Source organism: Mycobacterium arosiense ATCC BAA-1401 = DSM 45069 (assembly GCF_002086125.1).
In the GTDB taxonomy this organism is placed as follows: Bacteria; Actinomycetota; Actinomycetes; order Mycobacteriales; family Mycobacteriaceae; genus Mycobacterium; species Mycobacterium arosiense.
Genome location: NZ_MVHG01000032.1, coordinates 1 through 47,168, shown reverse-complemented (window position 1 = coordinate 47,168; position 47,168 = coordinate 1). Strand labels below are relative to the sequence as shown.

The 47,168-nt window shown below is 67.6% G+C and carries 40 protein-coding genes and 2 riboswitches; of the genes, 27 read left to right on the top strand and 13 right to left on the bottom strand.

Annotation, left to right across the window (positions count from 1 at the left end; translation table 11 throughout):
* The 10 genes from BST14_RS14575 to BST14_RS14530 all read left to right on the top strand — a co-directional run.
* Positions 1–1,008: S8 family serine peptidase (locus BST14_RS14575; RefSeq protein ID WP_158085875.1), on the top strand; the 1,008-nt coding region annotated here is incomplete at its 5' end.
* Between the two features lie 19 nt (positions 1,009–1,027).
* Positions 1,028–2,236: a type VII secretion protein EccE gene (gene eccE / locus BST14_RS14570; protein WP_083065064.1), complete on the top strand. Its 1,209-nt coding sequence runs from the start codon at positions 1,028–1,030 to the stop codon at positions 2,234–2,236.
* Entirely contained in the window at positions 2,233–4,065 is a 1,833-nt protein-coding gene (eccA, locus tag BST14_RS14565) for a type VII secretion AAA-ATPase EccA (RefSeq protein WP_083065063.1), read from the top strand. Before eccE ends, eccA begins: the two co-directional genes overlap by 4 nt.
* 1,111 nt (positions 4,066–5,176) lie before the next feature.
* Entirely contained in the window at positions 5,177–6,439 is a 1,263-nt protein-coding gene (locus tag BST14_RS14560; RefSeq protein ID WP_083065062.1) for a PPE family protein, read from the top strand.
* Between the two features lie 67 nt (positions 6,440–6,506).
* A complete protein-coding gene (locus tag BST14_RS14555) occupies positions 6,507–7,901 on the top strand; it encodes a PPE family protein (RefSeq protein WP_083065061.1) in 1,395 nt (464 codons plus the stop codon).
* Between the two features lie 48 nt (positions 7,902–7,949).
* Positions 7,950–8,273: a DUF732 domain-containing protein gene (locus BST14_RS14550; protein WP_083065060.1), complete on the top strand. Its 324-nt coding sequence runs from the start codon at positions 7,950–7,952 to the stop codon at positions 8,271–8,273.
* Positions 8,274–8,378: 105 nt separating this feature from the next.
* Positions 8,379–8,702, top strand: a complete 324-nt coding sequence (locus BST14_RS14545; protein WP_083065059.1) for a DUF732 domain-containing protein — start codon at positions 8,379–8,381, stop codon at positions 8,700–8,702.
* Between the two features lie 225 nt (positions 8,703–8,927).
* Positions 8,928–9,644, top strand: a complete 717-nt coding sequence (locus BST14_RS14540) for an MgtC/SapB family protein (protein ID WP_083065058.1) — start codon at positions 8,928–8,930, stop codon at positions 9,642–9,644.
* A 77-nt stretch (positions 9,645–9,721) separates the two neighbouring features.
* Positions 9,722–10,666 carry a sterol desaturase family protein gene (locus BST14_RS14535; protein WP_083065057.1) on the top strand — a complete coding sequence of 315 codons (945 nt, stop codon included), beginning with the start codon at positions 9,722–9,724 and terminating at the stop codon, positions 10,664–10,666.
* 93 nt (positions 10,667–10,759) lie between these two features.
* Entirely contained in the window at positions 10,760–11,437 is a 678-nt protein-coding gene (locus BST14_RS14530) for an Rv1815 family serine proteinase (RefSeq protein ID WP_083065056.1), read from the top strand.
* Here BST14_RS14530 and BST14_RS14525 read toward each other — a convergent pair.
* Positions 11,434–11,898 carry a nitroreductase family deazaflavin-dependent oxidoreductase gene (locus tag BST14_RS14525; RefSeq protein WP_083065055.1) on the bottom strand — a complete coding sequence of 155 codons (465 nt, stop codon included), beginning with the start codon at positions 11,896–11,898 and terminating at the stop codon, positions 11,434–11,436. The genes BST14_RS14530 and BST14_RS14525 overlap by 4 nt on opposite strands.
* Before the next feature lie 121 nt (positions 11,899–12,019).
* On the opposite strand from BST14_RS14525, the gene BST14_RS14520 reads away from it, so the two are divergent.
* The 3 genes from BST14_RS14520 to BST14_RS14510 all read left to right on the top strand — a co-directional run bounded on the left by BST14_RS14520 (position 12,020) and on the right by BST14_RS14510 (position 14,879).
* Positions 12,020–12,703 carry a TetR/AcrR family transcriptional regulator gene (locus tag BST14_RS14520; RefSeq protein ID WP_083065054.1) on the top strand — a complete coding sequence of 228 codons (684 nt, stop codon included), beginning with the start codon at positions 12,020–12,022 and terminating at the stop codon, positions 12,701–12,703.
* Between the two features lie 131 nt (positions 12,704–12,834).
* Positions 12,835–13,389 (top strand): VOC family protein, encoded by a 555-nt coding sequence (locus BST14_RS14515; protein ID WP_083065053.1) that lies wholly within the window; start codon positions 12,835–12,837, stop codon positions 13,387–13,389.
* Positions 13,386–14,879 (top strand): FAD-binding protein, encoded by a 1,494-nt coding sequence (locus BST14_RS14510; RefSeq protein ID WP_083065052.1) that lies wholly within the window; start codon positions 13,386–13,388, stop codon positions 14,877–14,879. Before BST14_RS14515 ends, BST14_RS14510 begins: the two co-directional genes overlap by 4 nt.
* Before the next feature lie 59 nt (positions 14,880–14,938).
* On the opposite strand, the gene bacA is transcribed toward BST14_RS14510, so the two are convergent.
* Positions 14,939–16,858 carry a vitamin B12 ABC transporter pemease/ATP-binding protein BacA gene (gene bacA / locus BST14_RS14505; RefSeq protein WP_083065051.1) on the bottom strand — a complete coding sequence of 640 codons (1,920 nt, stop codon included), beginning with the start codon at positions 16,856–16,858 and terminating at the stop codon, positions 14,939–14,941.
* A 94-nt stretch (positions 16,859–16,952) separates the two neighbouring features.
* On the opposite strand from bacA, the gene BST14_RS14500 reads away from it, so the two are divergent.
* From BST14_RS14500 to gcvP, 12 genes are all read left to right on the top strand, one after another.
* Entirely contained in the window at positions 16,953–18,596 is a 1,644-nt protein-coding gene (locus tag BST14_RS14500) for an acetolactate synthase (protein WP_083065050.1), read from the top strand.
* 127 nt (positions 18,597–18,723) lie between these two features.
* Entirely contained in the window at positions 18,724–21,048 is a 2,325-nt protein-coding gene (gene secA2, locus BST14_RS14495; protein ID WP_083065049.1) for an accessory Sec system translocase SecA2, read from the top strand.
* 61 nt (positions 21,049–21,109) lie between these two features.
* Positions 21,110–21,739, top strand: coding sequence for a CDP-alcohol phosphatidyltransferase family protein (locus BST14_RS14490; RefSeq protein WP_083065048.1), 630 nt, complete (start codon positions 21,110–21,112; stop codon positions 21,737–21,739).
* Positions 21,732–22,646 carry a DUF881 domain-containing protein gene (locus BST14_RS14485; RefSeq protein ID WP_083065047.1) on the top strand — a complete coding sequence of 305 codons (915 nt, stop codon included), beginning with the start codon at positions 21,732–21,734 and terminating at the stop codon, positions 22,644–22,646. The genes BST14_RS14490 and BST14_RS14485 overlap by 8 nt, the downstream gene beginning before the upstream one ends.
* Before the next feature lie 55 nt (positions 22,647–22,701).
* The gene (locus tag BST14_RS14480; protein ID WP_007170008.1) at positions 22,702–23,034 is read left to right on the top strand and encodes a small basic family protein; all 333 of its coding nucleotides are present in this window, start codon (positions 22,702–22,704) and stop codon (positions 23,032–23,034) included.
* A gap of 190 nt (positions 23,035–23,224) precedes the next feature.
* Positions 23,225–23,989, top strand: a complete 765-nt coding sequence (locus BST14_RS14475; RefSeq protein WP_083065065.1) for a DUF881 domain-containing protein — start codon at positions 23,225–23,227, stop codon at positions 23,987–23,989.
* A 28-nt stretch (positions 23,990–24,017) separates the two neighbouring features.
* Positions 24,018–24,416, top strand: a complete 399-nt coding sequence (gcvH, locus tag BST14_RS14470; protein WP_083065046.1) for a glycine cleavage system protein GcvH — start codon at positions 24,018–24,020, stop codon at positions 24,414–24,416.
* A 295-nt stretch (positions 24,417–24,711) separates the two neighbouring features.
* Positions 24,712–25,173: a glycogen accumulation regulator GarA gene (gene garA, locus BST14_RS14465; protein ID WP_438502165.1), complete on the top strand. Its 462-nt coding sequence runs from the start codon at positions 24,712–24,714 to the stop codon at positions 25,171–25,173.
* Positions 25,173–25,925 (top strand): transcriptional regulator FtsR, encoded by a 753-nt coding sequence (ftsR, locus tag BST14_RS14460; protein WP_083065044.1) that lies wholly within the window; start codon positions 25,173–25,175, stop codon positions 25,923–25,925. Before garA ends, ftsR begins: the two co-directional genes overlap by 1 nt.
* A gap of 112 nt (positions 25,926–26,037) precedes the next feature.
* Complete coding sequence (locus tag BST14_RS14455; RefSeq protein WP_007771374.1) at positions 26,038–26,532, top strand: bifunctional nuclease family protein; 495 nt, start codon at positions 26,038–26,040, stop codon at positions 26,530–26,532.
* 393 nt (positions 26,533–26,925) lie between these two features.
* Positions 26,926–27,555 (top strand): MerR family transcriptional regulator, encoded by a 630-nt coding sequence (locus BST14_RS14450; RefSeq protein WP_083065043.1) that lies wholly within the window; start codon positions 26,926–26,928, stop codon positions 27,553–27,555.
* 114 nt (positions 27,556–27,669) lie between these two features.
* Positions 27,670–27,767, top strand: a riboswitch (glycine riboswitch).
* Positions 27,768–27,889: riboswitch (glycine riboswitch) on the top strand.
* Between the two features lie 40 nt (positions 27,890–27,929).
* On the top strand, positions 27,930–30,779 hold the full coding sequence (gcvP, locus tag BST14_RS14445) for an aminomethyl-transferring glycine dehydrogenase (RefSeq protein WP_083065042.1): 2,850 nt from the start codon (positions 27,930–27,932) through the stop codon (positions 30,777–30,779).
* 19 nt (positions 30,780–30,798) lie between these two features.
* On the opposite strand, the gene BST14_RS14440 is transcribed toward gcvP, so the two are convergent.
* From BST14_RS14440 to BST14_RS14425, 4 genes are all read right to left on the bottom strand, one after another.
* Positions 30,799–32,898 (bottom strand): substrate-binding domain-containing protein, encoded by a 2,100-nt coding sequence (locus BST14_RS14440; RefSeq protein ID WP_083065041.1) that lies wholly within the window; start codon positions 32,896–32,898, stop codon positions 30,799–30,801.
* 100 nt (positions 32,899–32,998) lie between these two features.
* The gene (locus BST14_RS14435; protein WP_083065040.1) at positions 32,999–35,194 is read right to left on the bottom strand and encodes a malate synthase G; all 2,196 of its coding nucleotides are present in this window, start codon (positions 35,192–35,194) and stop codon (positions 32,999–33,001) included.
* Between the two features lie 292 nt (positions 35,195–35,486).
* Positions 35,487–36,527: a hemolysin family protein gene (locus BST14_RS14430; protein WP_083065039.1), complete on the bottom strand. Its 1,041-nt coding sequence runs from the start codon at positions 36,525–36,527 to the stop codon at positions 35,487–35,489.
* Positions 36,524–37,894 (bottom strand): hemolysin family protein, encoded by a 1,371-nt coding sequence (locus tag BST14_RS14425; protein ID WP_083065038.1) that lies wholly within the window; start codon positions 37,892–37,894, stop codon positions 36,524–36,526. The genes BST14_RS14430 and BST14_RS14425 overlap by 4 nt, the downstream gene beginning before the upstream one ends.
* 301 nt (positions 37,895–38,195) lie before the next feature.
* Between BST14_RS14425 and BST14_RS14420 the strand changes: the two genes are divergently transcribed.
* Entirely contained in the window at positions 38,196–38,813 is a 618-nt protein-coding gene (locus BST14_RS14420) for a GNAT family N-acetyltransferase (protein WP_083065037.1), read from the top strand.
* Here the strand turns inward: BST14_RS14420 and mbtN are convergent.
* From mbtN to BST14_RS14385, 7 genes are all read right to left on the bottom strand, one after another.
* On the bottom strand, positions 38,780–39,964 hold the full coding sequence (gene mbtN / locus BST14_RS14415; RefSeq protein WP_083065036.1) for a mycobactin biosynthesis acyl-ACP dehydrogenase MbtN: 1,185 nt from the start codon (positions 39,962–39,964) through the stop codon (positions 38,780–38,782). The two genes, BST14_RS14420 and mbtN, sit on opposite strands and share 34 nt — an antisense overlap.
* Positions 39,965–41,530, bottom strand: a complete 1,566-nt coding sequence (gene mbtM, locus BST14_RS14410) for a long-chain-fatty acid--ACP ligase MbtM (protein ID WP_083065035.1) — start codon at positions 41,528–41,530, stop codon at positions 39,965–39,967.
* Entirely contained in the window at positions 41,523–41,798 is a 276-nt protein-coding gene (gene mbtL / locus BST14_RS14405) for a mycobactin biosynthesis acyl carrier protein MbtL (protein WP_083065034.1), read from the bottom strand. Before mbtL ends, mbtM begins: the two co-directional genes overlap by 8 nt.
* 52 nt (positions 41,799–41,850) lie before the next feature.
* Positions 41,851–43,287, bottom strand: a complete 1,437-nt coding sequence (locus BST14_RS14400) for a GuaB1 family IMP dehydrogenase-related protein (protein WP_083065033.1) — start codon at positions 43,285–43,287, stop codon at positions 41,851–41,853.
* Positions 43,288–43,339: 52 nt separating this feature from the next.
* On the bottom strand, positions 43,340–44,809 hold the full coding sequence (gene gnd, locus BST14_RS14395) for an NADP-dependent phosphogluconate dehydrogenase (RefSeq protein WP_083065032.1): 1,470 nt from the start codon (positions 44,807–44,809) through the stop codon (positions 43,340–43,342).
* Positions 44,810–44,925: 116 nt separating this feature from the next.
* On the bottom strand, positions 44,926–45,876 hold the full coding sequence (locus BST14_RS14390) for a M56 family metallopeptidase (protein ID WP_083065031.1): 951 nt from the start codon (positions 45,874–45,876) through the stop codon (positions 44,926–44,928).
* A 14-nt stretch (positions 45,877–45,890) separates the two neighbouring features.
* Positions 45,891–46,310 (bottom strand): BlaI/MecI/CopY family transcriptional regulator, encoded by a 420-nt coding sequence (locus BST14_RS14385; protein WP_083065030.1) that lies wholly within the window; start codon positions 46,308–46,310, stop codon positions 45,891–45,893.
* Between the two features lie 315 nt (positions 46,311–46,625).
* On the opposite strand from BST14_RS14385, the gene BST14_RS14375 reads away from it, so the two are divergent.
* The gene (locus tag BST14_RS14375; RefSeq protein WP_169926089.1) at positions 46,626–47,048 is read left to right on the top strand and encodes a PaaI family thioesterase; all 423 of its coding nucleotides are present in this window, start codon (positions 46,626–46,628) and stop codon (positions 47,046–47,048) included.
* Positions 47,049–47,168 lie beyond the last annotated feature (120 nt).

Below are 47,168 nucleotides of genomic sequence, written 5' to 3'. Positions count from 1 at the left end.
CCACCCCCGGCCCCCAAGGCGGGACCGGACGCGTTCAGCGGGGTGGCCCCGGACGTCGACATCATCGCGATCCGGCAGTCCAGCCAGGCCTTCGGCCTCAAGGATGCCTACACCGGTGACGAGGATCCGCAGACCTCGGCGAAAATCGACAGCGTCCAGACGATGGCTCGGGCGATCGTGCATGCCGCCAACATGGGGGCCCAGGTCATCAACATCTCCGATGTGACCTGCATGAGCGCGCGCAACATCATCGACCAGCGCTCGCTGGGCGCGGCGGTGCGTTACGCGGCCGTCGACAAGAACGCCGTGATCGTGGCCGCCGCGGGCGACACCAGCAAGAAGGACTGCAAGCAGAACCCGCCCCATGATCCGTTGCAGCCCAACGATCCTCGCAACTGGAGTGCGGTCACCACGGTCGTGACGCCGTCCTGGTTCAGCGACTACGTCCTGACGGTCGGCGCCGTGGACAACGACGGACGCCCGCTCAGCCAGGGTAATCAGGGCCAAGCGTCGACGAGCGTGGCCGGCCCGTGGGTCGGGATAGCCGCACCGGGAACGGATGTCGTCGGTCTGTCACCCCGGGACGACGGCCTGATCAACGCGATCGATGGGCCCGACAACACGCTGCTGGTCCCGTCCGGCACCAGCTTCTCGGCGGCGATCGTTTCCGGGGTCGCGGCGCTCGTTCGGGCGAAGTTCCCGCAGCTATCGGCGTATCAGGTCATCAATCGATTGACGCGCACCGCCCGCGCCCCGGCGCGGGGCGTGGATAACCAGGTCGGTCACGGCGTCGTCGACCCGGTGGCGGCCCTGACCTGGGACGTGCCCGATGGGCCGGTCAAACCGCCGCAGCAACTGTCGGCACCGCTGAACATTCCCAAACCCGTGCCGCACCGGGATATGGTGCCAGTGTGGGTGGCCGCCGGCGGCTTGCTGGGGGCGCTACTCATCGGTGGCGGCGTGTTCGGTACGGCGATGCTGATGAAGCGATCGCGGAAACAGCAATAGGGGCGGAGCAGCAACACTCATGAAGGCTCAGCGCAGGTTTGGCTTGTCGTTGACGTGGCCGCGGTTGACCGCGGTGTTCTTGGTCGACGTGGTGATCATGGTGGTGGCCAGCCATTGCCCCGAGTCATGGCAGGGCACGTATCGCATCGCGTTCTGGGTGGGTGTCGGCCTGGCCGTGCTGGTGGCGCTGCTGTCGCTGGTCACCTATCACGGGCTGACGGTGATATCGGGGTTGGCCACATGGCTGTGGGACTGGTCCGCAGACCCGGGCTCCGCGCTGTCCGCCGGCTGCACCCCGGCGCTTGATTACCAACGCAAATACGGGCGCGACAAGGTCGGCGTGCGGCAACACGAAGGCCAGTTGGTCACGGTGATCGCGATCAACGGCGGCGACGACGAGTCGCGCGCGCGTCATCGTCACCGCGGTTCGTCCCCCACCCTGCTGGTGTCGGCGGTCGCGTCCGGCCTGCGCCAGTTCGACATCCACCTCGACCACATCGACATCGTGTCGGTGAAGGTCCGCCGCGGTGGCCCGGAAGCCAGAGCCGCCGAGTTGTCCAAGCTGGACGACTGGGGACCCGAAGAGTGGGACGTGGCCAACGATCAGCCCACGTCGTACGTTCGCCGCACCTGGCTGGTGTTGCGGATGAATCCGCAGCGCAACGTCGCCGCCGTGGCCGCGCGCGATTCGCTGGCGTCCACCCTGGTGGCGGCCACCGAGCGGCTCGCCCAGGATCTCGACGGGCTGACCTGCGCGGCCCGGCCGTTGACGGCGGGGGAGCTTGCCGAAGTCGACCGCGCGGTGCTGGCCGATCTGGAACCCACCTGGAGCCGTCCTGGATGGCGCCGCCTCAAGCACTTCAACGGTTTCGTCACCAGCCTGTGGTTGTCGCCGTCCGACATCACCACCGACAAGCTGGACGAGCTGTGGGACGACGAGACCTCCGCCACCGTGCTGACCATCCGGCTCACCTCGCGCGGCGGCCGGCCGCAGGTATCGGCCTGGGTTCGGTATCACACCGAGAAACGGCTGCGCAGAAACGTCTCGTCGGGGCTCAACCGTCTCACCGGACGTCAGCTGGCCGCGCTGCGAGCCAGTCTGCCCGCCCCCACGGCGCGCCCCCTGCTCGTCGTGCCGAGTCGTCCACTGCGCGCCGACGATGAAGACCTTGCGTTATCCGTCGGCCAGCTGCGAGGGAGCTCGGCGGGCGTACCTGTAGCGCAATGACGAGGCCGCAAGCAACCGCTGAAGGCGCCCGCAATGCGATGGTCGCCGGCCTGTTGGCCTCCGGCGTCTCGGTCAACGGGCTGCAGCCCAGCCACAATCCGCAGGTTGCCGCGCAGATGTTTGCCACCGCGACCAACCTGGATCCGGGGATGTGCGACGCGTGGCTGGCGCGAATCATGGTGGGGGAGCAGAACATTGATGTGCTCTCCGGTGCGTGGTCGTCGATCCGGACGTTCGGTTGGGAGACTCGCCGGCTCGGGGTCACGGAGTTGCAGTTCCGTCCCGAGGTTTCCGACGGGTTGTTCCTGCGGCTGGCGGTGACCAGCGTGGAGACATTGGCGTGCGCCTACGCCGCGGTCCTGGCCGAGGCGAAACGCTACGAGGAAGCCGCGAAACTACTCGACAGCGTCGAGCCCCGCCATCCCGTCGACGAGGAACTGATCAGCTACGTGCGCGGCGTGCTGTACTTCCGCACCGCTCGGTGGCCGGATGTGCTCAACCAGTTCGCCGAGGGCAAGAGCTGGCGGCAGCCCGAACTGAAGGCCGCGGGTGCCGCGATGGCCACCACAGCGCTGGCTTCGCTGGGTGTGTTCGAGGAGGCCCTACGCCGCGGTCAGGACGCCATCGAAGGCGAGCGGGTACCGGGCGCGGCCAACATCGCGTTATACACCCAGGGCATGTGCCTGCGGCACCTGGGCCGCGAGGACGAAGCCGTCGAGCTGCTGCGGCGGGTGTACTCACGGGATCCGAAGTTCACGCCGGCCCGCGAGGCGCTCGACAACCCCAACTATCGACTGGTGCTGACCGACCCGGAAACGATCGAGGCCCGCACCGACCCGTGGGACCAGGACAGCGCGCCGACCCGGGCCGAGACCGAGGCCGCTCGCCACGCTGAAGAGGCGGCGAAATATCTGGCCGAAGGCGACGCCGAGCTGAACGCCATGCTGGGCATGGAACGCGCGAAGCGCGAGATCAAGCTGATCAAATCGACGACCAAGGTGAACCTGGCGCGCGCCAAGATGGGCCTTCCCGTACCGGTAGCCTCGCGCCATACGCTGTTGCTCGGTCCGCCCGGCACCGGAAAGACTTCCGTGGCAAGGGCTTTCAGCAAGCAGCTGTGCGGGTTGACCGTGCTGCGCAAACCCGTGGTGGTGGAAACCAGCCGCACCAAGCTGCTGGGGCGGTATATGGCCGACGCGGAGAAGAACACCGAGGAGATGCTCGAGGGCGCCCTAGGTGGTGCCGTCTTCTTCGATGAGATGCACACCCTGCACGAGAAGGGCTACCAGCAGGGTGACCCGTACGGCAACGCGATCATCAACACGCTGCTGTTGTACATGGAGAACCATCGCGACGATCTCGTGGTGTTCGGTGCGGGTTACGCCAAGGCCATGGAAAAGATGCTCGACGTGAATCAGGGGCTGCGGCGCCGCTTTTCGACCGTCATCGAGTTCTTCAGCTACACCCCGGACGAGCTGGTCGCGCTCACCCGGTTGATGGGCCAGGAGAACGAAGACGTCATCACCGAGGAAGCGGCCCAATCGCTATTGCCTTCGTACACCAGGTTTTATCTTGACGAGAGCTACTCCGAAGACGGGGACCTGATCCGCGGCATCGATACCCTGGGCAATGCCGGCTTCGTGCGCAACGTGGTGGAAAAGGCCCGCGACCACCGCAGTTTCCGTCTGGACGACGAGGACCTGGACGCGGTGCTGGCCAGCGATGTCACGGAATTCAGCGAACGCCAGTTGCTCCGGTTCAAGGAACTTACGCAAGAGGATCTCGCCGAGGGCCTCAGCGCCGCGGTCGCCGAAAAGAAGTCGGACTAGCCAACGCCGTGCCCGGCCCGGACTAGCCGGGCGCCATGCCCGCGACGAAGAGCTCGCCGCCCCGCTGCATGCGTTGCGCGCTTGGAAGCGCGTCCGCGCCGGCCGCCGGTCAATCCGGACGCAATCAGAAGGGCGCCCGGCGCTATTGCCCGCCCGAGGTACGGCAAATTCTGCCGTCCCAGCAACGGATTTGCATCGCGGCGCAAAAGGCTCACACCGTGTTAGAACCCGTTGTGAGCTCGGTGCGCTCGCTCCACAGGAAACTGCCAGTAGCTAATCAGTGTGACTGCAGAGTAACCGCGTCTACTCGTGTATGTGGACCTCAGGGGAACGTTGTGAAAACCAACCACTTGCCCGGCGAAGGAAACGCTCATGGCGCCGTGATCGGCGCCCGGCCGCCGGCCTGCGGGCGATGCGAAATTGGTCGAGTGCCAGTAGTTCACTGCAGGTCGGGTCCTGAGCTCGGGGTCGACTGGTAAGCAGACAGAACACGACAGCGCAGTCGCTTCGTTGGCTTCATTGCCTTTCTTCGCAATGCAAGCAGTGCAATAAAAATCACGGATAGGGCCGCGGGTGAAATGCGGTCCCGTGGCCTCTGAGGTTGACGACCGATTTGGTAGTGCCCAATGATATGGAGGTGTCGGGAATTTTCGATTGCGCGCCGCGAGAAATGGCGGCCGGATTATCCGCGGGACGCGAGAACCTCAGTACGAAATTGCCACCGGCAGACTTTTAAGGATTAGCGCAAGAATCGACGCGATTCGGCGTCGAATGCTGCCCGCAATTACCGTCAACGGGTGATATGCGCCACTAATCTAATGGTCGTGACTGCCGTCTCTCACACGTCCCCGAGGCGCGCGATATTTGTATTTTACAAAGGTTTACGTGTCGGGAACGCCCACCGAAATATGCGATGGGCATCATTGTCGGTGCATTAGCAGGCGCCGATCTACAGTTAGGAACGGTATAGCTTTGCTGTCTGCAACACATGAAATCCGCACATGTATTCGGTAGCAGATTCGATGAATTCTCTTAGAGCTGCGAGTTACTCGATGTTGAGGCCGATGCTGCGTGCTTACCATGGCCGCCACAGGAGGGACCGGAGGTTTTAATGTTGGATTTCGGGGCTTATCCGCCGGAATACAACTCGGGGCGGATGTATGTCGGTGCGGGATCGGGGCCGCTGCTGGCCGCTGCGGCGGCGTGGGACGAATTGGCCGCGGAGCTGCAAAGCGCTGGGGCCTCGTACCAGTCGACCGTCGAGACTCTTGCCACGGGGCCGTGGACGGGCCCGTCCTCCATCGTTATGGCGGCGGCCGCCGCACCCTACGTGGCCTGGATTCATGCCACCAGCGCGCAAGCCGAACAGGCGGGCGCCCAGGCCAAACTCGCGGCCGGGGCCTACGAGGCCGCCTTCGCGGCGACGGTTCCGCCGTCGGTGATCGCCGCCAACCGCTCGCTGCTCGCGACGTTGATCGCGACCAACATCCTCGGCCAGAACACCCCGGCGATCGCCGCCACCGAAGCCCACTACATGGAGATGTGGGCGCAGGACGCCGCCGCGATGTACACCTACGCGGCGACCTCTGCGAGCGCCGCTCAGCTGACCCCGTTCGCCGAGCCGCCACGAACCACCAACGACTCGGCCGCTCCCACGCAGGCGGCCGCGGTGGCCCAGAGCGCCGGGCAGGGGAGCTCGAACACCGCTAGCCACCTTGCGCAACTGAGCAGCACGATGCAGCCCGCGGCCCAAGCGGTCACCAATGCCGGCGCGGGGACGACCACATCGTCGACGGGACTGACCACGTCGAGTTTCATCACCAACTGGAACGAGTTCTGGTCGGTACTGACCGGCGTGTACTCGCCGCAGTCCTGGAGCACCATCCCCGGCGGTCCGTTCCTGTCGTTCGGCCAGGCCTACGCCTGGGGGCAGAACGGGCAGGGCGCGGCCGCGTATCTGGCTGGGCCCAAGGCGATTACCGGGGCGTTGGCGCCGCTGACCAGTGGCGCCAACGCAGTCAAGCCCATGCTCAGCTCCGCGGTCGGGGCGGGGCAGGTATCGGGGTCGATGGGCAAAGCCGCGCTGGTGGGCCGCATGTCGGTGCCGCAGGGCTGGACCGAGGCCGCCCCGGCGATCCGAACCATCGCCCAGGTGCTGCCGACCAACATGGCCGCGGCACCGGCCGCGATGGCCGGCGAAGAGGGCGTGTTCAGCCAGATGGCGCTGTCCAGCTTGGCCGGACGCGCCGTCGCGGCAGCCGCAACCCACCCCGCCGGCGGCGCCGCCTCGGCGGCGGGTTCGCTGGGCGGCGTTGCCACCGAGGCGGATCCGGCCGCGGCCACCATCATCGTGATCCCGTGCGTCGAGGAGTGAGCGCGATGACCGAATCGTATGGCAGCTGCATAACGACCGCCCGGACGCGAAGGTAGGAGTACGAGAGATGTTTTACGGAGCCTTTCCGCCGGAGTTCAATTCGGGCCGGATGTACAGCGGTCCGGGTGCGGGGTCGTTAGCGGCCGCGGCGACGGCCTGGCAGAACCTGGCCACCGAATTGCAGTCCACCGCAACGTCGTACTCGTCGGTGCTCTCCAGCCTGACGGCGGGGCCTTGGCTGGGACCATCATCGCTGGCGATGGCGAGCGCCGCGGCCCCGTACGTAGCCTGGATGCAGCAAACCGCAGCCCAGGCCGCACAAGCCGCGACCCAGGCCACCGAGGCCGCCGCGGCCTACGAGACGGCTTTCGCCGCACACGTGCCGCCGGCGGTGATCGCGGAAAACCGAACCCTGCTCGCACAATTGGTGGCGACCAACCTGTTCGGGCAGAATACGGCGGCAATCGCCGCGAATGAGGCTCAGTACAGCGAGTTTTGGGCGCAGGACGCAACGGCGATGGACACCTACTTCGCCTCGTCGGCAACCGCAGCCAACAGCCTGAAGGAATTCAGCCCGGCCCCCAAGACCACCAATGAGGCCGCCGAGCCGACGCAGGCGGCCGCGGTGAGTTCGGCGGCCGGCACCCCGGCCGCCAACGTCGCCAGCACCGCGGCGTCGGCGGCAACCACCACCCTGCCCTACAGCGGTGCCTTCTCCGTCCCGGCGAACCTGGCCTATCTCTACCAAACTTTCATGACGGATCTGTTCAACACCGTGCCGGGCGGGGCCAGCTTTTACACCGGCATGTACAACGCCGTGAAGGTGCCGCTGGGGCTGACCACGTCGTTCAACGACATTGGCTTGCTAATCAACTTCCCGTTGTCCCAGTGGCTCAAGTTCGCCCCGCCCATCGCTTACGGGGCGCTGCCCAAAGACGCCCTGGGCGCCGGTCTGGGGGCCTTGGGCTTCGGTCGCGGCACCCTGTACAGCTCGATCACCCCGATCGCCGGCATGGGCAACGCCGGCACCCTGGTCGGAAAGCTGTCCATCCCGCCGAGCTGGGCCACCTCCACCCCGACCGTCAGAACCGTTGCCGCCGCCCTGTCGGCGGCCGGAACCGAGGCCGTGCCCGCGGCCGCGCTGGGTCAGGGGAGCCTGTTCAGTTCGATGGGGCTGGCCGGGATGCTCGGTAGCGCCGTCGGCTCCGGTGGACCCACGGTGGCGCGTGCCGGTGTGCGCAACCGGATGACTGCCATCAAGGACCTCAAAGACAAGCAATCACCGGAACAGCTGAAACGCCTTGTCGCACAAATCTCGGAGAAGCCCGAAACCGTGCAGCACCACAACGTCGATCAAGAAAACCTCGACGCGCTGCTCGAGCAGCTGGCCAAGAAGCCGGGCATCCATGCGGTGCACCTGAAGAAGGGCGACAAGTCGAAGGTCATACCCGCCGATGCTTAATTGGGTTGAACGGCAGGGACGAGCCGTCACGATGGGAAGGGGATAGCGATGAAACGACTACTGGCGTTGCTTGGTGTTTCGGCGATGATCGGTCTTGCCGCACCGGCACATGCCAATCCACCTCCGGTACCGGACGGCGACGACGGCGGCTTCGTCGCCGCGCTGCGGCAGGCAGGCTTCAGCTTCAACAGCCCGGGTTCGGCCGCCGCCGCCGGCAGGGCGGTGTGTTCGTGCTTGAACAACGGCGAGTCGGGCCTGGAGGTGCTCCATGACGTGAAAACGCACAATCCGGGCATGGACATGGAGATGGCGTCGAATTTCGCTGTGCTTTCCGCCAAGTACTTCTGCCCCCAACAGCTCTCGAAGGCCTGACGCCGCGTCGGGGAGGCGACCTGTGAAACGACCTGCAGCTCAACATCTCTGCGAAGCATCGCCCCACGCTGCGGTGATTCCCGAGACATGGGATGATCACCGGTCATGAGACTGCTGCCGGCGCTCGGTGTCGGCGTTTCGGCGGCGATCGCGATGGCCCCGCTCGCGCATGGCGACCCGGGGACGCCCGGCCCGGACGAAGCCGGTTTCCTCGCCTCCCTGCGGAGTGCGGGCATTACTTATTCGACTCCCGACGGGGCGATCAAGTTCGCCAAGGCGGTGTGCGTGTCGATGGGCAACGGCGAGGTCGGCCCGCAGATGCTTGACGAGCTGAAGAGCCAAAACCCCGGGCTCACCGACGATCACGCCACATCGTTCCTGGCGATCGCAGCCAAATACTATTGCCCGCAGCAACTTAACCGAAGGTAGCCGCGGGCCGACCGGAGTCGTTACCACCGCCCATCGGGCGGCTTTCACGGAACCGGTTGACTGCTCGCAGGTTTCGCCGAGGCGGCCGCCCCGCGCCCAATTCTGCCCGAGTCCACCTGCCGTTCACCTCCGAATGTTTAGCTGCGCCAATCGGGCCGCAACCGGAATCGTTCGGTGCGCCGGGGGATACTCGACAGAAAGACCCAGGGTGAAGGGGGTGAGGCGGTGGACACGCTGAGCACTCTCGATTTCGCGCTCCGGCTAGGCGTCGGCGTCGGCTGCGGCGCCCTCATCGGCCTGGAACGGCAGTGGCGGGCGCGGCGGGCCGGCCTGCGCACCAACGCACTGGTCGCCGCGGGCGCGACGCTGTTCGTTTTGTACGCGACGGCCACCTCCGATACCAGCCCCACGCGGGTCGCGTCCTATGTGGTGTCCGGTATCGGATTCCTGGGCGGTGGCGTGATCCTGCGGGAGGGCGTCAACGTTCGGGGCCTGAACACGGCCGCCACCCTGTGGTGCTCGGCGGCGATCGGCGTGCTGGCCGCTTCCGGGCATCTGGTGTTCGCGTTGATCGGTACCGCCACCGTCATCGGAATTCATGTCCTGGGCCGCCCGCTCGGCCGGCTGATCGACCGCGACAACAGCGCCGAAGAAGACGAGAGCCTGGTGCCGTATCTGGTGCAGGTGGTCTGCCGTCCCAAGCACGAGAAGTACGCCCGGGCCCAGATCGTCCAGCACGCCGGCAGCAACGACATCACGCTTCGCGGGATCCACACCGGCAACCCGGACGGTGACGAGGTCGCGCTGACCGCCCACCTGTTGATGAACGGCGATGCCGCGGCCCGGCTAGAGCGGTTGGTGGCCGAACTGTCGCTGCTTCCCGGCGTCCGCGCGGTGCAGTGGTACGCCGCGGAAGAAGCGCAGTCCGACGATCGTCGCTAATGGGCGTGCCGCCGCCATGCGCCGCCTGACCGGCCACGATGAGGTGATGTCGCGGCGCTCGTCGTAGTCTTACCTGTGTGAGCGCCCTCTCCGGCTTTCTGTCCGCGCTGCCTCCGCAGATGCGGGATCCGGTGCTGTTCGCTATCCCGTTCTTCCTGCTGCTGTTGACCCTGGAATGGACCGCAGCACGCAAGCTGGAACACCTGACGGCCGAGGCCGCCGACAGGGCGCGGCCGGCGTCGGGGGCGCACCTCACCCGCGATTCGGTGACGAGCATCTCGATGGGGCTGGTGTCGGTGGCCACCACCGCCGGCTGGAAGACGCTGGCGTTGTTCGGCTATGCCGCGATCTATGCCTACCTGGCGCCCTGGCATCTGCCGGCGACCCGCTGGTACACCTGGGTCATCGCGATTCTCGGTGTCGACCTGCTCTACTACGCCTATCACCGCATCGCGCACCGGGTGCGGTTGATCTGGGCGACCCACCAGGCCCATCACTCCAGCGAGTACTACAACTTCGCCACCGCGCTGCGCCAGAAGTGGAACAACAGCGGCGAAATCTTGATGTGGATTCCGTTGCCGCTGTTGGGAATTCCACCGTGGATGGTGTTCTTCAGTTTCTCGGTGAACTTGATCTACCAGTTCTGGATCCACACCGAGCGCATCGACAAGCTGCCGCGACCGTTCGAGTTCGTCTTCAACACACCGTCGCACCACCGGGTGCACCACGGGATGGACAAGGTGTATCTCGACAAGAACTATGGCGGCATCTTCATCGTCTGGGACCGGCTCTTCGGAACCTTTCAGCCCGAGCTGTTCCGGCCGCATTACGGTCTCACCAAGCGCGTGGACACGTTCAACATCTGGACGTTGCAGACCCGCGAATACGTCGCGATCGCCCGCGACTGGCGATCGGCGAAGCGCCTGCGCGAAAAGTTGGGGTATGTGTTCGGTCCGCCGGGCTGGCTGCCGCGGGCGGCCCATCCGGCCGACGCCGCCACCGCGGTCGTGACCTCGCTGTAACATCTGCGCGGGTCGGCGCGAAAAGCTGAGCGTGGAGGAGGGCCACGCGGTAACCCCACCTCCCGTCAGTATCGGCCCGATGGATCGGAGTTCATGATGCATCGACTGGCTACGCGCGCATTCGCCGCGTCGACTACTGTCGCAGCGCTCGTCGCCCTGTCGCCGGCCGCGTCGGCCAAAGCCGACGTCATGGTGTTTCCGGGCATGGAAATACGCCAGGACAACAGGGTCTGCACGCTGGGCTACGTCGACCCCGCCCTCAAGGTCGCGTTCACCGCGGGACACTGCCGCAGCGGCGCCGGAGTGGTGACGGACCGGGGCGGCACCGTCATCGGCCGGATGGCGGCCTTCCGGGACACCACCCCCAGCGGTACGACGGTGTCCACCAGCCAGACGATCAGCGACTACGAAGCGATCGTGCTGGACAACAGCGTGACGGCGAACAACATCCTGCCGGGCGGCCGGCCGCTGGTGTCGGACCCCGGGCTGGCGCTCGCGCCCGGCCAGCCCGTCTGCCATTTCGGCGTGATCACCGGGGAAACCTGCGGGACGGTGGAGAGCGTGAACAACGGCTGGTTCACCATGTCGCACGGCGTGCAAATCCACAACGGTGATTCGGGTGGGCCGGTGTACCTGGCGCCCAACGGCGGCCCGGGCCAGCTCGTCGGGATCTTCAACAGCGTGTGGGGTGACCTTCCCGCCGCGGTGTCGTGGGGGGCCACGTCACGGGAGGTCCGCGAGGATCTCGGAGTGCGCGACAACGCGCACTAGGGCATCGCGCCGGCCGCGCGGATCGGGGTCAGCGCGAACACCGGAATCGTGACCGCGGCGGCGCGGAACTGCTCGTCGGTGCTGTCTGGCGTCAATCCTGCGACGTAATCCTTGACCTGCCAGTACCATCGGGCCAGATAGCGCCTCAGCAGCTCGGGCTTGGCCGCGTCGTCGACCTCGCTGGCCCGGACGCTGCGCCGGTGCCAGCGCGGACCCACCTCCACGGCGGCCGCCGCCCGGACATTGCGGGCCCACTGGGTGTTGCCGCGCGGCGAAACCAGGTAGTCGATGCCGTCGACGGTCAGCAGGTTGATCACCACCGCGCGCGGCTTTCCGGATTTGCGCCCGCGCACCCGCAACGCCCGGGTACCGGCGACGCTGATCCCCGCTTCGGCGAGCCAGCGGATGACGCGGTTGGCGGCACGGGCGGCCCGGTTCGGTTCTTCGTAGCGCGTGGACATGTCATGGCCTCTCAGCGAATCCCGATCACAGTGTGAGAGCGGTGCTCTCTAATGCGAAGATGCTGCCACGACCCGCCGCGGAAAGCAAGAGCGGTGTTCTCGGTTATGACAGACTGGTCGCGTGGGCAAACGCCAGGAATCGCGCCAGCAGATCGAGGCGCGCATCATCGAACTCGGTCGCCGACAGTTGGTCGACCGCGGCGCCGCCGGATTGTCGGTGCGGGCGATAGCCCGCGACCTGGGCATGGTGTCCTCGGCGGTGTACCGCTATGTGTCCAGCCGCGATGAACTGCTGACCCTGCTGTTGGTCGACGCCTATTCCGATCTGGCCGACGCCGTGGATCGTGCCCGCCAGTCCGTCGGAGACCTGTGGAGCGACGATGTGGTCGCCATCGCCCGTGCGACCCGCGACTGGGCCGTCGCGCACCCGGCCTGCTGGGCCCTGCTGTACGGCAGTCCCGTTCCCGGATATCACGCGCCCCCCGAGCGCACGGTTGCGGTGGGCACCCGGGTGGTGGCGGCGCTGTTCGATGCGGTCGCGGTCGGAATCGCCACGGGGGACATCCGGCTGACGAATGAACTTGCCCCGCAACCGATGTCATCAGACTTCGAACGGATCCGGCACGAATTCGGGTTCCCCGGCGACGACCAGGTGCTGGCCAAATGCTTCTTGCTGTGGGCGGGGGTGCTGGGTGCCATCAGCCTCGAGGTGTTCGGGCAATACGGCGCGGACACCCTGACCGACCCGCAGGCCGTCTTCGACGCCCAGCTGCGGCTGCTGGTCGACGTGCTGAGCCGGCACTGAGGGCGCGGCGGGCGCGGGCAACCGGAATTAGAACGTGTTCACCCGGCGATCGGGCGTCCGGGCGGGCCGGCCACGGCAAAGTCATTCGGGGCCTTTCTGGCGGCCCGACGGCTGGACTATTGTGCGAGACGATGACGCTTCCCCTCGAATCACCGACGCAGATTGCCTGGGTCACCGGCGACCTGGATGCCACCGAAACCGCCCTCACCGGCCTGTTAGGGGTGCGAAGTTGGGTGCGCATACCCGAGGTGCACTTTGCTCCCGACGCGTGCAGCTACCGTGGCCGGCCCGCCGACTTCTTTGCCAACATCTCGCTGAGCTACCTCGGAGACATGCAATTGGAGGTGATCCAGCCGGTTCGCGGCCAGAACATCTATAGTGACTTCCTGTCCGATTGCGGACCGGGTTTGCACCACATCTGCACGGAGGTCGAAAGCCCCGAGCAGCTCGAAGCGGCGGTGAGCGAGGCCGGCGAGCGGGGCGCCGCGGTTTTGCAGCGAGGCGTGATGCCCGGCGGCATCCATTTCGCCTACCTGTCCGCGCCGCAGGCGGGCGTGCCGTACGTGGAGCTTGCGTACGTTGCGCCCGAAATGCGGACCTTTTACGACTACATCAAACACCGAGCGGCGGTGGGCCGCGCCGGCGACGGCGCGCGGCGCAGCGATGAGAAGGAGTGGCGCCAATGAGCACGGAGATACCGGCAACAATCAGCGCGAACGACGTGTCCGCGTGGTCGGATGACGTCGACGTACTGGTGATCGGGTTCGGCATTGCCGGCGGCTGCGCGGCGGTCAGCGCGGCTGGCGCCGGCGCACGGGTGCTGGTGCTCGAACGCGCGGCCGCGGCGGGTGGCACGACTTCGCTTGCCGGGGGCCACTTTTACCTCGGCGGCGGGACCGCGGTGCAGCAGGCAACCGGTCAAGACGATTCCGTCGAGGAGATGTACAAGTATCTGGTCGAGGTGTCGCGTGAACCCGAACTCGACAAGATCCGCGCCTACTGCGAGGGCAGCGTCGAGCACTTCAATTGGCTGGAGGATCTAGGTTTTCAGTTCGAGCGCAGTTATTACCCGGGCAAAGTCGTCGTGCCGCCGGGCACCGAGGGGCTGAGCTACACCGGCAACGAAAAGGTCTGGCCCTTCTGCGAGCGGGCCAAACCGGCACCGCGCGGGCACTCGGTGCCGGTGCCCGGCGAATTGGGCGGCGCGAGCATGGTTGTCGACCTGCTGCTCAAACGCGCCGACGCCCTGGGCGTGCAGATCCGCTACGAGACCGGGGTGACCAACCTGGTCACCGACGGCGACGGCGCGGTCGTCGGCGTGGCCTGGAAACACTTCACCGAAACCGGCGCCATCAAGGCCAAGTCCGTCATCATCGCGGCCGGCGGATTCGCGATGAATCCGGAGATGGTCGCCGAGCACACGCCCGCATTGGGACAGGAGAGGCGCACCAAACACCACGGCGTCGTGGCGCCTTACATCCTGGGCAATCCCAACGACGACGGACTCGGCATCCGGATGGGCGTCTCGGCGGGCGGCGCCACCAAGCACATGGACGAGCTGTTCATCACCGCGGCGGCGTATCCGCCCGAGGTGTTGCTGACCGGGGTGATCGTCAACAAAGAGGGCCGGCGGTTCGTCGCCGAGGACTCTTATCACTCGCGGACGTCGGCCTTCGTGTTGGAACAGCCGGACCAGACGGCGTACCTGATCGTCGACGAAGCCCACACCGAGATGCCCGCCATGCCACTGATCCGCTTCCTCGACGGGTACGAGACGATCGCGGAAATGGAAGCCGCACTTGGCATTCCGGCGGGGAATCTCGCGGCCACGCTGGATCGCTACAACAAGCATGCCGCCGCGGGCGAGGACCCCGACTTCCACAAACAGCCGGATTTCCTTGCGCCACAAGACAATGGCCCGTGGGCGGTGTTCGATCTGTCGCTCGGACGTGCGATGTACTCGGGATTCACCATCGGCGGCCTCGCGGTGACTGTCGACGGCGAGGTGCAGCGGGAAGACGGCTCCGTCGTGCCCGGTTTGTACGCCGCGGGGGCGTGCGCGTCCAACCTCGCCCAGGACGGCAAGGGCTACGCGAGCGGAACGCAGCTGGGTGAAGGGTCGTTCTTCGGGCGCCGCGCCGGAGCGCACGCGGCGCGGCGTGCCGGGGGAGCGTAGGCGCGCCACGACCCGGCGCCGGAGCGCACGCGGCGCGGCGTGCCGGGGGAGCGTAGTTGCTAGACCTGGGCGGGTTCCTTCTCGACGGGTCCCAACTGCCACGGGCCGCCGCCGAGCAGATGCAGCTGCTGCTCGTGGTGCTGTTCGACGGTGGGCCGGTGGCTCACGCTGACCATGACGCACTCGGGCAGCTCGGTCCGGACCAACTCATACAGCGCGAATTCCAGCCCCTCGTCCAGCGCGGAGGTGGCCTCGTCGAGGAAGACCGCCTTCGGCTTGGTCAGCAGGATGCGCGCGAAGGCGACCCGCTGCTGCTCGCCAGGCGACAGCACCTTGGCCCAGTCGTGGTCTTCGTCGAGCCGGTTGATCAGCGGCGCCAGGGCCACCTTGGTGAGCACATCGCGCAGCTGTTCGTCGGGGACGTTGTCCGGCGAGTTCGGGTAGCACACCACGGTGCGCAAACTGCCCAGCGGCACATACGGCAGCTGCGACAGGAACATTGTCGCGTTGTCGCCGTCCGGGCGGCACAGGGTGCCCGAGGCGTACGGCCACAGTTCGGCCAGGCTGCGCAGCAGGGTGGTCTTGCCGGCCCCGGAGCGCCCGGTGATCACCAGGGATTCGCCGGGGTCGAGCTGGATGTCCAGCGAGTCGACCAGCTGGTCGCCCTCGGGCGTGCGCACCTCGATGCCGCGTAGCTCGACCGCCGTCTCCTCGCTGGGCTTGACCAGAATCGCCGGGAGCGCGCGGCCCTTGCTGTTGGCGTCGACCAGCCCGTGCAACCGGATGATGGCGGCCCGGAAGGACGCGAACGCGTCGTAGTTGTTGCGGAAGAACGACAGCGAGTCGTGGATATTGCCGAACGCCGTCGCCGTCTGGCCCACGTCGCCGAAATCGATTTTGCCGGCGAACAGCCGCGGCGCCTGAATCACCCACGGCAGCGGGACAATCGCTTGCGACACCGACCAGTTCCACCCGTTGAAAATGATGGTCCGCCGGACGAAGTTGCGGTAGTTGGCGATGATCGGCGTGAAGCGCCCCCACAGCTGCGCCCGCTCGACCCGCTCGCCGCGGTAAAAGCCGACCGCCTCCGCGGCGTCCCGCAACCTCACCAGGGCGTACCGGAAGGCGGCGTTGAGCCTCTCGTTGTTGAAGCTGAGCCAAATCAACGGGCGCCCAAGCCAAACCGCGACGACCGTCGCGATCAGCACGTAGATCAGAACCGTCCAGAACATCGCGCGCGGCACCACCACGCCGAAGAGGTCTAGGTCCCCGGACAGGTTCCACAGGATCGCGGCGAAGGAAATCACCGAGGCGACCGCGTTGACGGCCCCGAACAGCAACGTGCTTCCCGTCCCGTTGGACGGGATGTTGGGGGTTCCGCCGGCATTGGCGGTGAAGATGTCGATGTCCTGCTGGATGCGCTGGTCGGGGTTGTCGATGGTGTTGTCGATGAACAGATCCCGGTAGTAGGCCCGGCCCTGTAGCCAGTCGTCGGTGAGGTGGGAGGTCAACCACATGCGCCAGGCGATGATGAACCGCTGCGTCAGATAGACGTCGGCCGCGAACCGGATGACGTACAGTGTGGCCAGCAGGCTGAAAACCGCGAGTGACATCCAAAAGCCATGCACGCCAGACTGTTTGACGTTGTCGTCACCCGCGGCCATGCCCTGGACCGCCTTCTGCACCGCGGTATACAAATCGTTGCCCTGGTAGCTGAGCAGCACCACCAACCGCACCGACAGCAGCACCGAGAGCAACAACACGCCCAGCATGAGCCACACGCGCACGCTGCCTGCGCCGACGAAGTAGCCGCGGGTGATCCGCCAGAACTGTCGGCCCCAGGGCGTGAGATAGCGGAACGCGAGCAGGACGCCGAACAGACAGACAGCGCTGACCACCCAGGCGATGGCGATCCACCGCAACGAATCCATGGGCGCCGCCGACCAGTTGATCGATGGCTTGAACGGCTTGGGACCCATCGTCGACGTCTCCTTACGGTCGAGGTGGTGGGACTCTCCTCAACTTCAAATCCTGTCGGCGAAGGTACCTGACGGATCTGGTTAGGCTGCGGTCATGACTACTGACGCCACCCCCGCACAAACCTTGCACGCCGGCCGGCTTGTGGCGCGGCGTCTGCGGGCCAGCGGTGTCGACACCATCTTCACGCTGTCCGGCGGCCACCTGTTCTCCATCTACGACGGGTGCCGCGACGAGGGCATCCGCCTGATCGACACCCGCCATGAGCAGACCGCGACCTTCGCCGCCGAAGGCTGGTCGAAGGTGACGCGGTCGCCGGGCGTGGCCGCGCTCACCGCGGGGCCGGGCATCACCAACGGGATGAGCGCAATGGCCGCGGCGCAGCAGAACCAGTCGCCGTTGGTGGTGCTCGGCGGCCGGGCGCCGGCGCAGCGCTGGGGCATGGGGTCGCTGCAAGAAATCGACCACGTGCCGTTCGTGGCGCCGCTGGCCCGCTTCGCCGCAACCGCACAGTCGGCGGACGACGCCGGCCGGCTCGTCGACGACGCGCTGCGCGCCGCGGTTTGCGCGCCGTCGGGCCTCGGCTTCGTCGACTTCCCGATGGACCAGGTGTTCTCCATGTCCGACGATGACGGCCGGCCCGGCGCCCTCGTCGACCTGCCGCCCGGGCCGCCGCCCGACGGTGGCGCCCTGAGCCGGGCCGCGGCCCTGCTCTCCGCGGCCAAGCGACCGGTGGTCATGGCGGGCACCAACGTGTGGTGGGGCCACGGCGAAGCGGCCCTGCTGCGCCTCGCCGAGGAACTCAACATCCCGGTGCTGATGAACGGCATGGCCCGCGGCGCGGTTCCCGCCGACCATCCGTTGGCGTTTTCCAGGGTGCGCGGAAAAGCTCTGGGAGAGGCCGACGTTGCGCTGATCGTCGGGGTGCCGATGGATTTCCGGCTGGGCTTCGGCGCGGTCTTCGGGCCACAAACCGAGCTCATCGTGGTGGACCGTGTCGAACCCGAACGCCGCCACCCCCGGCCGGTGGCGGCCGAGCTGTACGGCGACCTGTTGACGATCCTCGCGGCGCTGGCCGCGGCCACGGCGAGCGACCATCGCGACTGGATCGACGGATTGCGAACCGCCGAGACGGCCGCGCGCGCCAAGGAGAAGGCCGAACTGGCCGACGGACGCATCCCCCTGCACCCGATGCGGGTCTACGCCGAGCTCGCGCCGATGCTGGACCGCGACGCGATCGTCGTGATCGACGCCGGCGATTTCGGGTCGTACGCCGGGCGGGTGATCGACAGCTACCAGCCGGGCTGCTGGCTGGACAGCGGCCCCTTCGGCTGCCTGGGCTCGGGCCCCGGCTACGCGCTGGCCGCCAAGCTGGCTCACCCCGACCGCCAGGTGGTGTTGCTGCAGGGCGACGGCGCGTTCGGCTTCAGCGGCATGGAATGGGACACCCTGGTTCGCCACCGGGTGCCGGTCGTCTCCGTGATCGGCAACAACGGCATCTGGGCGCTGGAGAAACACCCCATGGAAGCGTTGTACGGCTACTCGGTGGTCGCCGAACTGCGTCCCGGGACGCGCTACGACGAGGTGGTCCGCGCCCTGGGCGGGCACGGCGAGCTGGTCGCCGCGCCCGGCGAGCTGCGGCCCGCGCTGGAACGAGCCTTCGCCAGCGGCCTGCCGGCCGTCGTCAATGTGCTCACCGACCCCGAGGTGGCGTATCCACGCCGGTCCAACCTCGCGTGATGAGTCTGCGCGGCCGCGAGCGTGCGCAGACGTACGGTAGCGGTCGGCGTGTCGCGGGCAACCACGCACGCTCGCGCCGCCCGTCGAGGGGTCTCGCGCCCGCCCCGGGGTCACGTACCGTTGACCTGTGCCTAAGACCACCCGCGCTCAACCCGGCCGGCTGAGCAGCCGCTTTTGGAAGCTGCTCGGCGCCAGCACCGAAAAGGACCGCAACCGCTCGCTCAGCCAGGTCAACGCCTCGTCGGCATACGACGACGAGGCGGCCGGGCTGAGCGACGAGCAACTGCGCAAAGCGGCCGGGCTGCTCAACCTCGACGACCTCGCCGACTCCGAGGACATACCGCAATTCCTTGCCATCGCGCGGGAGGCGGCCGAAAGATCGACGGCCCTGCGTCCATTTGATGTGCAGCTGCTCGGGGCGCTGCGCATGTTGGCCGGTGACGTGATCGAGATGGCCACCGGTGAAGGCAAGACGCTGTCGGGCGCGATCGCGGCGGCCGGATACGCGCTGGGCGGGCGGCACGTGCACGTGGTGACGATCAACGACTACCTGGCTCGTCGTGACGCGGAATGGATGGGCCCCGTCATCGAGGCGATGGGCCTGACGGTCGGGTGGATCACCGCCGAGTCGACCAGCGAAGAACGCCGGGCCGCCTACGGCTGCGACGTCACCTACGCCTCGGTCAACGAGATCGGCTTCGACGTGCTGCGCGATCAGCTGGTGACCGACGTCGCCGACCTGGTATCACCCAACCCCGACGTGGCCCTGATCGACGAGGCCGACTCGGTGCTGGTCGACGAGGCACTGGTGCCGCTGGTGCTGGCGGGGACGACCCACCGGGAGACGCCGCGGCTGGAGATCATCCAGCTGGCCGGCCAGCTGGAGGCCGGCACCGACTACGACACCGACGCCGACAGCCGCAACGTCCACCTGACCGAGGTCGGCGCCCGCAAGGTGGAAAAGGCGCTCGGCGGGATCGACCTGTACTCGGAGGAGCACGTCGCCACCACGCTGACCGAGATCAACGTCGCGCTGCACGCCCACGTGCTCCTGCAGCGCGACGTGCACTACATCGTCCGCGACGACGCGGTGCACCTCATCAACGCGTCGCGTGGGCGCATCGCGCAACTGCAACGCTGGCCCGACGGCCTGCAGGCCGCGGTCGAGGCCAAAGAGGGCATCGAGACCACCGAAACCGGCGAGGTGCTCGACACCATCACCGTGCAAGCGCTGATCAACCGCTACGCGACGGTGTGCGGCATGACCGGCACCGCGCTGGCCGCCGGCGAGCAGCTGCGCCAGTTTTACAAGCTCGGCGTCTCCCCAATTCCGCCGAACAAGCCCAACATTCGCGAAGACGAGGCCGACCGGGTGTACATCACCGCCGCGGCCAAGAACGACGCGATCGTCGCTCACATCGCCGAGGTCAACGAGACCGGCCAGCCCGTGCTGGTGGGGACCCGGGACGTCGCCGAATCCGAGGACCTGCACGAGCGGTTGCTGCGTCGCGGGGTGCCCGCGGTGGTGCTGAACGCAAAAAACGACGCCGAGGAAGCGCAAGTGATCGCCGAGGCCGGCAAGTTCGGCATCGTCACCGTCTCGACGCAGATGGCCGGGCGCGGCACCGACATCCGCCTCGGTGGATCCGACGAAGCCGACCACGACCGGGTCGCCGAGCTCGGCGGGCTGCACGTCGTCGGAACCGGGCGCCACCACACCCAGCGACTGGACAACCAGCTGCGCGGCCGCGCCGGGCGGCAGGGCGATCCGGGGTCGTCGGTGTTCTTTTCGAGCTGGGAAGACGACGTGGTGGCGGCCAACCTCGACCACAACAAGCTGCCGATGGAAACCGACGAGGACGGTCGGATCATCAGCCCCAAAGCCGCGGGCCTGCTCGACCACGCCCAGCGCGTCGCCGAAGGTCGCATGCTGGACGTGCACGCCAATACCTGGCGCTACAACCAGTTGATCGCCCAGCAGCGCGCCATCATCGTCGATCGACGTAACACGTTGCTGCGCACCGCAACCGCGCGCGAGGAACTCGCCGAACTGGCAGCGAAGCGGTACAAAGAGCTGTCGGAAGACATCTCCGAAGAGCGCCTGGAGACGATCTGCCGGCAGATCATGCTGTATCACCTCGACCGCGGCTGGGCCGACCATCTGGCGTACCTCGCCGACATCCGCGAAAGCATCCATCTGCGGGCGCTGGGCCGGCAGAACCCGCTCGACGAATTTCACCGGCTGGCGGTCGACGCCTTCGCGTCGCTGGCCGCCGACGCCATCGAGGCGGCCCAGCAGACGTTCGAGACCGCGAACGTCCTCGAAGAGGAACCCGGACTGGACCTGTCCAAGCTGGCACGGCCGACGTCGACGTGGACCTACATGGTCAACGACAACCCGCTGTCGGATGACACGCTGTCCACGCTGAGCCTGCCCGGGGTGTTCCGCTGAGCTGAGTCGCGCCAGTGCCCGGCCGGGCGTTCGGTGTCCGGTCGCGTTAAGGTCACGGCTCATGGAGCCGGTGCTTCCGCCCAACCGGGTGCTGACGGTGCCCAACGCGCTCAGCGCTGTCCGCCTGGCCCTGATCCCGGTGTTCGTCTACGCCCTGCTGGTCGCCCACGCCAACGGATGGGCCGTCGGGATCCTGATGTTCAGTGGCGCCTCGGACTGGGCCGACGGCAAGATCGCCCGGCTGCTGAATCAGTCCTCCCGGCTCGGGGTGCTGCTCGACCCGGCGGTCGACCGCCTCTACATGGTGGCGGTGCCGATCGTGCTCGCGCTCAGCGGCATCGTGCCCTGGTGGTTCGTCATCGTGCTGCTCGCGCGCGACGGCCTGTTGGCGGCGACGCTGCCGCTGCTGTGGAGTCGCGGCCTTTCGGCGCTGCCGGTGACCTACATCGGCAAGGCCGCGACGTTCGCCCTGATGTCCGGCTTTCCGCTGGTGTTGCTGGGCACCTGGGACGCGCTGTGGAGCCGCGTGATCGGGGCGTGCGGATGGGCCTTCCTGATCTGGGGCATGTACGCCTACCTGTGGGCGTTCGTGCAGTATGCGGTGCAGATGATTCTTGTGCTGCGACGCATGCCCAAGGTCGATCGCCGTTCTCGTCCGTCGGCCACGGCGAAGGTGGCTGATCATGGCTGATACGGACCGCCTGCTCGGCGGCTATGACCCCAACGCCGGTCACAGCGCGCATGTGGCGTCGCGGCCGAAACAGATCCCGGTGCCGTCGCTGCTGCGCGCCCTGCTGTCCGAGCATCTCGACCCCGGCTACGCCGCGGCGGCGGCCAAGCGCGGCGCAACCGGCGGACGCCGGCGGATGGCCGGCTGGCTCTGGCAGGCGCTGGCGGCGCTGCTGATCGCCACGGTGTTCGCGGCCGCGGTCGCGCAGGCCCGCTCGGTGGCGCCCGGGGTGCGCACCGCCCAGCAGTTGCTGTTGGGCAATGTGCGCTCGGCGGAGGGTTCCGCGGCCAAGCTGGCCCAGCGCCGCGGCGAGCTCGCGACGCGCGTCGACGACGTGCAGCGCCACGCCCTGGCCGACGACGCCGAGGGGCAGCGGCTGCTGAAACGCCTCGACGCGCTGAGCCTGGCCGCGGCCAGCACGGCGGTCATCGGGCCGGGCCTCAAGGTGACCGTGACCGATCCCGGCGCCGGCCCGAACCTGTCCGACGTGTCCAAACAGCGGGTCAGCGGCAGCAGGCAGATCATCCTCGACCGCGATTTGCAGTTGCTGGTCAACTCGTTGTGGGCGAGCGGCGCCGAGGCGATCTCCGTCGGGGGCGTGCGGATCGGGCCGAACGTGACGATTCGGCAGGCCGGGGGCGCGATCCTGGTCGACAACAACCCGACCAGCAGCCCGTACACGGTCCTGGCCATCGGGCCGCCGCGGGCGATGCGCGACGTCTTCGACAACAGCCCCGGCATGCAGCGACTGAGGCTGTTGCAGATTTCCTACGGTGTCGTGGTTACGGTGGACGCCGCCGACGGTCTAACCCTCCCTGCCGGATCGACCCGGGATGTCAAGTTCGCCAAGCAGATTGGGCCACAGTGAGAGAAGTTTTGAACAGACGCGTTCGGCTGCGCGAGACGCGGACGGGAAACCACGCATGATCGGTATCGCAGCGCTGGCGATCGGCATCGTGCTCGGCCTCGTTTTTCACCCTGCGGTGCCCGAAGTCGTGCAGCCCTATCTGCCGATCGCGGTGGTCGCGGCGCTGGACGCCGTGTTCGGTGGGTTGCGTGCGTATCTGGAACGGATCTTCGACCCGAAAGTCTTCGTGATTTCGTTCGTGTTCAACGTGTTCGTGGCCGCCTTGATCGTCTATGTCGGTGACCAATTGGGCGTAGGCACCCAATTGTCCACCGCCATCATCGTCGTGCTGGGTATCCGCATCTTCGGCAATGCAGCCGCGCTGCGCCGCAGGCTGTTCGGGGCGTGACCCGCGGGCGACGATGTGAAGCGAAGCGGTGAAGATTAGCGGCGAGTCGAGGTCAAACGTGAGCCGGGATCCCGAAGATCGCGCCGGCGGCCAACGAGCCGCCGGCCACAGTGGTGACGGGTCGACCGGGCCCGCTCGCCCCGGGTCCGGTGCGACCTCGCAGCAGGCTTCGCCGCGCGGCCGCCACGAGCTGGCCGCGAAGAGCCCGCGTCCCGGTATCGGTGCGGTACACCGCACCGGGCTATCCGGGAGGGTGCTCGGCGGCCGGTCCCGGATGGCGTTCGGGACGCTGGCCGCCATGCTGTGTCTGCTGCTGGGCCTCGCGATCGTCACCCAGGTCCGCCAGACCGAGTCGGGTGACGCGCTGGAGACGGCCCGGCCGGCCGACCTGTTGGTGCTGCTGGATTCGTTGCGGCAGCGCGAAGGCACGCTCAACACCGAGGTGAACGAGCTACAGAACACGCTGAATGCATTGCAGGCGTCGGGAAACAACGACCAGGCCGCCATCCAGGCCGCGCAATCCAGGCTGGCGGCCCTGTCCATCCTGGTCGGGGCGGTCGGTGCCACGGGGCCCGGCGTCACCGTCACGGTCGAGGATCCCGGACCCGGGGTGTCGCCCGAGGCGATGCTCGACGTGATCAACGAGTTGCGGGCGGCCGGCGCCGAGGCGATCGAGGTCAACGATGCACACCAATCGGTGCGAGTGGGTGTCGACACCTGGGTGGTGGGGGCGCCCGGATCGCTGACCATCGACGCGAAAACGCTGTCGCCGCCGTATTCGATTCTGGCGATTGGGGATCCACCCACGTTGGCCGCGGCCATGAACATTCCCGGCGGCGCGCAGGACACCGTCAAGCGCGTCGGTGGGCGCATGTCGGTCCAGCAGGCCGATCGCGTGGACGTGACCACCTTGCGGCAAGCAAAACCGCACCAATACGCTCAGCCCGTCAAGTAAGCATCACCCGAACAGAACAGGATCACTCGTGAGCGATATCCCGCCCGATCTGCGCTACACCGCCGAACACGAATGGGTTCGTCGAAGTGGGGACGACACCGTGCGGGTGGGCATCACCGATTTTGCGCAGTCGGCGTTGGGCGATGTGGTTTTCGTGCAGCTGCCCGACGTGGGCGCCGAGTTGACCGCGGGCGAATCCTTCGGTGAGGTCGAATCAACCAAATCGGTCTCGGACTTGTATGCCCCGGTCTCGGGCAAAGTTTCGGCGGTCAACACCGATCTGGACGGCAGTCCGCAACTGGTCAATTCCGACCCGTACGGGGCCGGTTGGTTGCTGGATGTCCAGGTATCCGAGGTCGGCGAATTGGAGTCGACGATTTCTTCGCTGCTCGACGCGGAGGCCTACCGCGGAACGCTGACCGAATGACGATTGCTAATGTCCCTGCAGCCCCGCGCCGCCGGCGAGCGGGGGGACAAGGGTACGGGGGAATCGGAGTTTCCGTTCGTCAGGTGGTGGGCGCATTGCAGGCCGGTGCGCGGTACCGTCGACACATCGACCTTTGAAGACCTTCGAAGATCGCCGAGAGACATGTGACAGACACTTTGACAGTACGAAACGGAAGTAAACGGCATACCGGGCAACGAAACCTGGTGCACAAGCCGGCCGAGCGGCCCGGTCAGGTAACGCCACAGCAGCCAGTGAGGAGCAGCGCGTGACGGACATGGACAACGACCAGAATTCGGACGAAGTCACGGTAGAGACGACGTCGGTCTTTCGTGCGGACTTCCTCAATGAATTGGACGCGCCCGCGCAGGCGGGAACCGAGAGCGCGGTATCTGGAGTCGAAGGGCTCCCGGCGGGTTCGGCGTTGCTGGTCGTCAAGCGGGGACCGAACGCCGGTTCGCGATTTCTGCTGGATCAGGCCACCACGGCCGCCGGCCGGCACCCGGACAGCGACATTTTTCTCGATGACGTGACCGTCAGCCGCCGGCACGCCGAATTCAGGTTGGAAAACAACGAATTCAGCGTCGTCGACGTTGGTAGTCTCAACGGCACTTACGTGAACCGTGAGCCCGTGGACTCGGCGGTGCTTGCCAACGGTGACGAAGTGCAGATCGGCAAGTTCCGCTTGGTGTTTCTGACCGGACCCAAGCAGGGTGAGGATGGAGGATCTTCAGGCTAGTGGGCGCACCCGATAGCTCGGCACTGGCCGGGATGTCGATCGGGGCGGTCTTGGAATTGCTGAGGCCGGACTTCCCCGATGTCACCATCTCCAAGATCCGCTTCCTCGAGGCCGAGGGGCTGGTGACGCCGCAGCGGGCCGCGTCGGGGTATCGAAGGTTCACCGCATACGACTGCGCCCGGTTGCGATTCATCCTTACCGCGCAGCGTGATCACTATCTGCCGCTGAAGGTCATCAGGGCGCAACTGGACGCCCAGCCCGACGGGGAGTTGCCGCCCGTCAAGACGTCCTATCCGGTCCCGCGGCTGGTGTCGGTAGCGGGATCCGCGGACGCCGCGGGGGCGGACGCGCGCTCGGACACGTCTGCGGTGGCCCCGACCCACGTCCGGCTGAGCCGCGAAGAGCTGCTGCAGCGCGCGGGCGTGGATGACGAGCTGCTGACCGGGCTGGTGAAAGCGGGAGTCATCACCACCGGGCCCGCCGGATTTTTCGACGAGCACGCGGTGGTCATCCTGCAATGCGCCCGGGCGCTGTCGGACTACGGTGTCGAGCCACGGCACCTGCGGGCTTTCCGCTCGGCCGCCGATCGGCAGTCGGACCTGATCGCCCAAATCGCCGGGCCGGTAGTCAAAGCCGGCAAGGCGGGCGCCCGCGATCGCGCCGACGATTTGGCGCGCGAGGTCGCGGCGCTCGCCATCACCTTGCACACGTCGTTGATCAAATCCGCCGTTCGCGACGTTCTGGATCGGTGAGGACTAGACTTCGGTCGACAGCTTGGTTTTCGGCAGTAGGGCGGACTTTTCACCTCGCCGTCCTGGCGAGTAACCAATTCAACCGGCGCCATAATGCGGAGGGCAGACACAAATGGGTGAAGTTCGTGTTGTCGGCATTCGCGTAGAGCAGCCGCAGAACCAGCCGGTGCTGTTACTGCGCGAAACCAACGGTGATCGTTACCTTCCGATCTGGATCGGTCAGTCGGAGGCCGCCGCCATCGCCCTCGAGCAGCAAGGCGTCGAGCCCCCTCGCCCGTTGACGCACGATTTGATCAGGGATGTCATTGCCGCGCTTGGGCATTCGCTCAAAGAAGTGCGGATCGTCGATCTGCAAGAGGGCACTTTCTACGCTGACCTGGTGTTCGACCGCAACATCACCGTGTCGGCCCGGCCCTCGGACTCGGTGGCGATCGCGCTTCGGGTCGGCGTGCCCATTTACGTCGAGGAAGGCGTGCTCGCCCAGGCCGGTCTGCTGATTCCGGACGAGAGCGACGAGGAAGGCGGCACCGCCGTCCGGGAGGACGAGGTGGAGAAGTTCAAGGAATTTCTCGACAGCGTGTCTCCGGACGATTTCAAGGCCACCTAGCCGGCCGACGATGCAGCCCGCGTGGCGGGGTGTTGAGGAGGCGGGCAATCGTGCGCAGCCGGCCGACGATGCAGCCCGCGTGGCGGGGTGTTGAGGAGGCGGGCAATCGTGCGCAGCCGGCCCGCTACCAGCGCTTTTGGATGGGCGAACCGGCTCGTTTAGCCCCAATGACGACATCACGGATGCATCTCAAACGGATCCGTGATCTCGACACGCTGGCGGATAGCTCGCCCACTTGGCCCCGCGGCGGCCATACTTTGATCGCGACTACAGGCGCGGTGGCTATCTACAGAGCGTAAGCTCTACTAGCACTCGGGCTTGAGCAAACGCGGCTGCGATGCATCCTTCAGACGCAGCCAAACGACGAGAGCGCGATCGCGGAGAGGAAGCACCGTGAGCGAGCAGCCACGCCAAGAGCAGCTCAACCTAGCGGACAGCGGTAACCCGGCGCCCAGTGACCGCAGCGTCACCGTGGCCAGCGCACCCGTGCAGCCCGGCCTCTTCCCGGACGACTCCGTGCCCGACGAGCTGGTCGGATACCGCGGCCCCAGTGCGTGCCAGATTGCCGGCATCACGTACCGCCAGCTGGACTACTGGGCACGCACCTCACTGGTGGTCCCGTCGATCCGTAGCGCGGCGGGGTCGGGCAGCCAGCGCCTCTATTCGTTCAAGGACATCCTGGTCCTCAAGATCGTCAAGCGGTTGCTGGACACCGGGATCTCGTTGCACAACATCCGGGTCGCCGTCGATCATCTGCGTCAGCGTGGCGTCCAGGACCTGGCCAACATCACCCTGTTCTCCGACGGCACCACCGTTTATGAGTGCACCTCGGCCGAAGAGGTCGTCGACCTCCTGCAGGGCGGGCAGGGCGTTTTCGGCATCGCCGTGTCCGGCGCCATGCGCGAGCTGACCGGTGTCATCGCGGACTTCCCGGGCGAACGGGCCGACGGCGGCGAATCGATCGCCGAGCCCGAGGACGAGCTGGCGTCCCGGCGCAAGCACCGCGACCGCAAGATCGGCTGACGGCCACCTTTCTGCGCGCGATCGTGCGCAGTTGTACATCAGTGACGGCGTGTCGCAGTACGGACCCGCACGCTCGCGGGTAAATCACGCGGCCGAGTAAGCTGGGCAGCGCATCGCTTTCGTGCGGGAGAGTTTCGTGGCTGCCAGTCACGGACGCCGAAGGAGCAACACCTCTCCGTCAACCTCTCAGGCACCCGGACCGCGCGACACCATGATGCCTCTGGAAAGCGGCGCGGGCCCGCGCGGTCCGCGCCCGCCGATGGGGAAAGGCGCTCGGCATCGCGCGCCGAATCTCTCAGGCGCCCGGCGAATGGGTGAAGACAGAGGGAGAGGGCCGTTAGTCCTCTGCCTTTACGTCTTCGTCAGGAGTTCCAGTGTCCGATCAATTTACTTTCGCAGCTCGGCACATCGGCCCGGACAGCCAGGCCATCGCGGCCATGCTCGCCGTCATCGGTGTCGACTCGTTGGACGAACTGGCCGCCAAGGCGGTTCCGGCCGGAATTTTGGACCGGCTGGGCGACGACGGAGTCGCGCCGGGTCTGGACCGGCTGCCGCCGGCGGCCACCGAGACCGAGGCGCTCGCCGAGCTGCGGTCGCTGGCCGAGGCCAACACGGTGGCCGTGTCCATGATCGGGCAGGGCTACTACGACACGCTCACCCCGCCGGTGTTGCTGCGCAACATCCTGGAAAACCCGGCCTGGTACACCGCGTACACGCCGTATCAGCCGGAGATCAGCCAGGGCCGGCTCGAGGCGCTGCTGAACTTCCAGACCATGGTCGCCGACCTCACCGGCCTCGAGGTCGCCAACGCATCGATGCTCGATGAGGGCACGGCCGCGGCGGAGGCCATGACCCTGATGCACCGGGCCGCGCGCGGCAAGACCAACCGCCTGGCCGTGGACGCCGACGTCTTCGCCCAGACCGCGGCCGTCTTGGCCACCCGGGCCAAGCCGCTGGGCATCGAGATCGTCACCGCCGACCTGCGTGACGGCCTGCCCGACGGCGACTTCTTCGGCGTCATCGCGCAGCTGCCGGGGGCCTGCGGCCGGGTCACCGACTGGGCGGGCCTGGTCGAGCAGGCCCATGAGCGCGGCGCTTTGGTCGCGATCGGCGCAGATCTGCTCGCCATGACGCTGATCGCGCCGCCGGGCGAGATCGGCGCCGACGTCGCCTTCGGCAGCACCCAAAGATTCGGCGTGCCAATGGGATTCGGGGGTCCACACGCCGGCTACCTGGCGGTGCACGCCAACCACGCGCGTCAGCTGCCGGGCCGGCTGGTCGGGGTGTCGTTGGACGCCGACGGTTCGCCGGCCTACCGGCTGGCGCTGCAGACCCGCGAACAGCACATCCGCCGCGACAAGGCGACCAGCAACATCTGTACCGCGCAGGTGCTGCTGGCGGTGATGGCCGCGATGTACGCCAGCTACCACGGGGCCGAGGGGCTGACGGCGATCGCGCGCCGCGTCCACGGTCACGCGGGGGCGATCGCCGCCGCCCTCGGCTCGGCGACCGACACGCAGGTGGTGCACGACAGGTACTTCGACACCGTGCTGGCGCGGGTGCCCGGGCGCGCCGCCCAGGTGATCGCCGCGGCCAAGGCCAAGAACATCAACCTGTGGCGGGTCGACGACGACCACGTGTCGGTGGCCTGCGACGAGGCCACCACCGACGACCACGTCGCCGCGGTGCTCGAGGCCTTCGGGGTGCAACCCACCGGGCAGGCGGGTGCCGGTGCCGGTGCCGACATCGTCACCCGCACGTCGGAGTTCCTCACCCATCCCGCCTTTACGCAGTACCGCACCGAGACGGCGATGATGCGCTACCTGCGCGCGCTGGCGGACAAAGATATCGCGTTGGACCGCAGCATGATTCCGCTCGGGTCATGCACCATGAAGCTGAACGCCGCCGCGGAGATGCAACCCATCACCTGGCCGGAATTCGCCCGCCAGCATCCGTTCGCGCCCGCGTCCGACACCCCGGGGCTGCGGCGTCTCATCGCCGACCTGGAGAGCTGGCTGGTGCAGATCACCGGTTACGACGCCATCTCGCTGCAGCCCAACGCCGGGTCGCAGGGCGAGTACGCCGGCCTGCTGGCCATCCACGAGTACCACGCCAGCCGCGGGGAACCGCACCGCGATATCTGCCTTATCCCGTCCAGCGCGCACGGCACCAACGCGGCGTCGGCGGCCCTGGCCGGGATGCGGGTCGTCGTGGTGGCCTGCCACACCAACGGCGACGTGGATCTCGACGACCTGCGCGCCAAGGTAGGCGAGCACCGCGACCGGCTGTCCACGCTGATGATCACCTATCCGTCCACGCACGGCGTCTACGAGCACGACATCGCCGAGATCTGCGCGGCCGTGCACGACGCCGGCGGCCAGGTCTACGTCGACGGCGCCAACCTCAACGCGCTGGTCGGTCTGGCCAGGCCGGGCAAGTTCGGCGGCGACGTCAGCCACCTGAATCTGCACAAGACGTTCTGCATTCCGCACGGCGGTGGCGGTCCTGGGGTCGGGCCGGTGGCGGTGCGCTCGCATCTGGCGCCGTTTCTGCCCGGGCACCCGCACGCCCCCGAGTTGCCCCACGGGCATCCGGTGTCGGCGGCGCCCTACGGGTCGGCATCGATAATGCCGATCAGCTGGGCCTACATCAGGATGATGGGCGCCGAGGGGCTCCGCGCGGCCTCGCTGACCGCGATCACGTCGGCCAACTACATCGCCCGGCGCCTCGACGAGTATTTCCCGGTGCTCTACACCGGCGAGAACGGGATGGTCGCCCACGAATGCATCCTGGACCTGCGGGGCATCACCAAGTCCACCGGTGTCACCGTCGACGATGTGGCAAAGCGCCTGGCGGACTACGGGTTTCACGCACCGACCATGAGCTTCCCGGTGGCCGGCACGCTGATGGTGGAGCCCACCGAGAGCGAGACCCTGACCGAGGTCGACGCGTTCTGCGACGCCATGATCGCCATCCGCGCCGAAATCGATCGGGTGGGCACGGGGGAGTGGCCCGTCGACGACAACCCGCTGCGCGGTGCACCGCACACGGCCGAGTGCCTGGTGGTCAGCGATTGGGATCACCTGTACACCCGGGAGCAGGCCGCCTACCCCTTGGGCAAAGAGTTCCGGCCCAAGGTGTGGCCGCCGGTGCGCCGCATCGACGGCGCCTACGGCGACCGCAATCTGGTCTGCTCGTGCCCCCCGGTGGAGGCGTTCGCCTGACGGCCCGGCCGGTCTACCCTCAGCTCAAAAAGTTGTTGACCGCCGACGCGAGGTCGGGGGACGCCGACGTCGGGAGGTTCTGGTAGCTGCCGCCACTGAGTTGCGCGACCGCTTCCCAGGTCGCCCGGTCCGGGTCGGCACCGAAATCGATGACGTTCACCGCGATGGGCTTGGCCGGATCGGCGCTCTTGCGGATGAAGTCCTGTAGCCCCGGCCCGTCCAACGTCTGGTCGGTGTGTGGCCCCGCGGTGATCAACAGGATCGAATTCGTCTGGCCCGCATGGTAATTGGCCTGCATCTCCTGGTAGAGCATCCGCAGTGTGGTGAATGACACGGCGCCGCCGCCCGACGAGTACTGCTTGTCCAGCGCGGCGGCCAGTGCGGCCGAACGCGGCTGGCCGTTGACGGGGTCGGACAACGGTCCGCTGGTTACCTCCGAACGGCCCTCGTGGCCGTCGAACGTCCACAGGCCCACCACCGCGGTCGGGGGCAGCGCCTTGATCTTGTCCTGCAGCGCCCCGATCACGTTGGCCAGCCGGGTTTTTCCGCCCTCCTGGCCCGGCATCGACTGGTCGAGCATGATGGTCGTGGCCTGTCCGCTTGACGGGCTGGCCATCGCCTCGGCGAGGGTGGCGCGCATCGGGTCGTCACCGACCGACAGCGCGGCCGGCAGCGCCGGGAAATTGGTGACCGGGCTGCTGGGCGGTTTCACCCCGTTGACGCGGAAGCCGGCCTTGGCCAGCTTGGCCAGCTGGTCGGACTTGTGCATGAAACGCGAGAACTCGCTGGCCGCCGAGGCCTGCTCGCGGGTGAGCCACGAACCGCTGAGCAGCACGGTCGGGTAGTCGGCGACCGCCGCGGACCCCGGCGGCAGCCAGAACGCCAAGGCGCCCTCGGCGTCTGGCAACGATTGTCCGCGCTGGAAGAGTTGCTGTTCGGTGGTGATCACCGCGTGCACCGGCGCGGTAGCGGCGTCACCCGGCTTCAGCAGTGTGTTCATCGCCTCGGTCAGCGAGTTGTCGGCGAGCTTGGGTTGTGCGCTCAACAAGCTGCGCACCGCGCCGGTGCCCTGCGTCACCGGGGCGCCGGGCGGTACCGATGCGGCCGCCACCGCCTCTCCGGCCAGAAACGATGCGTCCGCATTGCCGTTCATCGGCAGCGCCAAGCGTAGCGAGCCCCAACCCGGTAAATTCAGCCCCGCCAATGCATTCGGATTGGTTTGCAGCCCGGGCAGCGCCGCCCAGTTCTGGTTGGCCAGGGCCGGCGCGAGTTGGGGCCGGAGGGCGAGCACCACCGGCGAGGTGGCCAGCGAATGGCTTTCGGTGACGGTTTTTTGCACCGTGGCCCCGGCGAGTCGCGCCGCGGAAATCGAACTGCCCGGGATCCACAACGCTGGCTGGCCGCCCAGTTCCGCGGGCCACTTGCCGATGAAACCGTTCAGCACGGCGTCGGAGCCGGCCGGCTTGACGCTGACCACCATGCAGCGGTCACCGATCGGCCCGGCGGATTTGTTGTAGCTTTCCGCGAGTTGCCCGATGGTTTCGGCGATGGACGGGTCGGCAACGACGGGCACGGTCTCCTGGCCCCCGACGCAGCCGCCGGCCGCCTTGTGCGAACGCTTGGACAGCGCGTCACCGAAGAAGCTCCACAGGATCACCGATCCGACCACGACCACGACCGCAACCAGCGCCGCGATCACGCCGATGCTGACGCCGCGGCGTCCCCCATCGCTGCGGTGACCGCCCCGCCAGTCACCGAGCCCGCGATGTCCGCCCCGGAAGAGCGACGACGCGGTCGCCGGCTCCGGAGGCGACGAGGCAGCCTGCCGTGGCCGGAATTCCGGGTAATCGTCGGCGGCGCTGTCTACGAAGGCACCCTCGGCCGGGTAGGTGTCGTCATCGGCATGGCCAGGCTCGTCGGAGTAGTAGTAACCCTCGTCGAAATAGTCATCCTCGTCGAAATAGTCACTCTCGTCGGAGTAGAGTCCGGCTTCCTCATCGCGGCCGGCATCCCGGCGGTGAAATCCTGCCTCTTCGCCTCGAGACGGCTCGTCGACGACGTCGTCGCGAGATGGCTCGTCGAGGGAGTCGTCAGGGTCGGGCGCACTGTGCCTACCCATAGCAGTGCCCTCGGCCTTTCCATCGATCCATCGTTAACTCGGCGCCGATCTTAGTCACCGGGGGCGCTATACCACGTTCGAATCCGAACTGAGCGCGGGCTCAATTCGACTGCGGGGCGCGTGCCTTAACTTCCCGCCGACGGCGATGCAGGATCGGCTCGGTGTAACCGTTGGGCTGCTGCGTTCCGGTCAGGATCAGATCCTGGGCGGCGAGGAAGGCCAGGCTGTCGTCGAAGTCGGGCGCCATCGGCAGGTATGCCGCGTCCTTGGCGTTCTGTTCGTCGACCAGCGGGGCCATCCGCTCCAGGCTGGCCCGCACGTCCCGTTCGGTGATCACCCCGTGGCGCAGCCAGTTGGCCAGCAGTTGGCTCGAAATCCGCAGCGTGGCACGGTCTTCCATGAGCGCCACGTCGTGGATGTCGGGCACCTTGGAGCAGCCGACGCCTTGGGCGACCCAGCGCACCACGTAGCCCAGGATGGACTGGCAGTTGTTGTCGACCTCTTCGCGGATCTCCTCGGGAGCCCAGGCCAGTTCCTTGGCCAGCGGGATGGTCAGCAAGTCCTCGATCTTGGTGCGCTTCTTGCCGGCCAGTTCCTCCTGCACGGCGCCCACGTCGACGTAGTGGTAGTGCATCGCATGCAGGGTGGCCGCCGTCGGGGAGGGCACCCACGCGGTGGTGGCGCCCGCTTTGGGCTGGCCGATCTTCTGCTCGACCATGTCGGCCATCAGTTCGGTCATCGCCCACATGCCCTTGCCGATCTGGGCCTTGCCCTTGAAGCCGGCGGCCAGGCCGATGTCGACGTTGGCGTCCTCGTAAGCCTTGATCCAGGTGCTGTTCTTCATCGCCCCCTTGCGGATCATCGGGCCGGCCTCCATCGAGGTGTGGATCTCGTCGCCGGTGCGGTCCAGGAAGCCGGTGTTGATGAACACGACCCGGTCGGCCGCGGCCTTGATGCAGGCCTTGAGGTTGACGGTGGTGCGTCGTTCCTCGTCCATGATGCCGACCTTCAAGGTGCCCTGGGGCAGGCCGAGGACGTCTTCGACGCGGCTGAATAGCTCGCAGGTGTAGGCGACCTCGTCGGGCCCGTGCATCTTGGGCTTGACGATGTAGATGGACCCGGTGCGGCTGTTCTGCAACGGGCCGCTGGCGTCGCTGGTCTTGAGCCCGTGGATCGCGGTCAGGCCGGTGAACAGCGCGTCCATGATGCCCTCGAACACCTCGTTACCCTCGGCGTCCACGATCGCGTCGTTGGTCATCAGATGGCCCACGTTGCGCACGAACAGCAGGCTGCGGCCCGGCAAGGTCAGCTCGCCCTCGCCGTCGGGTGTGGAGTAGGTGCGGTCCTCGTTGAGCACCCGGGTGAAGGTCTTGCCGTCCTTGCTGACCTCTTCGGAGAGGTCGCCCTTGTTCAGCCCGAGCCAGTTGCGGTAGCCGAGCACCTTGTCGTCGGCGTCCACCGCGGCCACCGAATCCTCGAAGTCCATGATCGTGGTGACGGCCGATTCCAGAACCACGTCCTTGATGCCCGCCGAGTCGGTCTTGCCGACCGGTGATTCGGGATCGATCAAAATCTCGATGTGCAGGCCATGGTTGACCAGCAGAACCGACCAGCTCGGAGAGCCGAGCTCGCCGCTGTAGCCGGCGAACTTCTCCGGGCTGGCCAGGCCGACGGAGCCGTCGGCGGTCGCGACCTCGAGCCGGGCGTCTTCGACGGACAGGCCCGTCGCGTCGGCCCACGACCCGGATTCCAGCGGCACCGCCTCGTCGAGGAACTTGCGCGCGTAGGCGATCACCTTGTCGCCGCGGACCTTGTTGTAGCTCGTGCCCTTCTCGGCGCCGTCATCCTCCGGGATGACGTCGGTGCCGTAGAGGGCGTCATACAACGAACCCCACCGCGCGTTGGCGGCGTTGAGCGCGAACCGCGCATTGAGCACCGGAACCACCAGCTGCGGGCCGGCGGTCGTGGTGATCTCGTCGTCAACGCCGGAGGTGGTGATGGTGAAATCCGCGGGTTCGGGCAGCAGATAACCGATTTCGACGAGGAACTCGCGATACGCGTCGATGTCGAGCGGCTCGATGACGCGCTGCCGGTGCCACCTGTCGATCTGGGCCTGCAGCTCGTCACGGCGGCGCAGCAGATCTTGGTTCTTGGGGGTGAGGTCGGTGACGACCTTGTCGACGCCCGCCCAGAAGCTGTCCGGGTCGATGTCGGTGCCGGGCAACGCCTCGTTGTTCACGAAGTCGTAGAGCACTCGGGCCACGCGCAAGTTCCCCACCGACACGCGATCAGTCATGATTCTCCTCCGTCAATAAGCCGCACCGGACCGTCCATGAGCCGGACAGGCCGAGATTGGCAATGTCATAAGCCTACCGAGCGCAAGCGTGGCCAGCGTTATTCACCCGACCCGGCAGGCGCAGGTCAGGCCGCGCTGACCGCCCCGAGAACAACGCTGCGGCGAGCACCGGGGCCTGTGTCCAGCAACGCATGTTCCGCGCGCCGGCGGTCGCCCGCCCCCAGCACTTCTTAACTGGTAGCCGTGAAGATCATACGGGCTGCGCGCAGTCGTCCCGGCCAGACCAGTGCCGCTACGCGTCGCGCATGGTCCCGACGAGGTCTTCAACCAGGTCTTCCATCGCCACCATCGCGACCACGGCGCCGGTCTCGCCGGTGACCAACGCCAGATGGCTGTTGCTGCGGCGCATCCGGGACAGGGCATCGGCCAGCGGCAGTGACCGGGACAGCCGCGGCAGCGGCCGCACCATCGCCAGATCGATCACGGTCCGTGGATCGTCGTCGAGGGTCAGCACGTCCTTGATGTGCAGATATCCGACGAACACACCGCCGACGCTGGCCACCGGAAACCGGGAGTAGCCGGTCTGGGCCAGGGCCTGCTCGACCGCCCCGACGGTCGGCCCCGAGCCCGCCGCGGCCACCGGCACCGCGTGCACCGCGCCGAGGGGGACCGCCACGTCGCCGACGACGCGGTGGCGGATTTGCAGCGCCCGGGTGAGTCGGGTGCGCTCCTCGCGGTCCAGCAGGCCTTCGGATTCGGACTCCGCGATCATCTCGCTGAGCTCGACGGGCGAGACCGTGATCTCCAGCTCGTCCTTGGGTTCGACACCAAATGCACGCACCACCACGTTGGCGCATTTGTTGTAGAACACGATGAACGGCCGGGCGGCCCGCACATAGGCCAGATACGGCGGGACGAGCAGCATCGCGGTGCGCTCCGGACCGGCCAGGGCAATGTTCTTCGGCACCATTTCGCCCAGCAGCACGTGCAGGGTCACCACGATCGCCAGCGCGATCCCGAACGACAGCGTGTGCAGCAGCGCCGGGTGAATCGCGGTCAGCCCCAGCGCCGTTCGCAGCACACTGGACACCGTCGACTCGCCGATCCGCCCGAGCAGCAGCGACGCGGCCGTGACACCCAATTGGGCACCGGCCAGCATCGACGGCAGTTGCTCCCCGGCGCGGATCACTGTGACCGCGGCCGCTCTGCCCTGTTCGGCCAGCGCCTCGAGGCGATCGCGGCGCGCCGAGATCAGCGAGAACTCCGCGCCGACGAAAAACGCGTTCACCCCGATCAGGAGGCAGGCCAGCAGCAGGCCCATGGCGTCGCTCATCGGCGCCCTCCGGCGGCCGGGACCTCGCCGTGGTTGCTCAGTTCGATCAGCTCCAGCAGGTCGATCCGGCGGCCGTCCATCCGGATGACCGTCGCCTGCCATTGGGTCATCTGGTCCAGCAGGCCGTTCGCGTCCAGCGCGGGCAGCTTGACCGTGTCGCCGGCCACCGGGATGTGACCGATCTCGCGCAGCACCAGGCCGCCGATGGTCTCGTAGGGGCCTTCCGGCGCCCGGAAACCGGTGGCGGCGGCCACCTCGTCGATGCGCAGCAGGCCCGAGACCCGCCAGCCGCTGCCGGCGGGCACCACGTCCGGGGTGGCGTCGTCGTGCTCGTCGCGGACGTCGCCGACGATTTCTTCGATCAGGTCCTCGACGGTCACCATGCCCGCGGTGCCGCCGTACTCGTCGACGACCAGCGCGGTCTGCAGGCTGTTGGCCCGGATCTCGGCCATCACCGCGTCGCCGTCAAGGGTGGACGGCACCTTGGGAACGGGCTGGGCCACCGTGATCAGCCGGGTGCGGGCCCGTTCGGCGCGCGGGATGGCGAACACCTGCTTGACGTGCACGATGCCGACCGTCTCGTCGAGGTCGCCGTCGACGATCGGGAACCGGGAGAACCCGGACTCGGCGGCCGCGGTCACCAGGTCGGCGACGGTGTCGTCGGTCTGCAGCGCCACGATCTTGGAGCGGGGCGTCATCAGCTCCTCGGCGCTCAGCGTGCCGAACTGCAGCGATCGGCGGACCAAGGCGGCCGTGGCGGCGTCCAGCGCGCCGCTGCGCGCCGACGAACGCACCAGCGACAACAGCTCCTGGGGTGAACGAGCCGACCGCAACTCCTCGGCTGGTTCGACGCCCAGCCGGCGCACGATCCAGTTCGCCGCGCCGTTGGTCAGCCGGATCGCCGGGGTCAGCAGCAGCGAGAACACCAGCTGGGCGCTGACGACCGCGCGGGCCGTGGACAGCGGCCGGGCCACCGCGAGGTATTTGGGGACGAGCTCACCGAACACCATCGATACCGAGGTCACGATCGCCAGCACCAAAAAGGCCATGATCGCGTCGCCGGCCTTGTCGGACATGCCGATCGCATCGAGCCACGGGTGCGGCAGGTCGTCCACCATAGGATCGGTCAGGTAACCGGCCGCCAGGGTGGTGATCGAGATGCCCAGCTGGGCGCCGGACAGTTGAAACGACAGCCGGTGGTGGGCGCGGCGGATCCAGCGGTCGCGCCGCCCGCCGCGGCGCGCGTTCGCCTCCACCGCGCTGCGGTCCAAGGTGGTCAGCGAGAACTCCGCGGCGACGAAGACGGCATTGCCGAAGATGAGCACCGCGATTGCCACCACGCTGATCACGGTGACGGTGACGTTCATGACCTACGCCGCTTTGACGGGAATGCGTTGCTGAAGTGCGAAGGCCCCGGGGGAGGCTCCGCGTCGGGCGGTTCGTCTGATGGCCCGTGCGCCCGTAGCCCGATGGCCTGCACGGGTGCCTGCGGCACGTCGATCCTTTCGCTGCCAGATGGCGGGCCGGTCGCGGTTGCTTCCGTCTTTGCTGTCTTATGCTAGCCCGGCCGCGGCCGCACGGCGCTGCCCACCGCGGGCACGCCGGTCGCCCCGACCCATCGGGACCAACTATGGTTTGCCTAACCTTACCCGGTAGGCTTTGCGCACTATGTCCGACGCTCAGACGCCGTCCATTCATGTCCTTTTGCGCGAACGCTTCGACATCCCCGACGAGGTGGCTCGCGTTCCCCGCCCACCGGTTCCCACGCTGGATCCGCCCTTCGGCATGCGCGCGGCGCGGCTCGAGGACGTGGACATGGTGAGCGAGTGGATGAACCGTCCGCACCTGGCGCAGGCGTGGGAATACGACTGGCCGGCACCGCGGTGGCGGCAGCACCTGAGCGCCCAGCTGGACGGGACGTATTCCCTGCCGTTGCTGGGCAGCATCCGGGGCAGGGATTGCGCTTACCTCGAACTCTATTGGGGCGCAAGAGATTTGATTTCTCGCCACTACGACGCCGAGCCGTACGACCTGGGGCTGCACGCCGCGATCGCGGACCTGAAACTTCTGAACCGGGGCCTGGGCCCCATGCTGTTGCCCCGGATCGTGGCCAGCATCTTCTCGGCGGAGCCGCGGTGCCGACGGGTCATGTTCGACCCCGATCATCGCAACACCACCGCGCGCCGACTGTGCGAGTACGTGGGATGCAAGTTTCTCGGCGAACACGACACCACCAACCGGCGTATGGCGCTCTACGCGCTGGAAGCCCCCGCCAGCGACTCGTAGCCGCGGTAATCGGGCGCCATCCCGGCGGCCACCAACTCCCACAACACCTCGTCGGTGCCGCCACCGACCCGGGCCAGCTTCATGTCGCGCCACCACGCCCCCAGCGGCGTCTCGTCGACGAGATACCCCGAGCCGCCGAAGATGTGCATGCACTCCGACATCACCTCTTCGCCGAGGCGGGCCGCGGTCACCTTGACGCCCGCGGCGGCGCGCAGGTCCAGGCGACCCTGCGCGGCGATGCCGTTCAACCCGTGTCGCAGCAGATCGACGCGCGTCTGCAAATCCGCCATCCGCAGCCGCAGCGCCTGATGCTCAAACAGGGTGTGGCCGAATTGTCGTCGAGTCATCATGCGGGCCAACGTGATTCCGATCGCCCGCTGGCATGACGCGGCGATCTGCCCGGCGATCGACATCCGTTCGTGCGCCAGCCCCCAGCTGATTGCGGCCAGCCCGGTGCCGGCCCGCGCGACCAGCGCGTCGGCGGGCACCCAGGTGTCGATGTGCACGGCGGCGGTGTCCAGCGGCCCGGCGCCGACCTTATTGTAGGGCCGCTGCACGGTGACCTGGGCGGTCGGCACTGCGATCAGCGCCACGTTGCCGTGTTTGCTGGCCCGGTCGTGGTCGACGCTGCGCGCCACCACCAAGATGTGGTCGGCGGTGGAGGACAGCGACACGAACTTTTTTATCCCGCGAACATCGAAACCGCCATTCCGAGAGGATATTTCGGTGCGGACGATCTGCAGATCCGAGCCGCCCGACTCCTCGGAGGCCCCGATGCACAGCACGGCCGTGCCGCGAATCGCCTGCGCGCAGATGTCCTTGAGGTAATCCGATCTGCCGAATCGGCGCAGCACGCAGATGGCCGAGTCGTGCAGGCTGACGCCGACGCCGATGCCGGCCGACGACAGCCCGCCCAGCGCGAGCGCCAGTTCAACCAGCCGGGCCACGTCGGGGAGTGGTGCGGTGCCCCACTTCTGGCTGAACACGCCGCAGGCGCCCAGGTGCTCGATCAGCTCCCGCGGAAAGCGTTGCCGCGCTTCGGCTTCAGCCGTCCTGGCCAGCATGCGGTCGTCGAACGCGCCGGCGAGCAGCCGCCGATAGTCGTCGAGAGTGGTGCCCGATGCCTCGGTCGTGACCGATGTTGACGTCACTTAGTCCACCGCCTCCAGGGTGCGCCGGACTTCCAGCCGGCGTAATTTGCCCGACGACGTTCGTGGCAGCGATCCCGGTGCCACGAAGATGACGTCGGAGGCCACGACGCCACACATGGATGCGACGCGCCGGACGATATCGGCGCGAGCGCCCGCCTGGTCCGCCCCGCGGAATTCGGCGGCGACGATCAGGCCCGGGCGAGCGGACCGTTCGCCGATGCCCATTGCCACCACGGCGCCCTCGCGGACTCCACGGACTCCGGCGGCGACCGTCTCGATCTCGGTCGGGAAGATGTTGCGGCCCGCGAGGGTGATGAGCTCCTTGGCCCGACCGCACACCACCAGCCCTCCTTGGTCGAAGAAGCCGAGATCGCCGGTGGGGAACCAGTTTTCGCGAACCACGGGCGGGTGGTCGTGGTAGCCGTCCATCATCGAGGCGCCGCGGATCTCGATCTCACCGATCTCGCCGTCGGCGTCGTCGTGCGGCGTGATGCGGATCTCGGTGCCCGCAATCGGCTGGCCCAGCACCGCATGGCGATGCGATCCCGTCTCGTCGGTGACGCCAGCCACGCGCAGCCCGGTGCCCGGGGCGGGCACGGTGACGGCGCAGGTCGATTCGGCCAGCCCGTAAGACGGCGTCGCGGCACCGGCGTGGAAACCGAAGGGAGCCATCGCGTCTGCGAACCTTTGGTATCCCTCGCAGTCGACCGGTTCGCCGCCGTTGATGGCCACCCGCACCGCGCCGAGGTCGACGTCGGACACTCGGCGGGCGTACCTGCCCACCAGGTTGTAGGCGAAGTTGGGCGCGGCGGTGATCGTCGTCCGGCTCTCCGACAGCCAACTCAGCCAGCGAAACGGCGAGGCGGTGAAAGCCGCTGTGGGCGCCAGCCATAGCGACATCCCGCCCAGCGCCGAGGCGAGCAGGAAGGACAGGCCCATATCGTGGTACAGCGGCAGCCACGAGCAGCCGACATCGTCCGGTGTCACGCATAGGCGCTGATTGAGCCCGCGCAGATTGGCCAGCACAGCGCCCGGCGAGAGCATGGCCGTCTTGGGCGACCCGGTCGACCCCGCCGTGCCTTGCAAGATTGCCGGATTCCCGTTTGCAGCAACCGCAGCGCATGAGCGGCCCGTATGTGCGGCTGCGGTGAGGCTTTCGATGACCATGTCGCCGGGCCCGGCGGCGAGGTCCAACGCCAGCAAGGCGTCGAGATACGAGCCGTGACTCAAGAAGGTGCGCACGCCGATGCCGCCGAACCGGGTGAGCGTCGACGCCGCCCATTGCCGGCCTTCGGCGCCGCGCACGGGACCGGGCAGGATCGACACGGCGGCGCCCGCGAGCCACGCGCCCTGGATGGCGGCGACGAACTCGAGGGTTGGCTCACCGACGAGCCCCACCGCGGCCGGGCGGCCCCGATCGAGCAGCCATGCGGCGATGCTCTCGGCGAGCCCGTGCACTTCCGGCCAGGGATGGCGGCCCCACGCCGATGTCTCGCGGTCGAAGACAACCAGTTCGCTGGTGCCTGTGCGCATCGCGTCCGTCAGCGCGTCGGCCAGTTCACTCATCGCGGGGTTTCGCGGCGATCGCGGCCTGCAGGTCTGCGACGGTGTCGCAGCTCAGCAGTTCCTCTTCCGACAGCGTGACGCCCAGCCGCTCTTCGATCGCCACCATGCCCACGGCGAAGGCGACCGAATCCAATCCGACGTCGTCGACCAGCCGGGCGTCGGGCGTTACCCGCGATGCGTCGACATTGAGCTCGTCGCGCAAGATGCTGAGCAGCTGCGCGCTGACTTGAGCAGGGGAGGCCGAAGGCGTGGGGGAAGAGGGGGTCATGGCGCAGTAGATTAGCAGGCGAAGTTAGGCAAGGCTACCCTATCCCGTCGTGTCACCACCCCTGCGGTAATGGGTGACCCTCGGCGAAGCCCGCGGTCGACTGCACCCCGATCACCGCCCGGTCATGGAGCTGCGCCAGGTTCGCGGCACCGACATAGGTGCAGGTGCTGCGCACGCCGGAGGTGATGTGATCGAGCAGGTCCTCGACACCGCCTCGCGCCGGATCCAACCCCATCCGCGACGTCGAAATGCCCTCCTCGAACAGCGCTTTGCGGGCCCGGTCGAACGCCGTTTCCGCCCCGCTGCGCGCGACCACTGCGCGTTTGGATGCCATGCCGTAGCTCTCCTTATACGGCTGGTCGTCGCGGTCGCGCATCAGGTCGCCGGGTGACTCGTAGGTGCCGGCGAACCACGATCCGATCATCACGTTGGACGCCCCGGCGGCCAGCGCCAGCGCCACGTCCCGCGGGTGCCGGATGCCGCCGTCGGCCCACACGTGCCCACCCAGTTCCCTTGCGGCCGCAGCGCATTCGACGACGGCGGAGAATTGGGGGCGGCCGACGCCGGTCATCATCCGGGTGGTGCACATCGCGCCCGGTCCGACGCCGACCTTGACGATGTTGGCGCCGGCGTCCAGCAGGTCGCGGGCGCCCTCGGCGGAAACGACGTTGCCGGCCACCAGCGGCACCCCCAACTGCAGCGCCGCGACGGTCCGGATCGCCTCGACGGTTTTGACCTGGTGCCCGTGCGCCGTGTCGATGACCAGCACGTCGATGCCGGCCTCGACCAGCGACCGGGCCTTGGCTCCGACGTCGCCGTTGATGCCGACGGCCGCGCCCACCCGCAGCCGGCCGCGCGCGTCGACCGCCGGGGTGTACAGGCCCGCCCGGATGGCGCCGGTGCGGGTCAGCACGCCGGCCAGCGTGCCGTCGGCGTTCGTCACCACCGCGACACCGATGGGTGACTGCTCGAGCAGATCGAAGGCCTTGCGCGGGTCCGTTCCCACCGGGGCGCTGACGAAATCGGTCATCGCGACGTCGCGCACCCGGGTGAAGCGATCCACACCCAGGCACGACGACTCGCTGACCAGGCCGAGCGGACGGCCCTCGAAGGCCACCACCGCGACACCGTGCGCACGCTTGTGGATCAGCGCCGTCGCGTCGGACACCGAATCGTCGGGTCCGAGCACCACCGGGGTGTCGAGCACCAGGTCGCGGCTCTTGACGAAGTCCACCGTCTGCTGCACCGCGGTGATCGGGAGATCCTGCGGCAGGATGACGAGGCCGCCGCGCCGCGCAACGGTTTCGGCCATTCGCCGGCCTGCCACCGCGGTCATGTTGGCGACGACGACCGGAATCGTGGTGCCCGAGCCGTCGTCGGTGGACAGGTCGACGTCGAAGCGGGACGCGACCTCCGAGCGGTTCGGCATCACGAAGACGTCGTTGTAGGTCAGGTCGTATGCGGGTCGGTGCCCGTCGAGAAACCTCATCGCAATCGCCCCACCAAACTCAAGCCCCCTTTGCGCCCATGGTGTGTTACCCCTATGCGGGCACTTCGGTGCGGTCCCCGCTCCACAGTGTGTGGAAACGCTTGGCCGGGTCGTCGTCGATGCGCCCGTAGGTGTGCGCGCCGAAGAAATCCCGCAGGCCCTGGGTGAGGGCGGCCGGTAGCCGCTCGGTGCGCAGTGCGTCGTAGTAGGACAGCGCCGAGGCGAAACCGGGGATCGGGATGCCGAGTTCGGTGGCCTTCACCACGACCCGGCGCCAGCTATCGATCGACTCCTCGATGGCACTGCGGAAGTAGGGCGCGACGATCAGGGAGGGCAGCTCGGCGTCGGCGTCGAACGCCTCCTTGATGCGGTTGAGGAATTTGGCCCGGATGATGCAGCCGCCGCGCCAGATAGTCGCCATGTCGCCGGGGGTGATGCCCCAGTCGTACTCGGCGCTGCCCGCCTGGATCTGGTTGAAGCCCTGGGCGTAGGCGATGATCTTCGACGCGTACAGCGCCTTGCTGACGTCGTCGATGAATCGCGCTGCGTCGCCGGGCTTCTCACCGAGCTGGCCGGACGCGAGGCCGGTGGTGGCCTTGCGCTGGGCGATCGAGCCGGACAGGGCGCGGGCGAACACCGCCTCGGCGATGCCGGTCACGGGTACGCCGAGATCCAGGGCGGACTTCACCGTCCAGCGGCCGGTGCCCTTTTGCTCGGCCTCGTCGAGGATGAGGTCGACCAGCGGCTTGCCGGTCCTGGCGTCGGTCTGGCGCAGCACCTCGGCGGTGATCTCGATGAGAAAACTTTCCAGGTCGCCGGAGTTCCACTCGGCGAACACGTCGGCGATCTCACCGGCGGTCTTGCCCAGGCCGTCGCGCAACAACTGGTAGGCCTCGCCGATCAGCTGCATGTCGGAGTACTCGATGCCGTTGTGCACCATCTTGACGAAGTGCCCGGCGCCATCGGGGCCGATGTGGGTGCAGCACGGCACCCCGTCGACGTGCGCGGAGATCTCCTCGAGCAGCGGGCCCAGCGACGTGTAGGACTCGGCCGGACCGCCCGGCATGATCGACGGGCCGTTGAGCGCGCCCTCCTCACCGCCGGAGATGCCGGCGCCGACGAAGTGCAGCCCGCGCTCGCGCATCGCCTTCTCCCGGCGGATGGTGTCGGTGTAGAGGGCGTTACCGCCGTCGATGATGATGTCGCCTTCTTCCATGGCGTCGGCGAGCTCGTTGATGACGGCGTCGGTGGGTTCACCAGCCTTGACCATGATGAGCACCCGGCGCGGTTTTTCCAGCGCGTCCAGGAATTCGGCGATGGTCTCCGATCGCACGAACTTGCCCTCGTCGCCGTGCTCTTTGAGCAGCGCGTCGGTTTTAGCGATCGACCGGTTGTGCAGCGCCACCGTGTAGCCGTGCCGTGCGAAGTTGCGGGCGATGTTCGAACCCATCACGGCCAGGCCCGTGACGCCGATCTGCGCCGTGCCGGTCCTGGCTCCGGAGTCAGCATCCGACGAACTCATGTTGTCGCCTCTCCATTTTAAGAACTTTGTCTTTGAAGAACTTTGTCGAAAAGCTTTCTGTGACACTGTGGCACAGCGCACCGTCACGCGCCCGGGGTGATCGGTCTTCGGCGGCGTCAGACGTTGAACAGGCGTTCCAGCTCGGTGAGCCAGGGGACGGCCAGCGCGACCGTGGGCACCACGAAGACCGCGGCCGCGGCCAGGTATGCGGCCGCCGACAGCATTGGGCTGTTACCGCGTCCGCCCAGCCGGCGCACCCGCAGCACCGTGCTGGGACCGCTGGCCGCAAGCGCGCCCGACGGGGCCCGCCCGGACGCGCAGGCCACCAGCGCCCTCGCCAGGGGAGCGCGACCCGCGGCGCGCACCGCCGCGTCGTCGGCAAGCAACTCCACCAGAAGCTGGACCGCGCCCAGCGCATTGGCGCTGCGGACCAGTCGCGGGAACGCCGCGTGCACGGCGGTGAAGGCCTCCAGCACCAGATCGTGCCGCGCCCGAAGATGGGCGCGCTCGTGGGTGAGGATCGCCTCCACTTCGGGGTCGGCGAGCGTGCTCAGCGTTCCCTCGCTGACCACCACGCGGCTGCGCACGCCGGGCAGGCAGTAGGCCAGCGGTTGTGGGACGTCCAACACACGGAGGTCGCGGGTGCGGGCGCAGGGCTGGGGCAGCGCCGCGCCATGCCCGACTCCGACCAGGTCGACCACCATGCGGTGATGGGCCCGTCGTTTCCGGTTGGCGATGGCCACCCGGACCACTGCGACCATCAGCCGGGCGCCGACCAGCACGGTCAGGGCGAAAACGCTGACGTATGCCGCCCAGAGCGGCCAGCCGAGGCGGTCGGCGGCGCCTACGATGCTGGTCGTGGGACGCCCGTCGCGGCCGGGCATCAACAGCCGGGTGGCGATGGCGATGCCGGCGCTGAACGCCGATAGCACCGCGGCGAGCGCAACGGCTTGCCAGAGCACCATCGCGGCGCGGGGAGCGCGCAGCGGCCAGCGCGCGCGGGCCAACATAGCCGGCACCGGGCCGGTCAGTAGCACCGCGAGAATCGTGAAAGCCAGCGCGGACACACCGTAAGTGTCCCTCAGGCCTCCGGTGCAGCGCCAGCAGATGGCGAGTTATCGCGTTGATTGGCTTCCAGTTCGGCGAGCGCGCGCCGCAGCGCCTGCGCCTCGTCGGCGCCGACACGTTCCACGAAGTGCACCAGCGCGGCCTGCCTGCCGCCCGAATCCTCGGCCTGTGCCAGCGCGTCCACCATGAGCCCGGCGACCAGCTCGTCGCGACCATGCACCGGCGCGTACCGGTGCGCCCGGTCGTCCCGGATCTGAGACACCAAGTTCTTCTTGGCCAGTCGTTGCAGCACGGTCATGATCGTGGTGTAGGCGAGATCGCGCTGCGCCGACAACACCTCATGGACCTGGCGAACGGTTTGAGGCTCGGGCGTGGACCACAGGTGGTCCATGACGGCCCGTTCCAGATCCCCCAGCCGAGTCAATTTGGCCATAGTTCGTTCATCTCCTGAGCGTCGAAACCAGCGTACTCCGGCTTACTACCGACGGTCGTACGGAAGGTTGACAAATCACTGTGCCGGCCGCCGCGCCTCCGGGGCGAACGAGAAGGACAATACCCTTGCGAAGTTAGGGCAGCCTTGCCTATGCTGATCGAGTCGAGCGATAACGGACCGTGCGAGAGTCCTGAGGGCTGCAGTGACCCCCGGTCCACTCGATTGGCGAGCCCCGTGCCCTCGGGCACGGGGCTCCGCCGTTTTCGGGGCCAAGATCCCGCTGCGACACCGCCTGCGGGGCCATGGTGTAGACACATGGACGTGCCAGAGCAGCAACAAGCCATCATCCCGCCGGACTTCTCCGCACCCTTCGACCGCGAGATCGGGCTGCAATTCACCGAACTCAGCCCCGACGGTGCGCGCGCCCAACTCGAGGTCACCCCCAAGCTGTTGCAGCCGATGGGGCTGGTGCACGGCGGCGTTTACTGCTCGATGATCGAAAGCATGGCCAGCGTGGCGGCCTACACCTGGCTGGCCACGCGAGGCGGCGGAAACGTGGTGGGCGTCAACAACAACACCGACTTTTTGCGGTCGATCGGCTCGGGCATGGTGTACGGCACCGTCGAGCCGATCCACCGCGGCCGCAGCCAACAGTTGTGGTTGGTCACCATCACCGACGACGCCGACCGCGTCGTCGCCCGCGGTCAGGTGCGGCTGCAGAACCTCGAGACCCGCTGATCGGGCGGCCCCATCGGTGAATTGCGCTGTCGGGCAAGCTAGCTGTAGGAGGTCACCACGTTGGTGACGCCGGTGGCGAGTCGTGATGCTGGTGGCTGGCCGCCAGCGGCAGAGTGTGGT

Excerpts from the sequence above, each read along its gene's own strand:
- BST14_RS14560 (WP_083065062.1), top strand. The coding sequence starts at position 5,177 with ATGTTGGATTTCGGGGCTTATCCGCCGGAATACAACTCGGGGCGGATG.
- mbtL (WP_083065034.1), bottom strand. The coding sequence starts at position 41,798 with ATGACCCCCTCTTCCCCCACGCCTTCGGCCTCCCCTGCTCAAGTCAGC.
- BST14_RS14385 (WP_083065030.1), bottom strand. The coding sequence starts at position 46,310 with ATGGCCAAATTGACTCGGCTGGGGGATCTGGAACGGGCCGTCATGGAC.
- garA (WP_438502165.1), top strand. The coding sequence starts at position 24,712 with ATGGACAACGACCAGAATTCGGACGAAGTCACGGTAGAGACGACGTCG.
- BST14_RS14485 (WP_083065047.1), top strand. The coding sequence starts at position 21,732 with ATGGCTGATACGGACCGCCTGCTCGGCGGCTATGACCCCAACGCCGGT.
- BST14_RS14420 (WP_083065037.1), top strand. The coding sequence starts at position 38,196 with ATGTCCGACGCTCAGACGCCGTCCATTCATGTCCTTTTGCGCGAACGC.
- BST14_RS14500 (WP_083065050.1), top strand. The coding sequence starts at position 16,953 with ATGACTACTGACGCCACCCCCGCACAAACCTTGCACGCCGGCCGGCTT.
- BST14_RS14425 (WP_083065038.1), bottom strand. The coding sequence starts at position 37,894 with ATGAACGTCACCGTCACCGTGATCAGCGTGGTGGCAATCGCGGTGCTC.
- BST14_RS14525 (WP_083065055.1), bottom strand. The coding sequence starts at position 11,898 with ATGTCCACGCGCTACGAAGAACCGAACCGGGCCGCCCGTGCCGCCAAC.
- BST14_RS14430 (WP_083065039.1), bottom strand. The coding sequence starts at position 36,527 with ATGAGCGACGCCATGGGCCTGCTGCTGGCCTGCCTCCTGATCGGGGTG.
- BST14_RS14555 (WP_083065061.1), top strand. The coding sequence starts at position 6,507 with ATGTTTTACGGAGCCTTTCCGCCGGAGTTCAATTCGGGCCGGATGTAC.
- BST14_RS14545 (WP_083065059.1), top strand. The coding sequence starts at position 8,379 with ATGAGACTGCTGCCGGCGCTCGGTGTCGGCGTTTCGGCGGCGATCGCG.
- BST14_RS14490 (WP_083065048.1), top strand. The coding sequence starts at position 21,110 with ATGGAGCCGGTGCTTCCGCCCAACCGGGTGCTGACGGTGCCCAACGCG.
- BST14_RS14400 (WP_083065033.1), bottom strand. The coding sequence starts at position 43,287 with ATGAGGTTTCTCGACGGGCACCGACCCGCATACGACCTGACCTACAAC.
- BST14_RS14455 (WP_007771374.1), top strand. The coding sequence starts at position 26,038 with ATGGGTGAAGTTCGTGTTGTCGGCATTCGCGTAGAGCAGCCGCAGAAC.
- mbtM (WP_083065035.1), bottom strand. The coding sequence starts at position 41,530 with ATGAGTGAACTGGCCGACGCGCTGACGGACGCGATGCGCACAGGCACC.
- BST14_RS14375 (WP_169926089.1), top strand. The coding sequence starts at position 46,626 with ATGGACGTGCCAGAGCAGCAACAAGCCATCATCCCGCCGGACTTCTCC.
- BST14_RS14515 (WP_083065053.1), top strand. The coding sequence starts at position 12,835 with ATGACGCTTCCCCTCGAATCACCGACGCAGATTGCCTGGGTCACCGGC.
- BST14_RS14440 (WP_083065041.1), bottom strand. The coding sequence starts at position 32,898 with ATGGGTAGGCACAGTGCGCCCGACCCTGACGACTCCCTCGACGAGCCA.
- BST14_RS14550 (WP_083065060.1), top strand. The coding sequence starts at position 7,950 with ATGAAACGACTACTGGCGTTGCTTGGTGTTTCGGCGATGATCGGTCTT.
- BST14_RS14435 (WP_083065040.1), bottom strand. The coding sequence starts at position 35,194 with ATGACTGATCGCGTGTCGGTGGGGAACTTGCGCGTGGCCCGAGTGCTC.
- eccE (WP_083065064.1), top strand. The coding sequence starts at position 1,028 with ATGAAGGCTCAGCGCAGGTTTGGCTTGTCGTTGACGTGGCCGCGGTTG.
- bacA (WP_083065051.1), bottom strand. The coding sequence starts at position 16,858 with ATGGGTCCCAAGCCGTTCAAGCCATCGATCAACTGGTCGGCGGCGCCC.
- gnd (WP_083065032.1), bottom strand. The coding sequence starts at position 44,809 with ATGAGTTCGTCGGATGCTGACTCCGGAGCCAGGACCGGCACGGCGCAG.
- BST14_RS14530 (WP_083065056.1), top strand. The coding sequence starts at position 10,760 with ATGATGCATCGACTGGCTACGCGCGCATTCGCCGCGTCGACTACTGTC.
- BST14_RS14510 (WP_083065052.1), top strand. The coding sequence starts at position 13,386 with ATGAGCACGGAGATACCGGCAACAATCAGCGCGAACGACGTGTCCGCG.
- eccA (WP_083065063.1), top strand. The coding sequence starts at position 2,233 with ATGACGAGGCCGCAAGCAACCGCTGAAGGCGCCCGCAATGCGATGGTC.
- BST14_RS14480 (WP_007170008.1), top strand. The coding sequence starts at position 22,702 with ATGATCGGTATCGCAGCGCTGGCGATCGGCATCGTGCTCGGCCTCGTT.